41 protein-coding genes, 1 tRNA gene and 3 pseudogenes are annotated in these 43,901 nt (G+C 64.3%); 12 read left to right on the top strand and 33 right to left on the bottom strand.

Annotated features, from left to right (window positions below; translation table 11 throughout):
• Window positions 1-817 (bottom strand): DUF6531 domain-containing protein (locus IV112_RS14170; RefSeq protein ID WP_304004294.1); only part of this gene is annotated, 817 nt, incomplete at its 3' end.
• An 832-nt stretch (window positions 818-1,649) separates the two neighbouring features.
• Here IV112_RS14170 and IV112_RS14165 point away from each other — a divergent pair.
• Window positions 1,650-2,111 (top strand): DUF1016 N-terminal domain-containing protein, encoded by a 462-nt coding sequence (locus IV112_RS14165; protein WP_438362240.1) that lies wholly within the window; start codon window positions 1,650-1,652, stop codon window positions 2,109-2,111.
• Here the strand turns inward: IV112_RS14165 and IV112_RS21570 are convergent.
• Window positions 2,081-2,149, bottom strand: a pseudogene (locus IV112_RS21570) (hypothetical protein); the annotation flags it as partial. The gene IV112_RS14165 and the pseudogene IV112_RS21570 overlap by 31 nt on opposite strands.
• An 11-nt stretch (window positions 2,150-2,160) precedes the next feature.
• Window positions 2,161-2,490 (bottom strand): annotated as a pseudogene (locus IV112_RS21515) (thermonuclease family protein); the annotation flags it as partial.
• A gap of 39 nt (window positions 2,491-2,529) precedes the next feature.
• Between IV112_RS21515 and IV112_RS14160 the strand changes: the two are divergent.
• The 4 genes from IV112_RS14160 (at window position 2,530) to IV112_RS14145 (ending at window position 4,768) form a co-directional block, all read left to right on the top strand.
• Window positions 2,530-2,832, top strand: coding sequence for a hypothetical protein (locus IV112_RS14160; protein ID WP_290898521.1), 303 nt, complete (start codon window positions 2,530-2,532; stop codon window positions 2,830-2,832).
• A gap of 206 nt (window positions 2,833-3,038) precedes the next feature.
• Complete coding sequence (locus IV112_RS14155; protein WP_304004289.1) at window positions 3,039-3,305, top strand: CopG family ribbon-helix-helix protein; 267 nt, start codon at window positions 3,039-3,041, stop codon at window positions 3,303-3,305.
• The gene (locus tag IV112_RS14150; RefSeq protein ID WP_304004298.1) at window positions 3,305-3,580 is read left to right on the top strand and encodes a type II toxin-antitoxin system RelE/ParE family toxin; all 276 of its coding nucleotides are present in this window, start codon (window positions 3,305-3,307) and stop codon (window positions 3,578-3,580) included. Before IV112_RS14155 ends, IV112_RS14150 begins: the two co-directional genes overlap by 1 nt.
• A 546-nt stretch (window positions 3,581-4,126) precedes the next feature.
• Window positions 4,127-4,768, top strand: a complete 642-nt coding sequence (locus IV112_RS14145) for an SOS response-associated peptidase (RefSeq protein ID WP_304004287.1) — start codon at window positions 4,127-4,129, stop codon at window positions 4,766-4,768.
• Window positions 4,769-4,844: 76 nt separating this feature from the next.
• Here the strand turns inward: IV112_RS14145 and tyrS are convergent, their stop codons facing one another.
• Window positions 4,845-6,092, bottom strand: a complete 1,248-nt coding sequence (gene tyrS, locus IV112_RS14140; protein WP_304004285.1) for a tyrosine--tRNA ligase — start codon at window positions 6,090-6,092, stop codon at window positions 4,845-4,847.
• A gap of 210 nt (window positions 6,093-6,302) precedes the next feature.
• Between tyrS and IV112_RS14135 the strand changes: the two genes are divergently transcribed.
• From IV112_RS14135 to IV112_RS14125, 3 genes are all read left to right on the top strand, one after another.
• Window positions 6,303-6,773: an antitoxin Xre-like helix-turn-helix domain-containing protein gene (locus IV112_RS14135; protein WP_304004282.1), complete on the top strand. Its 471-nt coding sequence runs from the start codon at window positions 6,303-6,305 to the stop codon at window positions 6,771-6,773.
• Between the two features lie 1,093 nt (window positions 6,774-7,866).
• Window positions 7,867-8,688: a hypothetical protein gene (locus tag IV112_RS14130; RefSeq protein ID WP_304004281.1), complete on the top strand. Its 822-nt coding sequence runs from the start codon at window positions 7,867-7,869 to the stop codon at window positions 8,686-8,688.
• On the top strand, window positions 8,685-9,641 hold the full coding sequence (locus tag IV112_RS14125; RefSeq protein WP_304004279.1) for a hypothetical protein: 957 nt from the start codon (window positions 8,685-8,687) through the stop codon (window positions 9,639-9,641). Before IV112_RS14130 ends, IV112_RS14125 begins: the two co-directional genes overlap by 4 nt.
• 181 nt (window positions 9,642-9,822) lie before the next feature.
• Here IV112_RS14125 and IV112_RS14120 read toward each other — a convergent pair whose 3' ends face one another.
• The 12 genes from IV112_RS14120 to IV112_RS14065 form a co-directional block, all read right to left on the bottom strand.
• A complete protein-coding gene (locus IV112_RS14120) occupies window positions 9,823-10,311 on the bottom strand; it encodes a hypothetical protein (protein WP_304004277.1) in 489 nt (162 codons plus the stop codon).
• Window positions 10,271-10,717: a hypothetical protein gene (locus IV112_RS14115; RefSeq protein WP_304004276.1), complete on the bottom strand. Its 447-nt coding sequence runs from the start codon at window positions 10,715-10,717 to the stop codon at window positions 10,271-10,273. Before IV112_RS14115 ends, IV112_RS14120 begins: the two co-directional genes overlap by 41 nt.
• A gap of 447 nt (window positions 10,718-11,164) precedes the next feature.
• The gene (locus IV112_RS14110) at window positions 11,165-11,605 is read right to left on the bottom strand and encodes a hypothetical protein (RefSeq protein ID WP_304004274.1); all 441 of its coding nucleotides are present in this window, start codon (window positions 11,603-11,605) and stop codon (window positions 11,165-11,167) included.
• Entirely contained in the window at window positions 11,602-12,165 is a 564-nt protein-coding gene (locus IV112_RS14105; protein WP_304004272.1) for a tyrosine-type recombinase/integrase, read from the bottom strand. Before IV112_RS14105 ends, IV112_RS14110 begins: the two co-directional genes overlap by 4 nt.
• Complete coding sequence (locus IV112_RS14100) at window positions 12,162-13,580, bottom strand: tyrosine-type recombinase/integrase (RefSeq protein ID WP_304004270.1); 1,419 nt, start codon at window positions 13,578-13,580, stop codon at window positions 12,162-12,164. The genes IV112_RS14105 and IV112_RS14100 overlap by 4 nt, the downstream gene beginning before the upstream one ends.
• 370 nt (window positions 13,581-13,950) lie before the next feature.
• A tRNA-Phe gene (locus tag IV112_RS14095) sits at window positions 13,951-14,026 on the bottom strand.
• 55 nt (window positions 14,027-14,081) lie between these two features.
• Window positions 14,082-14,393, bottom strand: coding sequence for a hypothetical protein (locus IV112_RS14090; RefSeq protein WP_304004268.1), 312 nt, complete (start codon window positions 14,391-14,393; stop codon window positions 14,082-14,084).
• An 8-nt stretch (window positions 14,394-14,401) separates the two neighbouring features.
• Entirely contained in the window at window positions 14,402-15,880 is a 1,479-nt protein-coding gene (locus IV112_RS14085; protein WP_304004266.1) for a sensor histidine kinase, read from the bottom strand.
• Window positions 15,867-16,541 carry a response regulator transcription factor gene (locus tag IV112_RS14080; RefSeq protein ID WP_304004264.1) on the bottom strand — a complete coding sequence of 225 codons (675 nt, stop codon included), beginning with the start codon at window positions 16,539-16,541 and terminating at the stop codon, window positions 15,867-15,869. The genes IV112_RS14085 and IV112_RS14080 overlap by 14 nt, the downstream gene beginning before the upstream one ends.
• A 390-nt stretch (window positions 16,542-16,931) precedes the next feature.
• On the bottom strand, window positions 16,932-18,578 hold the full coding sequence (groL, locus tag IV112_RS14075) for a chaperonin GroEL (RefSeq protein WP_024300804.1): 1,647 nt from the start codon (window positions 18,576-18,578) through the stop codon (window positions 16,932-16,934).
• Window positions 18,579-18,622: 44 nt separating this feature from the next.
• The gene (gene groES, locus IV112_RS14070; protein WP_304004262.1) at window positions 18,623-18,913 is read right to left on the bottom strand and encodes a co-chaperone GroES; all 291 of its coding nucleotides are present in this window, start codon (window positions 18,911-18,913) and stop codon (window positions 18,623-18,625) included.
• 166 nt (window positions 18,914-19,079) lie between these two features.
• The gene (locus IV112_RS14065; RefSeq protein WP_304004260.1) at window positions 19,080-20,768 is read right to left on the bottom strand and encodes a sensor domain-containing diguanylate cyclase; all 1,689 of its coding nucleotides are present in this window, start codon (window positions 20,766-20,768) and stop codon (window positions 19,080-19,082) included.
• Between the two features lie 164 nt (window positions 20,769-20,932).
• Between IV112_RS14065 and tal the strand changes: the two genes are divergently transcribed.
• Both tal and IV112_RS14055 read left to right on the top strand, forming a co-directional pair.
• Window positions 20,933-21,877 carry a transaldolase gene (gene tal, locus IV112_RS14060; RefSeq protein WP_304004259.1) on the top strand — a complete coding sequence of 315 codons (945 nt, stop codon included), beginning with the start codon at window positions 20,933-20,935 and terminating at the stop codon, window positions 21,875-21,877.
• Complete coding sequence (locus IV112_RS14055) at window positions 21,874-22,098, top strand: DUF1289 domain-containing protein (RefSeq protein WP_296813190.1); 225 nt, start codon at window positions 21,874-21,876, stop codon at window positions 22,096-22,098. Before tal ends, IV112_RS14055 begins: the two co-directional genes overlap by 4 nt.
• Before the next feature lie 4 nt (window positions 22,099-22,102).
• Here the strand turns inward: IV112_RS14055 and IV112_RS14050 are convergent, their stop codons facing one another.
• Window positions 22,103-23,029 (bottom strand): catechol 2,3-dioxygenase, encoded by a 927-nt coding sequence (locus IV112_RS14050; protein WP_304004296.1) that lies wholly within the window; start codon window positions 23,027-23,029, stop codon window positions 22,103-22,105.
• A 218-nt stretch (window positions 23,030-23,247) separates the two neighbouring features.
• Here IV112_RS14050 and IV112_RS14045 point away from each other — a divergent pair, with 218 nt between their 5' ends.
• The gene (locus tag IV112_RS14045) at window positions 23,248-24,969 is read left to right on the top strand and encodes a sigma-54-dependent Fis family transcriptional regulator (RefSeq protein WP_304004257.1); all 1,722 of its coding nucleotides are present in this window, start codon (window positions 23,248-23,250) and stop codon (window positions 24,967-24,969) included.
• Between the two features lie 83 nt (window positions 24,970-25,052).
• Here IV112_RS14045 and IV112_RS14040 read toward each other — a convergent pair whose 3' ends face one another.
• The 16 genes and pseudogenes from IV112_RS14040 to IV112_RS13965 all read right to left on the bottom strand — a co-directional run bounded on the left by IV112_RS14040 (window position 25,053) and on the right by IV112_RS13965 (window position 42,754).
• The gene (locus IV112_RS14040; RefSeq protein WP_304004256.1) at window positions 25,053-26,027 is read right to left on the bottom strand and encodes a VTT domain-containing protein; all 975 of its coding nucleotides are present in this window, start codon (window positions 26,025-26,027) and stop codon (window positions 25,053-25,055) included.
• Between the two features lie 124 nt (window positions 26,028-26,151).
• The gene (locus IV112_RS14035; protein ID WP_304004255.1) at window positions 26,152-27,234 is read right to left on the bottom strand and encodes an aromatic ring-hydroxylating dioxygenase subunit alpha; all 1,083 of its coding nucleotides are present in this window, start codon (window positions 27,232-27,234) and stop codon (window positions 26,152-26,154) included.
• Window positions 27,235-27,307: 73 nt separating this feature from the next.
• Window positions 27,308-28,270: a PDR/VanB family oxidoreductase gene (locus IV112_RS14030; RefSeq protein ID WP_304004254.1), complete on the bottom strand. Its 963-nt coding sequence runs from the start codon at window positions 28,268-28,270 to the stop codon at window positions 27,308-27,310.
• Between the two features lie 406 nt (window positions 28,271-28,676).
• Window positions 28,677-29,978, bottom strand: a complete 1,302-nt coding sequence (locus IV112_RS14025) for a DUF1329 domain-containing protein (protein ID WP_304004253.1) — start codon at window positions 29,976-29,978, stop codon at window positions 28,677-28,679.
• Window positions 29,979-30,031: 53 nt separating this feature from the next.
• Window positions 30,032-32,011 carry a DUF1302 family protein gene (locus tag IV112_RS14020; protein WP_304004252.1) on the bottom strand — a complete coding sequence of 660 codons (1,980 nt, stop codon included), beginning with the start codon at window positions 32,009-32,011 and terminating at the stop codon, window positions 30,032-30,034.
• A 95-nt stretch (window positions 32,012-32,106) separates the two neighbouring features.
• The gene (locus IV112_RS14015; RefSeq protein WP_304004251.1) at window positions 32,107-34,527 is read right to left on the bottom strand and encodes an efflux RND transporter permease subunit; all 2,421 of its coding nucleotides are present in this window, start codon (window positions 34,525-34,527) and stop codon (window positions 32,107-32,109) included.
• Window positions 34,524-35,504: a WD40/YVTN/BNR-like repeat-containing protein gene (locus IV112_RS14010; protein ID WP_304004250.1), complete on the bottom strand. Its 981-nt coding sequence runs from the start codon at window positions 35,502-35,504 to the stop codon at window positions 34,524-34,526. The genes IV112_RS14015 and IV112_RS14010 overlap by 4 nt, the downstream gene beginning before the upstream one ends.
• Window positions 35,505-35,573: 69 nt before the next feature.
• A pseudogene (locus tag IV112_RS14005) lies at window positions 35,574-35,768 on the bottom strand (4-oxalocrotonate tautomerase); the annotation flags it as partial.
• A gap of 27 nt (window positions 35,769-35,795) precedes the next feature.
• Entirely contained in the window at window positions 35,796-36,584 is a 789-nt protein-coding gene (gene dmpH, locus IV112_RS14000) for a 2-oxo-3-hexenedioate decarboxylase (protein WP_304004249.1), read from the bottom strand.
• Window positions 36,585-36,587: 3 nt separating this feature from the next.
• The gene (dmpG, locus tag IV112_RS13995; protein WP_304004248.1) at window positions 36,588-37,628 is read right to left on the bottom strand and encodes a 4-hydroxy-2-oxovalerate aldolase; all 1,041 of its coding nucleotides are present in this window, start codon (window positions 37,626-37,628) and stop codon (window positions 36,588-36,590) included.
• A 17-nt stretch (window positions 37,629-37,645) separates the two neighbouring features.
• Window positions 37,646-38,563 (bottom strand): acetaldehyde dehydrogenase (acetylating), encoded by a 918-nt coding sequence (locus IV112_RS13990; protein ID WP_304004247.1) that lies wholly within the window; start codon window positions 38,561-38,563, stop codon window positions 37,646-37,648.
• Window positions 38,560-39,174 (bottom strand): carboxymuconolactone decarboxylase family protein, encoded by a 615-nt coding sequence (locus IV112_RS13985; protein ID WP_304004246.1) that lies wholly within the window; start codon window positions 39,172-39,174, stop codon window positions 38,560-38,562. The genes IV112_RS13990 and IV112_RS13985 overlap by 4 nt, the downstream gene beginning before the upstream one ends.
• A 10-nt stretch (window positions 39,175-39,184) precedes the next feature.
• Entirely contained in the window at window positions 39,185-39,970 is a 786-nt protein-coding gene (gene dmpE, locus IV112_RS13980; protein ID WP_304004245.1) for a 2-oxopent-4-enoate hydratase, read from the bottom strand.
• 13 nt (window positions 39,971-39,983) lie between these two features.
• Entirely contained in the window at window positions 39,984-40,817 is an 834-nt protein-coding gene (locus IV112_RS13975) for an alpha/beta fold hydrolase (RefSeq protein WP_304004244.1), read from the bottom strand.
• 11 nt (window positions 40,818-40,828) lie between these two features.
• Window positions 40,829-42,289 carry a 2-hydroxymuconic semialdehyde dehydrogenase gene (locus IV112_RS13970; RefSeq protein ID WP_304004243.1) on the bottom strand — a complete coding sequence of 487 codons (1,461 nt, stop codon included), beginning with the start codon at window positions 42,287-42,289 and terminating at the stop codon, window positions 40,829-40,831.
• Window positions 42,290-42,316: 27 nt separating this feature from the next.
• Window positions 42,317-42,754, bottom strand: coding sequence for a GlcG/HbpS family heme-binding protein (locus IV112_RS13965; RefSeq protein ID WP_304004242.1), 438 nt, complete (start codon window positions 42,752-42,754; stop codon window positions 42,317-42,319).
• Window positions 42,755-42,943: 189 nt separating this feature from the next.
• On the opposite strand from IV112_RS13965, the gene IV112_RS13960 reads away from it, so the two are divergent.
• Window positions 42,944-43,687 (top strand): GntR family transcriptional regulator, encoded by a 744-nt coding sequence (locus tag IV112_RS13960; RefSeq protein ID WP_304004241.1) that lies wholly within the window; start codon window positions 42,944-42,946, stop codon window positions 43,685-43,687.
• The last annotated feature ends 214 nt before the right edge of the window (window positions 43,688-43,901 follow it).

The raw sequence follows: 43,901 nt of genomic DNA, 5'->3' as shown, positions 1-43,901 counted from the left end.
CCGCCACCCAGGCTGTTCCACCAAACCCGAAGGTAAACACCCGACCGCTCGGGCGGATCGCCCACGCCGTGCTGCCGCTCGACGGCGAGACGCGGATCTGTTGCTGGTACCCCACGCTCCAGCCCACACCCAGCGGCATCACGCCTGTGCTCGAACCCGTCACCAGCTCCGAATACCCAGCCTGAATGCTCAGGCTGTTGTAGCTCCGGACGAATCCCAAAGAACCCGACGATACGTCCGATTCCGACAAATACTTGTTCCCTGAACCCAAACCTATCGGATGGGACGTCGAGGGGCATTGATTGCCTGCGCTCCTTGATTTTCCGACAGCAATACGAGATTCAGGCTCACAAAGACCTTTGCTAAAATTAAAAAATTGACCGACTGGGCAAACCGGCGTTCCGGTACAGGGCTCGTACCCATAGTAAACATTTGTTCCGCCCGAGGAATTTGGTCCTTCATGACAGATTGCGAGTCGACTAATCGAGACCCGCTGTTGTCCATCAGGACGAAAACAAAGTGCTACCCCCCCCGCACCAATGATCTCGTACACACCACCGTATGGCTGATTGTTGTAGGCTGATGCGGCAGCACAGGCTGGCCCTGCATGTTCAAAAAGCGCTAAAGCGACCCCGCTTTGGCTGTAGTATGTACTTCCATCAAAGGTTCCTTGGCCCAACGCGTAACCGCTCCCGTCAAACATCCACATATGCCGCGCAGGGTATGCCGCATAACAAACTGCGGTCGAAAGTAACAAACCGGAGACACCAATATGGCACACAATCAACTTAAGCACAGGAAAAAACGTTGATTGCATCAATTACCGCTCCCGTTTGAATTGACAACTATGGACGCACCTTAACCCGTTTAGGCGCGCTTATCATCTATAGTTTCTTTAATCCAGCCTGGTCGGAGGCATATTCCGTTATTGAGGCAATCCTTCAAAATCTCGCACCACTTCTCTTAGAATAATCTCGAGCAAAGGAGCCTACTGGGCAGCAATGCCAAAGACTAATCCATTCGTATGTATCCAAGCCAAGTCAACCCATATGGATTACGACGAAGTGCGTACGATGTTGCCCGAATTGACTGGCGGAAGAGCCCTCTGCCCCCTGCTACGGGCGAAGTTCTTAGGCGCACTCTCTCGCCGAATCGTCGCCCTTATTCGCGATTACCCTCGCACGGCCAGGAAAATCCTTGGGCATCGATGTAAATCGGCCCGGAAATAACGCTCCTTCAACACCCCGCCTGTCTCAACGGATTCTAGGAGCCCGCCTGCCGGGAAGTACCTGCGATTGCCCAGACTGCCTCCGGTCGTACGTCGAAAGTAGTCCATCGCGTCGTAGCTGTATATTTCCCACCCCCCATCTTCAGGCTGCCCTTGGCATCTCAGTTCAGCGTCTTCGCGCCACTGCAAGCCTGCGCTGTCGGCCGGCCCTCGAAGTAATGCGCGAACATAGACCCCATCGTCCCGCTCGTCTGCCGATCCAGATCTCCGGCAGTCGGTTGCTGTCCGCTGCATATGCCTAGTAACGGGTGCTCGCATTTGCACTCAGGCTGCCCTGCGTGCAGCTCTTTCGATTCCCCACCTCATCACAGGTGAACAGCTCGTCGTTCGCCGTACCGGGGTAATCAGCTTGGGTCATTCAGTGCTCAAGGGCGAGCGTGCCGCTTACGGCGAGCAGATTGTCTCGGCAGTGATGAGACAATTGGAGGCCGACTACGGCCGGGGCCTCTCCGAGAAAAACCTGCGCCACATGCTGCGCTTTGCCGAGGCTTTCCCTGATGAAGCAATTGTCTCCGCAGCGCGTAGACAACTGAGCTGGACGCACTGCCGCACCCTCATCTACATCGACGACCCGCTCAAGCGAGACTTCTACCTGCAGATGACGACCTCTGAGGGCGCCAAAGCGAAGCTCAAACATGGGCTTCGCTTCATTGGGGCGCCCTCTATGTATGCGACCTTTCGCCGCAACTTCTCCAAGCTCTTCTCATCCAGCAGTCCAGCGGCAAACGCCAGCACCAGCATGGCAACGGGTATCGGTAACTCTCTACCGCTCTCGTACCTGCTTCCGCCTGACTGTGTGACCCCAAAACGAGTCCAGAACTGAGTTTGATTCTCGCCGCGAGAGAGCCGGTACGCTTTGATTTCCGCATCTCGTAATTGATGTCGCGCCCGTCCCGGAGTACTCGGCCGACGAGTCGGCCGTAGCGGTCCTTCTTCTCGTACTCGATGGTGACGAATTGGGAGAAGACCCGGTCGGCGAGGGACTGTTTGGAGACGCGCCAGTAGTCCTGGCCTTTCTCAGGCGCATCAATAGCTTGGAGCCTTACCCTGTATTGGCGCCGCTCTCCGTCCAAAACTGTCAGGGTGTCCCCGTCAGCAACGGCAACAACTTGTCCAACCAGCTCTGCACCTTGGGTTCCAAGGGATATGACAGCGATAGCCGCGCCGAGCAATAGGCGTTGCACCGATAACTGTATATCCATACAGTTACTTTCCCTTCGTTTCGTTTTAGTAGTCCCGTGGTGACCAGCGAGAAGTGGTATCGAAAATGGTCGAGAGTCGCGCCCTGGTACTTCCACAGTTACGCGCACGGCCGGGAGAACGTTGTTGTAGCTCACGACCGCCAGATCGTTGCGGTCGGGGTGCGTCCGGACATCGGTGCGCTGATTGCAGCTGCGCCAACGATGTACGCGACGTTGTACCAGATAGCGCGGACCCTTCATCCGCACGACCCGCGCACCTACGCCATCCGGCGCGCGCTCGCACGGGCAGACGCGCGACAAGGAAAACTGGCAATGGAATTGCCCCCAGAGCGCGAACGATGACGCGCATTCGTGTGATGCGCCTCGTCTGGCGTAAAGGCATCGGCGCCAATCGGTTGCCGGGTCTGGCGACATTGAGGCGCTCATTTGTTCCGAAGTGCGCGCCCGCGTGGCCGGGTCTGGTGACATCCTGGTGCGGGGCGATCCGCCGCACCGTGACCAAAGTGTTGCCGGCTCCGGCAAGATCAAGTTCCGATAGGAGGTGCAACATGACCGCAGCAACCAAAGTGCTGACCGCACACGTGCCGCTTCCGCTGGCCGACAAGGTAGATCAGATGGCTTCACGACTTGAGCGCTCGCGCAGCTGGATCATGAAGCAGGCGCTTTCCGCATGGATCGCCCAGGAAGAGGAGCGCGACAGACTGACCCAAGAAGCGCTGGCCGACGTAGACGCCGGCCGCGTCATCGATCACCAGGCCGTGCAAGCGTGGGCGGAGAGCCTTGGCACTGACCAGCCGCTGCCGGTGCCGCGTTGATGGAGCGGAAGCGGACCAGCAAGGCGCTTTTCGATTTGGCGCGCTTGTATGAATTTCTGGCTCCGGTAAACAAGCCCGCCGCCGCGCGGACGGTGCAGGCGCTGACCAAGGCCCCGACCATTCTGCTGACCAACCCAAGCATCGGCGAGCAACTTTTCCAGTTCGAGCCGCGCGAGGTACGGCGAATTCTGGTCGGGGAGTACGAGGTTCGCTACGAACTTCAGGATTCGATCATCTACGTGCTGCGGCTGTGGCATACCCGAGAGGTCCACTGAAATGGCTTTGCCACCAACCTACTATGACTTCGTGCGCAAGTTGCGCCCTACCCTGGTTGAGTTCGGCGTTTCTTCTTGAACTGCGGAGCACGCAGGGCTGGGCCCTTGCGTTTGCCGGACAAGGCGTTGAACCCGTTCTGGTAGGCCTGGCCCAAGGCGATGATGGCCTCCTGAGGTGCGCACTTGGTCACCTCCTGCGTCCAGGGAAATTCGACCTTCTTGATCGCATTGAGCTGCCGGCGCAGCGCACCTTCGGTAGGCCTGGGCAGGCTCGGATCGATCTTGTGAGCCTGGTACTGCTTCTGCCACTGATTTCGGCCCGGCTCCCATCCCAGGCTTTGGACACTTCATGCTTGAACCGCGGACAAGATATGCGTAACGGCATAGGGTTCTTCGACTGCTCGTTCAGCAGAGATGCGCGGTTTGGGGGGAGGGCTCGCACTGGATCGAGGAAGGCGAGATCGATGTTGAAACAGCCCCAAGCGCGCGTGACAGCGACAACGAGCAGTTGGATACTGGCGACGTCTTATCCTGACATGCATTGATATGTGCGCAAACTACACTCCATCGGCTCAAGCGGCCTGGGAGGCCGCATTTCGATGGACTTTCCCTGTCGGCCAATTCAAGAGCGAGAGCTTCCCGGGCTACACGGCGCCGATCATTACGAATGAGGTTCGGGAGGATGCCGTCCTTGCGACCTTTGGCCTGCTACCCGGCTGGGCAAAGCCCGATCTCGTCCGGAGCACGTACAACGCACGCAGCGAGACGGCCTACGAGAAGCCCTCCTTTCGTCATGCGTGGCGACGAGGGCAGTTCTGCATCATTCCGGCAGACGTGATCTATGAGCCGAACTATGAGACTGGGGCCGCGGTGCGTTGGGCCATTCGCGCCGCCGATGGGCGGGCCTTGGGCATCGCCGGCATTTGGGAGTCGAGAGCGGTCAGCAATGGAATCCAGTACTCCTTCTCCATGCTTACCATCAACGCAGACGACCATCCGCTGATGAAACGGATGCACAAGCCCGGTGAAGAGAAACGGATGGTTGTCATCCTCGAGCCGGGCTCCTACGAAGAGTGGCTGCACGTGAAACCCGAGCACGCACCGACGTGGCTGACACAGTTCCCGGCGGAAAGGCTGGTTGCTGAGCCGGCACCGCGAGGCGCAGCTCGTCAAGCGGCGTTGATCTGACACGTCGGAGTGACCTGCCTTGTTTCCTCGGACCACGCCTCAGGAGACTTTCCGTATCCATGCCAAGGCAGTCCGGCTAACGCGGTTGATCGGCAAGCACGATCCGAATGTGCTGCTTTCTGCCTGCCGACAGCCTCCATTCGGTCGAACCCGCCGAAAGCGTGACATCCGCTTGCCTCACCGGCTCTCCATCAAGTCGCAGGCCCCCGCCCTCAGCGAGCCGGCGGGCGGCACTTCTCGAGTTCGCGAGCCCGCCTTCGACCGCCAGTTCAGCGAGGGAGACACCGGCGGCCAACCGTTCCTGACTCAGCAGCACGGTTGGGAGACCGTCCACATCGTCGGCTTGGCCAAAGACACCACCGGCCGCACGTGCTGCCACCTCGGCCGCCTCCGCCCCGTGAGCCAGTCGAGTCGCCTCGTTGGCGAGAACGACTTTCGCTTCGTTCAGTTCTGCGCCGTGTAAGGCACCCAGCCTTCGGATCTCATCCATGGGCAGTTCAGTGAAGAGAGCAAGGAAGCGACCGACATCGCGGTCATCCGTATTTCTCCAGAACTGCCAGAAGTCGAACGGAGTGAGCCGCTCCGCGTTCAGCCACACCGCCCCTTGAGCGGACTTCCCCATTTTTCGCCCGTCAGCGGTGGCAAGCAGCGGCATCGTGAGCCCGAGCAGCCCCGGCCCTCCCCGACGTCGGGAGAGCTCAATGCCATTGATGATGTTCGCCCACTGATCAGCTCCACCCACCTGCAGGGTGCAGCCATGACGCTTGGCCAGTTCCGTGAAGTCGTGAGCCTGAAGCAGCGTGTAAGCGAACTCCTGGACCGACAATGAATGCTCGAGCCGGCTTCGGATCGCATCGAGACCGAGCAACCGATTGACCGTGAAATGCCGCCCAACCTGATCCAGAAACTCGAGGTAGCTCAAACCGTCCAGCCACTCGGCGTTGTTCACGACGAGCGCACCATTGGCGCCGCCATCAAACGTGAGGTACCTCGGGAAGGTGCTCGAAATGCCCTGAATGTTGGCCGAGATGGTTGCCGCATCAAGCATAGGGCGACTGCTGTCTCGGAAGCTCGGATCGCCGATCCGGGTTGTGGCACCGCCGATGAGCAGGATGGGACGGTGGCCGGCGCGTTGAAGCCAGCGCATCAGCATCAAGCCCTGGAGGTGACCGACATGGAGGCTATCCGCAGTCGCATCGAAGCCGAGGTAGGCCGTCAGACTGCCGTTGGCAAACGACGAGCGAAGCGCTTCAACGTCCGTGCACTGATGGACGAAGCCACGCTCTTCGAGCAGGTTAAAAAGGTCTGAAAAATCTGCGGGCATTGCAGTCTCCTGGAGGGGGCAAAAGCCCGAGGGAGACTGCGTTTAACGTCTAGTCCGCCTCGGGCGGAATGGACGCGCGTGCGCCTACCGCCTGGGAAGGCAGTAGCCGTAATACGAGACGCGATTTACGAAGTGCGAGCACATGGTGCTAGCGTATCAGAGTCGAGCAGCCCCGTGCGCTGGGGCGATGCACGCGAAGGGAGAGCTGTCGTGATTCGGAAGGCGAAGAACTCAGTAGATCGGTGCCGGAACATCCAGCGCTTCCAGGAAGCGAGTGCCGCAAGCTGGGGCGAATTGGCGGTTACTGTCCACCAAGGGATCCCGGCGAAAGAAGTCGAGGATTTGGCGGCTCTACTTGGCCTGCCGTTCGTTGAGCTGTGCTGCGCGCTCGGCCTGCCCCCTTCAAAGATCCGCCGCAAAGCGAGGAACTGGGAAGCGCTGCCCGCCGATCAGGGCGAGCGTGTTCTGGGCTTGCAGCGTCTCGTCGGTCAGGTTCAGACGATGGTCGAGGAATGCGGCGATCCGACAGACTTTGACGCGGCAGTCTGGACCGGGCACTGGCTGACCAGCCCTCAGCCCGTACTCGGCGGAAGCTTTGCGATCGAGTATCTCGGAACAGTCACCGGCCAGCAGCTTCTCTCCGACCTGCTCATGAGAAACGTCAGCGGCGCATACTCTTGAAGAGCAAAAAGCGCGATGGATCCGCCCCCGTTGCCGGCGTCAGCCGCTCGTCCAACTGCCTCGATCTGCCCCTGAGGCTCGATGCTTCAGCATTCTCCTTTTCCCCGCAGCCGCCATCCGTCGGCACAGTGAATTGACCCCTGAGCGAAACGACGAATCGCGCCCTTTTTCCGGCGAAGTCCACCGGCCCGGCTCCGCCACAAGCAGCGCATCGCGAGTTCGGTAGATCCTCCTCTCCAGTCCCTGTTGCACGGGGCTTTCGCACCAGGTCGGCCGCCACTTTTCCGTAGATCAAAAGGCACAGTCTCGAGACTCGCGGAGTCGCTTCGGTGCAATCCGCAGGCGAGCGAGTTGAGCGCCCCCGAGGGGAGAAAAACCTCTCATCCGCGACACCGATATCGAGCGCAACGGGTGCCGCGAAGCGGGGGCCAGGGCACGCGCCCGCAGCCCCACCAGCCCCTCGGGCTGGTGCAGGGGGGAGCCGGAAGCGTGGCGCCGGGCAGGACGCATGCGTCCGTCGCCCGAGCGCAGGCCGCGCCCACGCGGCCGTCAGCTTCGGGGGGGCGAAGCCCCGGGCGCCGAGCAAAGCGCGGCTACCCGCTTCGTGCCCCGCAGGGGTGAGGCCGAACGGCCGAAGGTCGAGCCGGGTCCCGCAGTCCGAGCCGCGCAGCGGTCGGGCTGTGGGCAAGCGAGAGCGCGCAGCGCCGATCGAGCGCACCGGGCAACGCCCGGTGCGTGAGAGAAGCCCGCGGAGCGGGTAGCCGCGCTTTGCGCGCGCCCCCGCGAGGTGACGGTACGTCACCGCTGCAGCCCGAAGGGCGTGAAGGCAAGGTCTGGGAGGCAGAGGCGGCGTACAGCCGCATCAGGCAAGGGAATCGGCCCTAGCCGACGCTCCGCAGGAGCGCCTTGCCGGTGCCTCTCGGGCCGCGCAAGCAGTCGCCACCGACTGCTGTAGCCCGTGACAGACATCGTCTGCCTCTTCGTCCCCATCGGGACGACGGGGCAGACGAAGCTCGCTTCGTCCAGATGTCGGGCGAGGGATAAATCCAGGGCGCTACACGGAGAACAACCCTTCTTTTTGAGGTGATCTCCAATGACACAGCACCCCGCAGCACCCACACACAAGAAAACACCGAATGCCGCCGAATACCTGAACGGACAAAGCCCTCGCGCTCGAGGCGAGGCGAAGCTCAAATCAGCACTGGAATGGATCTACCTGAATGGCTGGACCAGTGCCGACCTGCTGCGCCAAGTTGTAGGGCAGGCCGCAGGCGGTTACGCCGCGAAACTCGTGCGTTCCGGGCTCCTCGTTGAAACCCGAACTCAGTCAGGCTGCGTGCAGAAAGGTGTACCGAAATCAGTACTGACTTTGAGCAGGATCGGGCTCGAAGAAGCGGAAAGGTTCCGGACCGATTCATACCCCTACATCGAGATCAATCCGTTGCGCATCCCGCAGCATCTGATCAGGCACAACCTGATAGCACAGCAGCTCACGCTCACCGCCCTCCGCTCCGGTCACGCGAGTGCGTACTTTACGGAACGCATGCTGCAGCGTGCGGGCGACAAGAAGGATGAGAAGAAACCGGACGTCGTATGGAAACTGTGCACGTCCGGAGACCTGGCCGCAGTCGAAGTCGAACTGAGCGCGAAGTGGGGCCGGGATTTGGACGATTTCATACTGAAGATCTGCATCGCCCTCGACGACAGGAAGGGATCGCCACGGTACGACAAATTCTTCATCTTTTCGGACAGCCCGGCGATCGTCGCGAGGTATGAAAAGGCGCTCGCCCCCGGATCAAGGTTCACGCTCTGGCGATCCGATCCGATTGCGCGGAAGTACTACGAAGACAGGGCTTTGTATGTCCCCGATTACGTGCGTAACCGTATCCAATGCTCGCTTCTGAGGGACGCATGAGACGCGCCGCATTGATCGTCGCAGCCGCACTCATTGCGGGCTGCGAGGAGCCTCCCCCTGTCGACACGCGGCCAGCCGAACTTCTGGCTGAACTCGCTGCAAGGTGGCCTGCAGAAGCTCACCTGCCGCGACTGGCCGACGCGGTCGCACATTGTGATCGAAAGGACTGGGAGGGCTGCGCCGAAATACGGAACCGCCAGGACCAGGTGTCGGTATCGGTCTCAGCATGTCGCGACGATGAGAGCAGTATGTGCGTCGCCCTGCGCGAGCGCGTCAGCCTGCTCGCAGATCGGGCGAAGTACTTCCCGGCCGCTCACCAGGTCTTGCTTCCCGATACGCCGTTCTACTGGCGACTTCCCAATCGTTTTCTCGACCAGCTCTCCGACGAACATTCGTACCGCATCGAGGTCGCAAAATCATGGTACCAACGGGTCTACTTGTACATTGCCTTGGCTGTGCTCTGCGCACCGATCTTGCCGCTGATTTTTGAGCGCATCTGGCGCTGGCTCCTCCAGTTCAATCCGATCCAAAACCTCGTTCGGCGTCTGCGCGGAGAAAAGCCAGTCAAGGTGCTCAAGTTGAAGGGGCTGAGCACGCGATCTGCAGCGACCTGCGCGGAGGAATCCGTTACGCACTCCAGCACGTCTTCCCGCACCCATGCGAACCAGTTGGCTCACCCCATCCAGCCGGAAGACCGGTACGAGTCGCACGAGGAAAGCGAGGTGGTTCAACCCCTTTACACGCCCGAGACTGATCCGAAAATCTCACCCGACCCAGACTCCACGTCGAACGTGGCCGACACCACCCTGATCCATTCGACTGAGCTTGAAGGGCTGGCGCAGACTGCGCCAGCGGATGAGAAGAGGACTGTGCCTCCTCGGGTACGAAAAAATTACGATGACGATCCGGATCTCAAGGCGCTTACTGAGCTGTTTTCGGGACGACCGAAGTGATCCATGCGTCCATGCGCACATGGCGTCATGAATGTAGCTTTCGCCGGTGCGCAGAGCGGATTTTCGACCGAAAGGCGTCCTCGTCTAGCCGCTGGCCCGTGTCCGACGGCGGGGCAGCAAAGTCACGATGCCCGGCCAGGGTCGGCCATCTGATTCGCGTCGATAAGCCGCACACCACCCGTCAGCCGGGCGCTCTGGCGTACGCACTGAGGATTTCGTCGACCAATCGCTCTTCGATGAGATCCTTCAGTGCTTCTTCCGTGAGCGTTGGCGGTACGAAATCGTACCGCTCACAACCCGCGCAGGAGATCTTTAAAACAGCGACCAGGTTGATCCGGTGGTGCTCAATCTCGAATCGGAGACCCAGTGCCGGAGTGTTGGCCGTCCAGCGCCCGCCCCCCTCTTCCCGGAGGGAGAGGCTGGTAAGAAAAGCGCGTCGGTAATCCCAAGTGTCAGTCGTCGCGGTCAGCATCCTTTTTACGCCCTTGAACTTTCCATCGGCCGACACCGGCTGTCTCGCGCGATCTCGCGGCCTGTCTCCATCGGCGCCACCGCTGCGGTCTCTGGCTCCTATATGCCCGATTGCGCGATAAATGGGCTCGCTAGCGACGAAGAGACCTTCGAGAAGCTCAGGGCTTCTGGCAATCCCGGCCCGCTTCTCCTCGCGCAAGATTCGCGTTGCTCTCCTCCAAGCAGATGTTGTAAGCATGTTGGGCTGCAGTTTCCCGTTCTAATCTGGCAATGGCGTTCAATGTACGAGTGGCGCCTTCATCCACCTTTCCGTCCACGATCTCGCATTTGAACTCACCCGGCATATAGGCGCCGAAGCTGTTTTTGGCGTGGTAGTCGATGGCGATCACATTAGGGTTTCCAGGGGAGACCGTGGCTTTGAATACCTTTACTGAGTACGGATCTTTCAGCGAGGGCTTCAGGTGCTCGATGCACAGATCAGTCTTCTGCTGCAGCGCCTCGGCGCGTGCGGCCTCCCGTGCTTTTTCTGTGTCACACCCCGCCAGGGCAAGCCCCAGGATGACGGAGAGAAGCCCAAAATGTCGTGCGGGTTCGATCATGCTCATGTCTCTTTGTTGTTATGCCGATTGCGAGCTTAGCACGCGAAACTTCTGGGTTATCTAGGCGCAAAAAGCCATCCGAGACTGGTCTGAGATATAGCGCTAGATTCATTCGCGTGTATCAATACACAGCACGCCTGCGCGGCGCAGACATATAGACATAGCCATAGGAATTCGGTCTCCGCATCCAGTGCATCTCTGGTGGGCGCTATCTTCAGCGTCATCGAGTCCGTTACCGCAGGCAAACTGCGCCGTCATGACCGCGCTGATCTTCGCCCTCACTCGCGCTGTTTGGGCAACCCATGAAAGAAAAAAGCCCGCTCAAGGCGGGCAAAGAGGAGGTGAGAGGGCGAGGCTTCTTTCAAGCTCTCCCACTTCTCATCCTAGGCGCTGCAAGCGCGCTTCGCTATCCAAAAACGGAAGCTTTTGTCATTTTTTGTCCTGGACAAGGTGTTACGACGCGTCTTCGTCGCTGGATACGTCTTCCGACCTTCGATCCAGGAAGAGCCCGCCGTTCCGGAATTCAATCAGGCCCGGAACGTCCAAATACCCAGCCCGGTAAACGGAAATGGCCTCGGTCGCCTCGAGCTCGACGCCCCCACACCCGTTGAATTCCAACAAGCACTCGATCAGGTAGCGTAGATAGTCGGCGTTATGTCGGGACTGGACCATCCGATGCACGGTGATAACGAGAACGAACTCTCGTCGGAGCACCGGATGCTGCGCAAAGAAGCGCACTGACAGATCCGCGTCAAGCCCGCGCAACTGCAGTTCGAGCGCTTCAGGCATTTTCAGGCGGCAGTATGTGTAAAACAGACAGCAGGCCTCGAGAGGGCTGAGCCCCGTGAGCGGGCTCAGGCTGTGATCCTCATACACAATGGGGTTAGCGCTCATCGGTGGCCTCCCGCAACCCGGGTCGAGCCGAATGCCGCGATGATGACATTTACATTTACCGCAAAGTCAGCGCGCTCAGAAAGCCTGGTCGAGGCCGGGGGATCAGGGACGCGAAGCGGCTTCACACCCGCAACGGGCACTTCGAGCTTAAGCCGCGCGCGACGTCTGCGCTCCTTGTGGACATATTCGATGTCCTGCGTCGGTATCTCGTCCATTTTTTGCGCGAGTTGCTGCACGCACAGATGCGTGTAACGCAGGAGCATGCGCGTGTCCCGATGCCCGCTGATCGCCTGCAGGTCAAGCAGTCCACACCTGCCCGATTCGGCAAATCGGCTGATGGCCTCGTGCCGCAAGTCATGAGAGTGCAGGTCGTTCACGCCGGCCTTTTTGCAGGCAAGCACGAAGTGCTTCTTCACCGAGTATTCGCCAACCTTGGACGCTGCAGCTCTTCTTGCTCGATTCGGCGCCGGGTCAAGGCTCGCGCCTTCAAGCGCTCCCACCACTCGACCAGGAGGCACGCGGCACGGCGCAGGGGTTCGGCGAACATGAGCCGTCTTCATGCCACCTCCCTGCGCAGGCCGAACTGGGCGTGTATCACGTTTGAAGCGGCAGCGCTTTCCGTTTCCCGCCAACGCTCGTCCGCCGTTCCGTCTGGGCCGCCATCATCCTTGCCAAGCTGGGCAATGCTTGTCAGCGTCGTCTTCTGCCCTTTTGTCCTGAGGCCCGCCGGCAAGAGGCTTTCGTCGATCTCTTCTTCGCCGTGCAGGGCCCTTGCGACGTCCTCCGCACGCTGGTTTACATAACGCCCCAGTTGGGAAAGTGTTTTGTGCCCGGTGATGACAGACAGCACATTGACATCTCCACCAAGCTCCTTGGCGTAGCGCGTGGCCGCCGTATGACGCAGATCGTGAAGAGTGACGTTTTCGACGCCCGCTCCCTTGCACCATCGATTCCAGGCCTTCGACATTGCTGCGTGTGTAATTGGAATCAACGGATCATCATCGCCCATCGGAAGGCCTCGCTCACGGCACAGCCTTTCGATGTCTTCGATCGCCTGCATCGCCCCCGGGCTGAGCGGAACCGTTCGGGACAACTCCTTTGCGTCCGTCAGAAATAGGATCTTTCTCTCGCGATCGAGATCCCGCCAGAGAATCGTCTCGAACGCTTCACCTGAGCGCATCGCGGTCTCGAGAAGGAAGTTCAGGGAAGGCAGCACAAAGCGGTTTCTTACGTGCTTGGGATCGGCGTTGATATGAGCGATGAGCCGCTCGTACTCCCCTTGCGTGAGCGTCTCTTCGCGTGCGTTGTCGATGGGAGGCATGCGCAGGCCTGTTTCGGAGGCCGGGTTTCCGGAAAGCCCGTGCCACTGCCACACCCTGATGGCATGCTCAAAGAGTGATAGCAACTGCGACTGTTCCTGCTTCGCTGTCGCGGCCTTGAATCCGTCCCGCAGTCGTGCATCGATCAGATCCTGGACGTCGCGGGGCGTCACCTGAGCCATCGAGAGTGCCGCAAGCCTTCTGATCGCCTGTCGGGTGTGTTGCGCCTTTTCGCTCAGCGATTCGCGATGCGCATGGAGCCCCGGCGGTATGGGCTGCTCGGCTGAGGGCACGTAACGCACTTCAAAGTACGGGCCACTGGATTCGTCACGGCATTCCCGCTTCGGCTTGATGCGCTCGACGGATATGCGCCCTAACTTCGCTTGCAGCAGGTAGGCATTGATCCGGGAGGCTTCCTGGCGCGCACCCTTGATGAACGGCAGGCGTTCCAGGGCATAGAGGTACATGGCCTGCGCCACCGTATGGCGTTTTGGGCCGCCGTGTATAGGCGTGTAGCCACTGCGCAGTTCGACACTCTTCTGCTCGGCGGCAATTCTGGCCTCGCGTGCGCTGGCGTAGCCGCTCATGTACACGTCGTGGCCTTTGATGCGCAAACGCACCGACCAGGTACTGCCTTCAAGATACGGGGTGGCCATGTCACGCACCTCCCCGGGTCAAGGGAAGGGTGAGGCGGGCAATTGCCGGGTTTCCAGCGGAGGGGGTTACAGGGTACATCGCACTTTCTCCAATGAAAGTACGTGTAGCACTGCCACTTAAACGCTTGATGCCGTCGGTGAAGGGCTTCGATTCAGGCGATGGGTGCGGCGGGCAAGCCGCCGTCTGTCGAGCGCATAAGCGTCGGAAACGCGCATGCACTCGCAGCCATCTGCAGGTGCCCGACAGGGTCCGCACAGAAAAACGTCAGAATTTCGCCAGAACTGCACAAAATTCGGGCAAAAAGAAAGGGCCTTGCGGCCCTTATCTTTTTGCTCCCTGCGTAAGCTACTGACGCAAGGGGCGTTTTTCTGGTGGCCAAGGGCGGAATCGAACCACCGACACGCGGATTTTCAATCCGCTGCTCTACCAACTGAGCTACTTGGCCAAAGAGCCAGCGATATTAGTATCTGATCGCGTTTCTGTCAAAGGTTTTGCGTCGATCATTGCGCGCGCAGCATCGTTTCGGCAACCAGCGATATCTTGGCGATGATGAGCACCAGTTCGACCAGCAACAGACCGAGAAAAGCCACGAAGGGCAGGTGGCGGTCAGGCACGAAGCGCGGCGTGACGTAACGGAACAGACGGAAGACGCGCGCGCCAACCTGATTGAACGCACCGTAGATCAGATTGCCGTGGCGACGGCTGCCTGCGAGCAGGTAGAGCGCCGCCTGACCGATCAGCGTCAGCAGCACGATTTCGTTGAGTCCCTTGAGGACGACAACCGCGCGCAGTCCGATATCCAGCGTGTCCATGCCTGCCCTCAGACCGGCCACGGCAGTGCCGCGGCCTCGTTGGGTACCTGTTCCACCACGCGCGGAAAGGACACGCGCACGATAAGTCCGCCATTTCCGGGCGCATCGAGCAGTTCGACCTCGGCGCGGTGCAGTTCCGCGATCTCGCGCACGATGGGCAGGCCAAGTCCGGAGCCTTCGACCTGGGTGCCGAGCACACGATAGAAGCGCTCGAACACGCGCTGCCTGTCCTCGACCGGAATGCCGGGCCCGGTGTCCTCGATTTCCAGGATCGCGCGGATATCCGCCTTCAGTCTCACGGTGACGATCCCGCCGTAGGACGTGTACTTGATCGCGTTGTCGATCAGGTTCTTGAACATTTCGCCGAGCAGCACCGGATTGGCATCGACATGCAGCGCGACGTGCGCCCGCTCGAAGCCGAGGTCGATATGACGCCTGCGCGCCGCCGGCACCCAGTCGGCAATCAGCGATTCGAATAGCGCGTTCAGTTCCACCCGCTCGATCGCATGCACCTTCTCCGTGCTCGCTTCGGCGCGCGCCAGTGCGAGGAGCTGATTGATCAGGTGCCCTGCGCCGGTGGCGCTGACCAGTATCTGCTCCATGCAGGCACGGATCTGTGCCGGATCGTTCTCGAGCAGCGCCAGCTCGGCCTGACTCTTCAGGCCGGTCAGCGGGGTGCGCATCTGGTGCGCGGCGTCGGCGATGAAGCGCTGCTGTGCGGCGAGATTCACCTCCAGCCGCAGCATCATGTCGTTCAGCGCATTGATCAGCGGGCGCAGTTCTTCCGGTACGCGACGCACGTCGATCGGTGACAGGTCGGTCGGCCGCCGCTTCTCGATCACCGCCTGCAGCCGCTTCAACGGCCACAGCCCACGGCCCAGACCGAAATAGACCAGCACGACGGCGATCGGAATGATGACGAACTGCGGCAGCAGCACGCCGGACAGGATGCGCGAGGTCAGTGCCTCGCGCTTGTTCAGCGTCTCAGCCACCTGCACCGTCACGTAGGAACCGGGAATGGTGGTAACCGGCTGGAACATGTAGGCGATCCGCACGTCCTCGTTGTTTACGCGGCCGCCACGGAAGTAGAGCTCGCCCGGCTTCCAAGGCTTCTCGTCCGGCACGTCCGGCACTTCGCTGTCACCGGCCAGCAGTTCGCCGGCACCGCCGAGCACCTGGTAGTAGATGATGTCCTCGCCGTCGATGTGGAACAGGTCGCGCATCTGCGGCGGCTTGACGAAGATGGCACCGACCGGCGTGAAGCGCACCTGCCGGCTCAGCTCGTAGACGCTGTCGCCGAGCACCTTGTCATAGGGTGCGTGTGCGATGTCGTCTGCCACGTTGTGAATGATGGCGATGCTGATCGGCCACACGAACATCAGCGGCGCGAGCATCCAGTCGAGGATTTCGCCGAACAGCGAGTTGTACTCGCCCGTTCTTTCGCCGGATTTGCTGCGACGGTTCTTCAGCTTCTCACGCGACGGCATCCGGTCTTTCCAGGCAGTAGCCCAGGCCGCGCAGCGTCACGATGCGCAGGCCGCTGTGCTCGATCTTCTTGCGCAGCCTGTGCACATAGACCTCGATGGCGTTGTTGCTCACTTCTTCGCCCCAGCCGCACAGATGGTCGACCAGCTGTTCCTTGTTGACCAGCCGGCCAGCGCGCAGCAGCAGCACCTCCAGCAATGCGGTCTCGCGCGCCGACAGTTCGATCGCCTGACCATTGACGCTGGCCACGTGATCGGTCTGATCGTAGGCGAGGCTGCCGATCTCGATGCGGGTGGGCATGCCGGTGCCGCGCCGCGTCAGCGCACGCACGCGCGCCTCCAGCTCAGGCAGTGCGAAAGGTTTGCACATGTAGTCGTCGGCGCCGGCATCGAGCCCGCGCACGCGGTCGTCGATGCCGTCCTGCGCGGTCAGGATCAGCACAGGTGTCGTACATTTGCGCGCGCGCATGCGCTTGATCACCTCGATACCGGACAGCTTGGGCAGGCCGATGTCGATGATGGCCAGATCGAAACCCTGTCCATGCAGCGCCGCATCGGCCTCACCGCCGCTGGCCACGCTGTCCACCGCGTAGCCGGCGCGCCGCAGCGCCCGGACCACGGCATCAGAAATGACCGGATCGTCCTCGGCAAGCAGGATATGCATAGCAAATCAGCCTTGCGGCCGCCTCCTCCATGAACGTCTTCTGCGTTCGCACTCGGGTTCGGGGTTTGAATAGCCCCACCGGACACCAGTGTAAGGGAGATGTAAGCGCTCAAGAATAGTCTGCGCAGCGCTGTTCTTCTTTTGGTCCTCGGGGGCAAACCGGTCAGTCCGGCACGCCCCGGGGAGCACCCTTCCCCTGCACGGGGTGCTCCCCACCCATTTTTCGGGCGTCCGTCCGAATCGCTCCCCTCGAACTCGATCGCTCTCGTTACGCCTTCGCACATCCGTCGCAACTGCAGCCCGTGGACGAAAAAAAGCCCGCACCGAAGTGCGGGCTTTCCGTGGTCTGACAGACCGGGCCCGGTCGCCTCACGGCGACCGGAGCGGACATTACATGTCCATGCCCATGCCGCCCATGCCACCCATGCCGCCCGGCATGCCGCCGGCAGCCGGCTTGTCTTCGGCCAGCTCGGCCACCATGCAGTCGGTGGTGAGCATCAGCGAAGCAACCGAAGCGGCGTTCTGCAGTGCGGTGCGGGTGACCTTGGTCGGGTCCAGCACGCCCATTTCGACCATGTCGCCGTACTCGCCCGAGGCGGCGTTGTAGCCGAAGTTGCCCTTGCCTTCCTTCACCTTGGCCACGACCACGCTCGGCTCGTCGCCAGCGTTGGCGACGATCTGGCGCAGCGGCTCTTCGGCAGCGCGCATGATCAGCTTGATGCCGGCGTCCTGGTCGGCGTTGTCGCCGCGCAGGTCACCGAGGTTCTGCAGCGCGCGCACCAGGGCGACGCCGCCGCCGGCCACGATGCCTTCTTCAACGGCAGCGCGGGTGGCGTGCAGCGCGTCTTCGACGCGTGCCTTCTTTTCCTTCATTTCGACTTCGGTCGCGGCACCGACCTTGATCAGCGCAACACCGCCGGCCAGCTTGGCCTTGCGTTCCTGCAGCTTTTCACGGTCGTAGTCCGACGTTGCGGCATCGATCTGGGTGTTGATGTTGGCAACGCGTGCGGTGATCGCGTCTTCGGTGCCGGCGCCGTCGATGATGGTCGTTTCTTCCTTGCCCACTTCGATGCGCTTGGCCTGGCCGAGGTCCTGCAGCGTGGCCTTTTCCAGCGACAGGCCGACTTCTTCAGCGATCACGGTGCCGCCGGTCAGGATGGCGATGTCTTCCAGCATGGCCTTGCGACGGTCGCCAAAGCCCGGGGCCTTGACGGCGACGGTCTTCAGGATGCCGCGGATGTTGTTCACCACCAGGGTGGCCAGCGCTTCGCCTTCGATGTCTTCGGCGATGATCAGCAGCGGACGACCGGCCTTGGCCACCTGTTCCAGCACCGGCAGCAGATCACGGATGTTGCTGATCTTCTTGTCGTGCAGCAGCACGAAGGGGCTGTCCAGAACAGCGATCTGGCGGTCCGGGTTGTTGATGAAGTACGGCGACAGGTAGCCGCGGTCGAACTGCATGCCCTCGACCACTTCCAGCTCGTCGTTCAGCGACTTGCCGTCTTCGACGGTGATGACGCCTTCCTTGCCGACCTTGTCCATCGCTTCAGCGATGCGTGCACCGACCGAGGTGTCCGAGTTGGCCGAGATCGAGCCAACCTGGGCGATTTCCTTGCTGGTCGAGCAGGGCTTCGAAATCTTCTTCAGCTCGCCGATGATGCCGGTCACGGCCTTGTCGATGCCACGCTTCAGGTCCATCGGGTTCATGCCGGCAGCCACGTACTTCATGCCTTCGCGCACGATGGCCTGGGCCAGCACGGTGGCGGTGGTGGTGCCGTCACCGGCGACGTCCGAGGTCTTGGAAGCGACTTCCTTGACCATCTGGGCGCCCATGTTCTCGAACTTGTCCTTCAGTTCGATTTCCTTGGCGACCGACACGCCGTCCTTGGTCACGGTCGGGGCGCCGAAGGAGCGCTCCAGCACCACGTTGCGGCCCTTCGGGCCCAGGGTCACCTTGACTGCATTGGCCAGCACATTGACGCCGGCAACCATGCGTTCGCGGGCGGAATCACCAAAACGTACCTCTTTTGCGGGCATATCTAACTCCTTGAGTATTCAGAAATTCAGAGCAAAGGAGGCGATCAGGCCTCGACCACGCCCATGATGTCTTCTTCACGCATGACGAGGAATTCCTCGCCATCGACCTTGACCGACTGACCGGAATACTTGCCGAACAGTACGCGGTCGCCGGCCTTGACGGCCATCGGGCGAACCTTGCCGTCGTCCAGGATCTTGCCGGCGCCGACGGCGATGATTTCGCCCTGATCCGGCTTTTCAGCGGCTGCGTCGGGAATCACGATGCCCGAAGCGGTCTTGCGCTCTTCTTCCAGACGCTTGACCAGCACGCGGTCGTGCAACGGACGGATTTTCATGCAATGACTCCTTGAGATTGAAGGCGCGAACCCAGTCGCGACGTTTGACGATATTCGGGGCGATGCGACACAGCGCACCGCTGTGTTAGCACTCACTGCCAACGAGTGCTAATAGTAGTGGCGGGATGTTTCGATTTCAAGAGCGCGCGAACAATGACCGGCCGGATCAGCCGTCGGCCGTCTGCGCCTGTTCGCTGACCAGGCGGTTACGGCCGGCGCGTTTGGCCTCGTAGAGCATGGCGTCGGCGAGGCGGACGGCGGCGTCCTCGTCCTCGTGATCGGGCTGCGCCATCGCAAGGCCTATGCTCATCGTGACGACGCCGACCGCCGCGGTGGGCGACATCTCGACCGCCCGCCTGACCTTCTCGCCGACGCGACATGCGTCGTCCAGAGACGTGGCGGGCAGCAGCAGCAGAAACTCCTCGCCGCCGAAACGGGCGACGAAATCGCTCTCCCGCAGCGCCGCCTTGAGCACCACCGCGACGTGGCGCAGCACCGCGTCGCCAGCCGGATGGCCATGACCGTCGTTGATGCGCTTGAAGTGATCGATATCGGCCACCAGCACCGCATAGCCCTTGCGCGACCGCCGCATGCGGACGAATTCGTCGCGCAGGCGTTCGTTCGCCGCCAGCCGGTTGGGCAGACCGGTGAGCGCATCGCGCCGCGCCTGATCGCGCAGTTCGTCGTTGAGGCGCGCCAGTTCGGCAGTGCGCTCAATCACCTTGTGTTCGAGGTCGCGGTTGCTCGCCTCCAGCGCCTCGCGCCGCTGTATCAGGGTTGCCGCCATGCCGCGCAACGCGTCGACCAGATGACGCAGTTCGACCGATCCGGCCCCCACTTCGAGCGTGACACCCTCGTCGCCCTTCTCGATCCGGCGCGCCAGCGTCGCCAGCCGCTCCAGCGGCTGGCTCAGTCGCGACGCCACCACCCACGACAGCAGCAGCAGGATGGCCACCGCGAGCAGCGCAAACCCCAGCACCACCTTGCGCAGCGCCACCACGTCTTCCATCACCCGATCGAGCGGCTGGCGGATGACGACCTGCCAGCCCAGCGGACTGGTCTGGATGATCTCGCGCACCGGCGCCATCGAGGTTACGTAGGCCGTGGTGCCCGACCAGTTGTCGATGAAGAAGCCCGGCTGCGTCGGGCGACCGCTCGGTTGCGGCACGACGAGTCGACTGTCCTCCGGATAGATCACGTCGCCCTGTCCGTTGACGATGAGAATGTCCATGCCCACGCGCTCGGCGTTGCTCGGCCGCAGCACCCGCAGTACGGAGCCTGCCCAGTCCCAATGCACATGGGCGGCTAGTACGCCGCGCACCTGACCATCCTCACCGGACACCGGCACCGCGATGTCGATGAAGCGCATCGGGCCGGCTCCCTTCTTCGGCAGCAGCTTGGCCAGCAACAGGGCCTCGTGCAGATCGCCGACGAAAACCCCGTCGAGCCCGCCGGCAAACCACGGCCTCTGCGCCACGTTCTGCCCGAGCAGCAGATCATGCGTGGCCGCCTGCACCACGCCGTCGAGATCGGCAACGCCTATCCACGAATACTGCGGATAGGAGTTCTGCAGCCGCTCCAGGCTGCCGCGAAAGGCGCTGTCGTCCAGCGGTTCGCGACGGAACAGTCGGGTGTCGGACAGCAGTTCGATCTCGCGGCGGCGCTCGTTCAGGCTTTCGGCCAGCACCGCGGACATCGCGGTCGCCAGTTCGTGTATCGCGTGGCCGCGCTCGTTCAGCAACTGCTCCGCATAGACGTGGTTGATGTACAGATAGGCCGGTAGACCCACGATCAGCGCCAGGCCGCCACACAGCAGCGCAAGGCGGTTACGGAAACTGCCGGGCATCAACGTCATCGGACTCGCTGTCTCGTACGTGCGGGAACCGGAACGATACGCCAAGCGGCATGCGTACCCCAAGCGGCACGCTTAGCCAAATGCACGCGGCGACGGCCGACTCGCAATACACTCCGGGCACACGTGAACATCGCACCGGACCAGGACCCCGACGGAGCCCCCCCATGACCACCCATCTCGAATCGCTGAAACAGCATTCCATCGTCGTCGCCGACACCGGCGACGTCGAATCCATCGCCCGCCTCAAGCCGCAGGACGCCACCACCAACCCTTCGCTGTTGCTGAAGTCCGCGCAGGACGCGCGCTACCGACCGCTGCTCGATGCGGCGCTGGCACAGGCGAAGGCGGCCGGTGAAGACCTGCACGGCGCGATCGACCGGCTGTTCGTCGCCTTCGGCTGCGAAATCCTGAAGCACGTGCCCGGCCGGGTGTCGACCGAGGTCGATCCACGCCTCAGCTTCGACACGGAAGCCAGCATCGCCAAGGCGCGCCACCTGATCGCACTGTACGAGGCGGCCGGCATTTCGCGCAGCCGCGTGCTGATCAAGCTCGCCAGCACCTGGGAAGGCATACGCGCGGCGGAAAAGCTGGAGCGCGACGGCATCCACTGCAACCTCACGCTGCTGTTCGGCATGGCCCAGGCCATCGCCTGCGCCGACGCCGGCGTCACGCTGATCTCACCCTTCGTCGGCCGCATCTACGACTGGTACTGCGCGCAGCAGAAAGTGGCCGACATTCCGCTGGAGCAGGATCCGGGCGTCGCTTCGGTCACCCGCATCTACAACTACTACAAGCAGCACGGCTACCACACCGAGGTGATGGGCGCGAGTTTCCGCAAGGTGGGTCAGGTCGAGGCGCTGGCCGGCTGCGACCTGCTCACCATCGCACCCGACCTGCTGGACCAGATGGCCGCCCTGCCGGGCGAACTGGAGCGCCGACTCGACCCGACGCGCACGACACCGGCCGAACGCGTCGTGCTCGACGAAAGGGCCTACCGCTGGCTGCACAACGAGGACGCGATGGCGGTCGAGAAGCTGTCGGACGGCATCCGCCGCTTCGACGTCGATGCGCGCAAGCTCGACGCCTTCGTTGCCGGCCTGATGCAATGAGCGAGCAGCCACCGGCCGACGAGCCGGACACGCCCTGCGTCGCCATCTGCAGCACATTGTTCGACGAGGTGTGCCGCGGCTGCGGCCGCACCGTCATGGAAGTGGCGAACTGGGTGTTCATGACGCCGGACGAGAAGCGCGCGGTGTGGACGCGGATACGCGCCGAGGGCTACCCCCGGCGCGACATCCAGGGCCTGACCGACCGGCCGGAGCGCAGATAGCCGCTCAGGTGTGTACGTTCAGGAAGGCCTCGTTCAGCTTGCGGTCGTGATAGAAAATGGCGCGCCCAAGGTCTTCGACGTTCCACGTGATGACCGGCTTGTCCGGGTAATGGATGTAGCCGCCGGCGAACACCTCGTTGCGGTTGCCCGACGGGTCGAAGAAGTAGATGGTGGCGCCGCGCGTAATACCGTGCCGCGTCGGCCCGATGTCCAGCGACACGTCGTTCTTCGAGATCAGGTCGGCTGCCCGCAGCACGTCGTTCCACGTATCCAGGATGAAGGAGCAGTGGTGGAAGCGCCCCTTCTCCGGGTTGCGGATGAAGGCGATGTCGTGCGGCTTGGTCGAGCAGGTCAGGAAGGCGCCCACCATCAGGTCGCCCGCCATCACCTGTTCCGCCATCTTGAAGCCCAGTACCTCGGTGAACAGCTTCACCACGCCATCCACATCGTCGCCGTACAGCAGGCAGTGGTCGAAGCGCGTCGGCTGCATGCCGATCAGGCCATCGGGCCACGGGTCCGGATTCACGTCAGGCAGGCCGTTGCCCACCTTGTCCTTGGTCGCGAACAGTTCGATCGCGTGCCCGGTCGGCACCGTGAAGCGGAAGCGGCGGCCGGTATGCAGATGCTCACCAGCGTCGATCCAGCGCATGTCCGTCGCCAGACGGCTGCCCTCCACCTCCGCCGCCAGACTGTCCAGCGTCGCTTCGCTGTCGACGCGGAAGCCCATGTAGTCCATGCCCGGCGCATCGGCCTCGCGCAGCACCACGCTGTGGTGATCGTGTTCGTCCCAGGCCTTGAAGTACACGCGGCCCTGCACGTCCCGCCCGGTCTCGATCAGGCCCAGGACCTGCCCATAGTGTTTCACCGCCGCTTCCAGATCCGTCACCCTCAGGGCGACATGACCCGGACGCAGCACGCCGGTCATCGGCATATCTCCATCCTCCATCTGTTTGTCGTGGCCCGGCTCGTGACCGGGCATCCACCCAGTGCAATCGCCGTACCAGTCGGCCGGCCACTCGCAAGCCACTGTTCCTTCGAAGATTCACGAAAAATCTCGACATTTTTCAACCGTGCTTTCATGATTTGGCGAAACCGGACAGCCGGCCGATGCCGCATTTCCGGCAGCTTCCTTCCCGAACGGATTCCGAAATGCCCCGCACGCCGCACGGCCCGCTGACCGCCATCACCGACACCATCGACGACCGTACGCTGGCGAAGAACGTCCATTTCGCGCCGGACAGCGGCCACATCCTGCTGTTCGGCCAGCGCATGCTGCTGATGCACGGCGCATCGGTGGCCACACTGCGCCACGAACTGGTGGAACGGCTGGGACTGGAGCGCACCCGTGAGCTGTTCACCCGCATCGGTTACCAGCAGGGCGTGGACGACGCGCGCTGCCTGCGCGAAGCCGAGGGCGGCGATCTGACGCGCACGCTGGCGCTCGGTCCGCGGCTGCGCGAGATCGAAGGCTTCGTGCGCAACCAGGCGGTCGAACGCATGCAGTTCAACACCGACAGCGGTGAGTTCTGGGGCGACTACTACTGGCAGGCTTCGTGGGAGGCGGAAGCGCATCTGAAGCACTTCGGCATCAGCGGCTCCCCCGCCTGCTGGATGATGACCGGCTACGCCAGCGGCTTCACGACGACGATGATGGGGCGCCCGATCCTGTGGCGCGAACTGGAGTGCGTCGCCATGGGGCACGCGCGCTGTCGGGTGATCGGCCGGCCACTGGAGGAGTGCGAGGACAGCGCCGACGACCTGAGCTTCCTGCGCATCGAGGACTTCGTGTCGGCGCCACGCGGACGCCACGCCCCGGTCGACACCGCCGCGACGGCGAGCCTGCCCGATCTGGTCGGTGCCTCGGCCGGCTTCAACGCCGTCGCCCACCTGATACGCCGCGTCGCGCCGACCGACGCCACCGTGCTGCTGCTGGGCGAAAGCGGCGTCGGCAAGGAGCGCTTCTCGAAAACCCTGCACGCCATCGGTCCGCGCGCAAAAGGACCTTTCGTCGGTGTGAACTGCGCCGCCATCCCGGCCGAACTGGTGGAGGCCGAACTGTTCGGCGTCGAGCGCGGCGCCTTCACTGGCGCCCACGCGTCACGGCCGGGCAAGTTCGAACGCGCACACGGCGGCACCCTTTTCCTCGACGAAATCAGCAGCCTGCCGATGCCGGCCCAGGGCAAGCTGCTGCGCGCGCTGCAGGAAGGCGAGGTCGAGCGCGTTGGCGACACCCGCGTGCGGCCGGTGGACGTCCGCATCGTCGCCGCCGCCAACCGCGACCTGCGCGCCGAGGTCGCCGCCGGGCGCTTCCGCGAGGACCTGTTCTTCCGCCTCAACGTGTTCCCGATCGAGATTCCGCCACTGCGCGAACGGCGCGAGGACATTCCGCTGATGCTCAACGTGTTCGTCGAACGCTATGCGAAACGCTTCGGCAAGCACATCGCCGGCCTCACGCAGCGCGCGGCCGAAGCGCTGTGGGCCTACGACTGGCCGGGCAATGTGCGCGAGCTGGAGAACATCGTCGAGCGCGCCGTCATCCTCGCAGACGACGGCGGCAACCTCGACGTACAGCATCTGTTCTCGGGCGGCGAGCGGCTGACCCAACCGATGTTCAACCTGTCGGCTGGCGGCCGGCTCACGCGCGCCGCCGAGACCACGACGTCACCGTCCGACGCGCCGTCAGACGGTGTGGATGCGCACATTGCGTCGCTGGTCGACGCCGGTCTGCGTTTCGACGAACTGGAACAGCGCCTGCTCGACCACGCGATGACGCGCACCGGCGGCAACCTGTCCGCCGCCGCGCGCCTGCTCGGGTTGAGGCGGGGGCAGTTCGAATACCGCGCGAAGAAGCGGGAGGCAGGGTCTGCCTGATGCCGCGCCGGTGTTGGAGCGGGCTCCGCTCGTGTGCGAGCGGCCTTGGCCGCGACAGGGCTGTCGCGAACCGCGGCTTCGTTTCAAGGGCTGCTGTCGCCAGCAAGCACGTTGCCGTCAGACAGCGACGACGCGCCCACCCCCTCCACTCGATAACCCGCCGCCTGCCAGCCCTCGATGCCGCCGCGCAGCGGGCGGGCATGCCGCAGACCGGCCGCGTGCAGCTTCAGTGCCGCACGCACCGCCGACACGTCGTTCGGGCAGGCGCAGTAAGTCACCAGCACGCCCTCCTTCGGCAGCCGGTGCGCGTGTGCGTCGATCTGTTCCAGCGTGATGCTCAGCGCCCCCGGAATGCGCACCGGCTCGGCGTCGACGATGAGGCCGGAGCGCACATCGACCACCGTGACCGCTTCACCGCGGTCCAGCATGGCCAGCAGTTCCTCCGGGGCCAGCCGCTCCGACTGCAGCTGGCGCAGCGCACGACGACGCTCCAGCCAGCGCCAACCGATATAGAGCGCCAGCAGCACGCCGACCAGCGCCGCCGCATAGACACCCAGTTCGGCCAGCGCGTCGAGCACCGCCTCGATCTGCGTCGCGAACAGCAGGCCGATCGTCAGCGCGGCGCCGGCCCACAGCACCGCACCCAGCGTGTTGAACAGCATGAAGGCGGACGGCCGCATCCCCAGCGCGCCAGCCAGCGGCGGCGCAATCGTCGACAGCCCGGGCACGAACTTGGCGATCACCAGCGTCGCGATGCCGTAGCGGGTGAAGGTGGATTCGCTCTGCCGCACGCAGGTATCGGGCGACAGCGAAATGCGGCATAGCAGGCGCAGCACGCGGTGACCCTGCAGCCGGCCGGCAAGGTACCAGGCGACATCGCCGAGCGAAGACGCGGCCACCGCCACCAGCAATGCGAACACGCCGTACAGGGGCTCGTCGACCACCCGCGCGCCGGCCAGCATCACCAGCGGCATCGCCGGTATCGGCAGGCCCAGCTGTTCCGCCAGCACCACCAGGAAAATCAGCCACAGCCCATACTGGGCCAGCAATTCGGTCACGCTCTTCTCCGCAGTGAATTTCGGCCGCCACGATGACACGGAATCGTGACGACCGAAAAGTCGTTCCGGTCAGATGAGGGCGATCGCCGGCGATTTCCAGCGCGTGGCCGCGTGGCACCCCGCTTCAGCCGACTGCGCGCAGCACGCCGTTGCGCTCGGCGTCGATCAGCTTCTTCAGCAGCTTGCGCACGCGTACCGCGGCGATGTCATTGCTCATCAGCACCGGGTTCAGCGAGAAGAAATCGGTGGTGCCCATTTCGTCCTGCGTCGCCTGGATGACCGGGCCGTCCTCGTTCTCGAAGGCGGCGTGCATGGCGCGTATCTTCATCGCGTTGTACTCGGCATTGTCGACGTCGTGATTGCGCCGGGTCGCAAAGTAGTAATGTGTGCGGGTCGCCGATTCGGGCGTGCAGGTATGCAGGTCGTACTGACCGGTGCAGTGCTCGAGGTCGAGCGGGCCCTCGCCCTGAATGGCGCCGACCGACAGCTGGATGTTGGCCGGCGGCGTCCAGGTGATGTCGAAGAAGTGGCGGGCGGGCGCGGCCGGATCCGGCAGGAAGTTCGCGAAGATGAGCATGGCCGGCTGCTGGCTCCACTCCCAGCGGGCGTTCACGCTGCCCGCGCCCTCCTTCACCGCCGGCACCAGCGGCGACAGCTGTCCGCGGGTGCTGATGATTTCGCTGTGCACGTGGTCGATGTGACTCAGGTCCATCACGTTGTCGATGATGAGCTCGTAGTTCACGTCCATGCGCATATAGGTGTGCGCCAGCGCGGTCGAGGGCCCGTCGTCGAGCGGACCGAAGTCCGGCAGCTTCGCCGGGTCGGCCAGTGCGGCCTCGCCCATCCAGATCCACACGAAGCCGTACTTCTCCAGCAGCGGAAAGCTGCGCACCTTCGCCGCCTTCGGGATCAGGCCGTTGCCGTGCGGGTTGTGCGTGCAGGCGCCGCTGCAGTCGAAGCGCAGCGCGTGGTAGGCGCACACCACGTCGTCTCCGATGCGCTTGCCCAGGTGCAGCGGCGCGAAGCGGTGCGGGCAGCGGTCGTGCAGCGCGACCGGCGAGCCATCCGCCTTGCGGTAGATGAGCACCGAGGTGTCGAGTATCCGGCGGTGGAACATGCCGTCGGCCGGCACCTCGCTCGACAGCGCGGCGACATACCAGCAGTCCGTCAGGAACTCGACCTTCTTTTCCAGTGCTTTCGTTTCCATTCCGTTCTCTCCTCCGTCTTGTCGTGATGCGCCCGGCGGACACCGGGCGCCTGGATGCGCCTGCGGCCGCCGATCAGAGATCGAGCACCAGCACGGCGGATTTCGAGCGCGAACAGCAGGGCGTGAAGCAGTCGTTCGCCGCCCTCTCCGCGTCGCTGAAGTACATGTCGCGGTGATCCGGTTCGCCGGCCAGCACCCGCGTCACGCAGGTGCCGCAGATGCCCTGTTCGCAGGACAGCGGCACCTCGACGTCGTGCGCGGCCAGTGCCGCCGCCACCGTCTGCCCGACGGCCACCGGCACGACGCGACCGCTGCGCGCGAGCTGCACGGCAAAGACCTGGTCGCCGCTGCGCGCGCCGTCGGTCGCGGCGAAGGATTCGGCGTGGATGTTCGCGTCGGCCCAGCCGGCCGCACGGGCGCTGCCGATCACGTGGTCCATGAAGCCCTTCGGCCCGCACACATAGAGATGGGTGTCAGCCGAGGGCGCGGCCAGCACGGCCGCGGCATCGAGCTTCTGCCGCGCGTCGCCGTCGTCGAAATGCAGGCGCACGCGGTCGGCCCAGGGCGCGTCGCGCAGCCGGTCGAGGAAGGCGGCGCGCGCCGGCGAGCGAGCGCAGTAGTGCAAGGTGAAGTCGGAGCCGCCATGCGCCAGCTGCTGCGCCATCGCCAGCATGGGCGTGATGCCGATGCCACCTGCGAACAGCAGCGACCGGCGCGCCGGCACCAGCGCGAACAGGTTGCGCGGCGCGCCGATGCGGATGCGCAGGCCGGCGCGCAGATCGTCGTGCGCGCTGCGCGAGCCGCCGCGGCCGGTCGCTTCGCGCAGCACGCCCAGTTCGTACTGCCGCGCCTGCGCCGGGTCGCCGAGCAGCGAGTACTGGCGCACCAGGCCATTCGGCAGTTCGACGTCAATGTGGGCACCAGCCGCGAAGGCCGGCAGCGGCGTGCCGGCCGGCGATTCGAGCACGATGTGGACGATGTCGTCGGCGACCCGCGCGTGGCGGGTGACGACGACCGGGATGTTCGGCGCGCTCATGTGCGGACGCCTTCGGCATGGGCGCGCGACCAAAGCGCGGCGCAGGGACTGTGCTGCATTCTTCCTCCGGATGTTCTTGTCGTGCGCGGCCGTCAGGCCACGCCGACTCCGGTTTTGCAACGAGCGTGCCAAGCTCATCCAGCAGCGCAAGCCATTGATTCGATGTCGATTACAAATATCAGCGCGGCATTCACCGCGCACGCCGGACTGCACTTCCGGATTTGTGAAATCCGCATTTCCGCATATGGAGAAGTGCCGCGGCACCACGACAGACCCACCCGACAGCGGCGAAAAAAAACCCCGCCGCGGGGGGTACCGGGGCGGGGCGCTTCCCGACGAGCGGGAACGAGGAGTACTGCTCACATCATCGTTGGCGTCACGCGGACAGGCGTGACGGGGGCGGGCTTCAGTTGCCGCCGCGCATGTTCTGCACCTGGAACAGGTTGGCCGGGCTCAGCTTCGGATCGACCTTGCCCTTGAACTGGCCGGTCGTGCAGTGCTTGGCCTGCACGTCCACCATCGAGAAGGAATCGTCGAGCGCAACACCGGTGCCCTTGTTGATCGGCAGGTGGAAGTCCGGGTGCGCCTTGCCGATGGTCCAGCTCTTCCACAGCTCGCCCTTGCGGTCGTACACCAGCGTGCGCGACGCGCCATAGACCTGGGCATCGAAATGCATGATGCGCTTGCCGACCGGGTGGTTGCTGTTGACCGGCACCGCCTCGACGACGTGCACCTTGCGCAACTGCCAGGTGATGTCGGGGAAGCACTCGCCCTGACCGGTGAAGCTCACGTACTTGTAGCCGTCCTCTTCCTTGAATTCGTCCGACAGCTTCATGTCATTGTGCTTGTAGTAGGGCATCAGCAGGTTCTTCGTGCCGACAAACTTCCACTGCATGTCGGACACGCGGCTCTCATACCCCTCGAAGTCCTCGATCATCAGGTCGGAGCCGAGGAAGGAGTCGGTCACCTGGCCTGCCGCCAGGCGGCGCACGCGACGCTGGAAGCCGAGGTAGAGGTAGGCGTCGTCGAACTTGGTGTCGTCTTCGTACTTCTGTATCAGCAGCTGGGTGTTCTTCAGATCCTGCGGTTCCAGCACCTGAGCGTAGATGGCGCGGTAGAGATTGGCCGCGTTAGGCGATACCTCGGGCGTCGGCGCGTGGTCGGTGCGGTGCTTGAAGTTCAGGAAGAAGAAGTTGAACTTCAGCGTCCGTTCGAGCTGACCGGTCGTCATGTTGCGGTACTTCCAGTAGAACGGATGGATGGCGGCGTTGTCGCCCCAGTTCGCACCGTACTTGAAGTTCCACGCCACCTTCTCGCCAGCACGCGGATCCGACGTGCTCGGCTCCTCCGGGAAGGGCCGGCCACCGGCAAAGCCTTCGATCTCGCCAGTCTTGGCCCCCAGCTTGGTCTTGTTCAGGTTCTTCCGGGTCGCCTCGACGTAGCCCTTCGGGTTCGGGAAGCTCAGCGTCTCGCCGACCTTGATCTGATACCAGCCGTTCTTGACCACCATGTACATGCCGGCGTCCAGCGCGTCCTTGAACTGGTCGACGTTGTCCTTGTTGATGGTCATGCCGGCACTGAGACCGGGGAAGGTCGGGAAGCCCTTCTTGTACGGCTCGAAGGCGGTTTCGACATCGGCTTCGCTGGCGGCGAGGGCCTGGGTGCACAGTCCGGCTGCGAGCAGGCCGGCGGCGATCAGTTTGTTCATTGCGTGCGTCTCCTGTGAAGCCGGGGCGCACGCCCCGGCACTGCGGTGAAAGGTCAGAACTTGTAGCGGAGGGTTGCGTAGATCTCGTCTTCGGCCCAGGCGGCGCCGATCGGACCGGCGCGGAAGCGGCCCAGCGGCTCCAGGCCACCCAGACCGCGCGAGAAGGCCTGCGCCGGATTGCCCGGGTAGTTCGGACCGGCGGTGAAAGGCGGCCACGGATTGCAGCCGCGGCAGTCATCGAACTTGTAGCGGTCGTTGTCGCTGCCCAGCTTCACGTTGGCGCCGACGGCGAACTTCAGGTTGTCGGTGAGCAGCCACTCGACCTGCGGCGCAGCCACCGTCGCCTGCGCGCGGAAGTCATGCGCGAAGATGATCTGCGGGCTCAGGCGGTCGTTCTTCAGGAAGGCCTTGATCAGCAGCGTGCCGATCACGTTGTCCTCCCAGTCCGGCATGCCCACCTTGCCCAGCGCGCCGTTGCGCTCGACGTGGTCGAAAATGTGCTGGTAGAACAGCTGACCGGAAATGAGCGTGGTGCGGCGCGGATTGATGAAGGGGATGAAGGTCGGCCGGTCGATGCCGATGACGGCGCGGAACACGTCGTTCGACGAATACAGCTCCGGCTTGGCGGTGTTCGCGAACTCCTCGCCGTTGGTGTATGCCGCTTCGATGCGCACCGCCGCGTTCGCCGCTTCCCACTCGAAGTCCATCGAGCCGCCGATCAGGTTCACGCGCGGGAAGTACATGTCGAACGAGATCAGGTAGGGCCAGTACTCGCGGAACTCGGCGTTGAAGGCGTTCGTCGATCGCTTGGCACCGCGCAGGCTGGGCAGCTGCGAGCGATAGGTGAGCGCGTTCAGCGAGAAGGACAGACCGCCCTGGGTCACGCCCTCGTACTTGACGCCGAGCTGGGTGTTCTTCAGCTTCCAGCCGGGCAGATTGATCTCGTTCAGACCGATTTGGCCCGGACCGAAGTCGGTGGCGAGGAAGGTGTCGGGCGCGACGTTGGCGAAGTTGGCCACCGTACCGCCGTTGTCCCACAGGTTCTTCATGCCGCGGAAGAAGCAGCCGGCGTCGAGGATGACGTTGGCCGTGCCGCACTGACCGAGGTTGTTCGGCCGGAACTTGTCGAAGTTCCACACCACCTGCAGATTGCGCTCCTGCATCGACTCGCTGCCGCCCATGCGGTACTCGGCCTGCACCATCCACATCGGAATGCGGATGTCTTCCAGCTCGTCGTAGATGTTGTTGCGCGAGTAGTCGACCGGGTTGATCACGTCGAGCACGCGGAACAGGTCGGTGCGGCCCCACACCACCTGCTGCTTGCCCACCTTCAGGAAGATGGAGCGCTGGTCGTCGAGCGCGAAGGTCTTCTTGACATAGGCCTCGCGCAGGAAGTCGAGCCGCGAGTTGAACTCCGGCGATTCCAGCTCCGAGCGCTTCTTGTCGCCATAGCCGCCGAAGTCGGCACACCCGCGATTGTCGTAGTCGCAGGGTCGCACCGGCACGCCGAAGGCAACGCCGCCCTCGACGTCGTGCCAGCGGTCGCCGAGCACGCGCAGACCGTCGTTCGGGTTGGCCACGGTGCTGAAACCGAACACATTCCCCGGCGGGCCCGACGCGTTATTGATCGGGCCGCCGCCGTGCGGACTGGCAATCGTGCCGCCGGGCGTGGTCGAATCGAGCGTGATGGCGCCGCCCGCCTCCTTGCCGTACTGGTCGTCGTTGATGCGATAGACGCCGTCCCAGGTGCCGCGCAGCACGCCGTGCAATTCCCAGCCGTTGCCCAGATCCTTGTCGGCCTCGACCTGCACCGTGTTGCGGAACTTCGACAGCCCCACCGTGCGGTCGGTGTTGTCCTTGCCGCGGAAGCGGGTGTCGTTCTCGTAATAGACATCCACCTTCCACTTGCTGTTGCTGCTGCCCAGGTCGGGCAGGTTGTCCTGCGCCATCGCGTTCAGTGCGGCGAGTGCGCACAGTGCCCCTCCCAGCCCGACACGGGCTGCGAGGTGGCTCCTCTTCTTGTATGTATCCACCTTGTCCTCCTCCTGTTTTTCCTGCTATCGCACTGCTGACTCTCTCTGTTGTGGCCGGGCAGACGGACACCCGCCCGGCGGATTGAAGCTGTCGGTCAGGCCGCCGCGCGGGCGACCTCGCGCGGCGCGTCGTCCTCTTCCAGCACGCCGTCCTCGTCGTAGTGGGTGGCGACCACGAAGTGCGGGCGGAACACCACGCACCAGGCCGGCACGATGAGCATCGCGGCCAGCGCATTGACGACCAGCATGAAGGACAGCAGGACAGCGGCATCCGACTGGAAGCGCAGGTCGGACATGAAGATCCACATGACGACACCGGCGATCAGCGTCGCGGCGGTGAAGGACACGGCGTAGCCGGTGGTGGCGACCGCATTGACGACGGCGCGGTGGATGTTGCGGGTGACCGCCATTTCCTCGCGGATGCGGTCCATGAAGTACACCGCGTAGTCGATGCCGACGCCGACGCCGACCGCGATCACCGGCACCGTGTTCACACTGATGCCGATGTCGGCCCAGCCCATGTAGGCATAGGTCATGACGGTGGCGAACAGCATGGGCAGCACCATCAGCCAGCCGGCGTGCAGCGACTGGTAGTAGGCCATCACCAGGAAGAAGGCCAGCAGCATCACCGCAGGAATGATGATCATGTGGTCGGTGTGCAGCGCCTGGTTGGCCGCTGCAGTGACGCCGATGATGCCGCCGCCCAGTTCGATCTTCAGGCCCGGCACCTCGGCCTCGATGCGCGCCTTGCCCTCTTCGGCAAGCGCAACCACCCGGTTGATCGTCTCCGCCTGGTGGTCCTTGTAGAAGAACACCATGTTGGCTTCGTTCTCGTCCGGGTTGATGTACTCCTTCAGCGCACCGGGAATCGGACTGGACGCCATGTAGGCGAACATCAGACCGCCCACCTCGTCGGCGTTGTCCGGTATCTGCGCCCAGCGCGGATCGTCGTTGTGGGTGAGCTGGTTCACCACGCGCACCACGCCCGGCAGCGCACGCGCGCCGCCCAGCGTCGGATCGGACAGCATGTGGGCCTGGAAGCGCTCGATCGCGTGCATGACCTCGGGCCGCTTGATGCCGCCCTTCTCTTCGGTGCGGGCGACGATGTGCAGCTCTTCCGAGCCCGGGAACAGCGTGTTGATGGCCGCCGTCGACACGTTGTAGTCGTGGTCGCGGTTCAGCAGCGGGCTGCCCGGCTCGGACTCACCGAGCTGCACCTTGGCCACGTACCAGCTGCCGACGACGACGCAGGCCAGCGACGCGAACAGGATGGCGCGTGCGCCGCCGTCGGTACCGCCGGTACGCGCCATCGCGTTGCCGAGGAAGTTGCGCACGCCCTCGTTGGCGTTCTCCATCGTCTTCGGCTGCGGCAGCACGGTCAGCGCCAGCGGCACCATGAAGTGCACCGTGAAGATGACCGAGAAGCCCCAGAAGCCGGCGGCCAGACCGAGCTTGTAGTTGAACGGCGCGGCGCCCAGCACCAGCACGGCGATCCCGACCGCGTCGACGATGATGGCCAGCGACCCCGGTCGGAACAGCGCATCCAGCGCGTTGCGCGCCGCCTGCCGGCCGTTCTTCACGATGGCCAGCTCCTCGTAGTAGCGCACCACCAGCTGCACGCCATGCGAGGTGGCGCGGGCGGCGATCAGGAAGGGGATGGGCAGCGACAGCGGTTCGAGGTTGATGCCGGCCAGCGCCATGAAACCGAGGCCCCAGATCGACGACAGCGCGATGCCCAGCAGCGGCAGCGCGATGCCGTACAGGCGGCGGAAGTAGACGATGAGCAGCGTCGCCAGCAGGGCCAGCGTCCACGCCAGGATCTGCACGATCTGGTCGAGGTAGGTATAGACCCAGCCGGTCAGCACCGGATTGCCGGTCACGTGCACCTTGTGCCCGTCGCGCGCCAGCGTGTCGCGCACCTTCTGCAGCGCGGCGAAGGTTTCGACGTAGTCGAGTTCGCTCTCGTTGAGCTGCGCCTTGATCAGCGCCGCCTTGAAGTCCGGCGACACCATCAGGCCGTAGAGGTTGGGATTGGCGACCACGTCACGCTGCATCTGCGCGAGTTCGTCGGCCGAGTAGGTCTTTGCCGGGTCGTAGTAGGGCTGCGACACGAAGCTGCCCTCGGGGCTGAGGAACACCTTGCGCGCGGTGCGGTGGGTCAGCGAGGACACCAGGTTGTGGTTCACGCTGGGCAGGTTGTCCACGCCCTGCGTCGCCTCATGCACCAGTTTCAGCGTGTCGTTGTTGAAGATCGTGCCCTGCTCGACCTCGATCGCCATCACGATCATGTTGGCGCCGCCGAAGTTCTCCTTGATGCGGTTGTAGGTCTGGATGTAGCTGTGCTCCTGCGGCAGCAGGTCGGAGAAATCGGAATAGATGCGCAACTTGGGCAGCGCGGCGGCGAAGGCCAGCGTGACCAGGAAGATCAGGCTCAGCACGATCTTCGGATTGGCGAAGATCCACTCTTCGGCCTTGTGCAGCGTGTGGGTGATGGACTTGCGGATCGGGGCGATCATTTCGCGGCTCCGGGTTTGGATGAGCCACCGTCGGCGACGGCACGCAGCAGGCCGCCAGGCCCGCCGATCAGAAGGGTGTTGTGCGCAAGGACGGACGCGCCCGCTGCGAGCGGTACCGGGCGCGCGTCCGGGTAGGCGACAGCCACCCATTCCTCGCCCTGCAGGCGCACCACGGCGCCACCGGCGCCGACCGCGTGCGGCGCGCCGGCGTGCATGAAGATGCGATACAGCGGTGCGCCGGCCCGATTCAGCTGCGGCGTCCAGGTCAGACCGCCGTCGGTGGTGTGCACGACCTGCCCGGCCAGGCCGCTGACCCAGCCCTCGCTGGCCGACACGAACAGCGCGGCGTAGGGGTAGAACTCCTCGGGCAGCGCGCCACGCTTGGCCCAGGTCGCACCGCCGTCGGTGGTGACTACGACGGTGCCGAATTCGCCGGTGGCAAAGCCGTTCAGCTCATCGACCATCTGCACCGTGGTGATCTGCAGGTCCTCCTGCAGATCGGTCTTGACCCAGCTCTTGCCCTGGTCGTCGCTGCGCACGATGAGCGCACCGGTACCGGCCACCCACCAGCGGCCCTGGCGGTCGCAGTGCACGGCCAGCGCGGTGTGCGGCGCCTCCAGCGGCTGCGCGCTCCAGGCGGACAGCTGGGCGTCGGCCGTCCACACCTTCCGGTAGAAGTCGATGGCGATGAAGCGGCCGTCCGGGCACACGTCCATGCCGGTGATCGACGACGGGCCGGCGATGGGCTGCCGATGCCAGCTGCGGCCGCCGTCTGAAGACACCAGCACCGCACCGCTGCGGGTGCCGGCTGCGACCTTCTCGCCGTGCGCGGCGAGGGCCTGGATGGCGTCGTAACGCTGTACCGGCTTCTGCGCCTCGGCACGCGCGGCCGACAGGTCGGGTGCCTGGGTGCAGCCCGTGGCGACCGCGGCAAGCGCAGCGCAGACGGCCAGCGCCCTGAATCCGTGATGGTTCATGTATTTCTCCTCCTTGCCCGGCTCTGCGGCCGGGTCGTCGATTGGGCTCAGTCGTGTGACGGTGCGCGGCTAGCGCCCGAGGTCCTTGGCGCTGACGCCGCCGATGCCCCAGTGGGACTTCGGCACCTCGACGATCATCACGCGCACCGTTTCACGCGGTGCGCCGACCGCCTCGACCAGTGCCTGCGTCACCTTCTCGATGACGGCGCGCTTCTGGTCCTCGGTCCGACCCTCGATCAGGTTGATCTGTGCGAATGGCATATGTCGTTTCTCCTGGAAGGCGAAGGGCGGTCAGACGAAGCGGACGCTGGTCGAACCGAGCGACTGGATGCGCAGGCTCACGCTGTCGCCGGCTGCCACCGCGACCGCCTCGGTAATGCCGCCGGACAGGATGAGCGTGCCGGCCGGGATCTCTTCGCCGCGCCGGCCCAGCATGTTGGCGAGCATGGCGATGGCTGCCGCCGGGTGGCCGAGCACCGCGGCGCCGGCGCCGAGCGCCACCGGCTGGCCGTTCTTTTCCAGCACCACGCCCAGCGTGCGCAGGTCCAGGCCCTCGACCGGCGTCGCGGTCCCGCCGACCACGAAGCGCGACGACGAGCAGTTGTCGGCGACCACGCTCTTCAGGTCGAACTTGAAGTCGCGGTAGCGCGAATCGATGATTTCGATGGCCGGCACGACGAAGTCGGTGGCGGCGAGCACGGCCGCGATGTGGCAGCCCGGCCCCCGCAGCGGCGCCTTGGTGACGAAGGCGATTTCCGGCTCGACCTTGGGGTGGATGAGCTTCTTCGTATCGATGTCGCCGCCATCGGCGACCGCGAAGTCATCGACCAGGAAGCCGAACACGGGGTCTTCGACGCCCATCTGCTTCATCTTGGCGCGCGAGGTGAGTCCGGCCTTCAGGCCGACGATGCGCGCGCCGCGCGCCAGCTTGCGGGCGCGGATCGCGTCCTGCACCGCGTAGGCGTCCTCCCAGTCCATGTCCGGGTGGTCGTCGGTGATCTTGGTGGTGTCGCGTGCTTCCAGCTCGCAGTTTTCGAGGCGCTCGGCGAGTAGCGCGATGGTGATGCGGTCGAGGTTCATCGTTCAGCCCTCCGCCGCCGCGGTCGCCCGCTCGCGCGCCATCGTGATCGCGGTGTCCTCGATCATGTCCTCCTGCCCGCCCACCATGCCGCGGCGACCGAGCTCCATCAGGATGTCGCGCGGCGCGATGCCGTACTTGGCGCCGGCGCGCTTGGCGAACAGCAGGAAGGAGGAATAGACGCCGGCGTAGCCCAGCGTCAGCGAGTCGCGGTCGATGCGCACCAGGTGCTCCATCATCGGCAGCACCAGGTCTTCGGCCACGTCCATGATGCGGTACAGATCGACACCGGTTTCGATGCCCATGCGGTTGGCCACCGCGACGAACACCTCCAGCGGCGTGTTGCCGGCGCCGGCGCCCAGACCGTTGGTCGAGCCGTCGATGCGGGTGGCACCGGCCTCGATCGCCGCCAGCGAGTTCGACACGCCCATCGACATGTTGTGGTGGCCGTGGAAGCCGATCTCGGTTTCGGGCTTCAACGCCTGGCGCACTGCGCTCACGCGCGCCGTCACGTCGTCCGGCAGCATGTAGCCGGCGGAGTCAGTCACATAGACGCAGTTGGCACCGTAGCTTTCCATCAGCTTCGCCTGCGCGACCAGCTTTTCCGGCTCGATCATGTGGGCCATCATCAGGAAGCCCACGGTGTCCATCTCCAGCTTGCGTGCCAGACCGATGTGCTGTTCAGACACGTCGGCTTCGGTGCAGTGGGTGGCGACACGTATGGTGTGCACGCCCAGTTCGTGCGCCATGCGCAGGTGGTCGACGGTGCCGATGCCGGGCAGCAGCAGCGCCGACACCTTGGTGTTCTTCATCGCCGGGATGACGGTGGAGAGGTACTCCTCGTCGCTGTGCAGCGGGAAGCCGTAATTCACCGACGCGCCACCGAGGCCGTCGCCGTGCGTCACCTCGATCAGCGGCATGCCCGCCTCGTCGAGGCCGCGCGCCACCGCCAGCATCTGGTCCAGCGTGATCTGGTGGCGCTTCGGATGCATGCCGTCGCGCAGCGTGTTGTCGTGCAGCGTGACCTTCTTGCCCTTGAGATTCATGGTCGTGTCCTTTGCGCTCAAGCGGGGACGGGCTCGAGCGAGAGCGAGCCGTTCAGGATTTCTTCGGCGAACATCTCGGCCGTGCGCGCGGCGGCGGCGGTCATGATGTCGAGATTGCCGGCGTACTTCGGCAGGTAGTCGCCGAGGCCGGCGACTTCCATGAAGATGGACACGCGGTGGGTGTCCATGTCGATCACCGGGCCATTGACCAGCCGGTAACCGGGCACGTAGGCCTGCACCTGGCGGATCATGTCGTGCACCGATTCCTCGATTTCGGCCGCACGCGGCGCCGACTCGGTGATGCAGTGAATGGTGTCGCGCATGATCAGCGGCGGCTCGGCTGGGTTGATCACGATGATGGCCTTGCCCTTGGCCGCACCGCCGACGCGCTCGATGGCGCCGGACGTGGTGCGGGTGAATTCGTCGATGTTCTTGCGCGTGCCCGGTCCGACCGAGCGGCTGGACACGGTGGCGACGATCTCGCCGTAGCTCACCTTCTGCACACGCGACACCGCCGCCACCATGGGGATCGTCGCCTGGCCACCGCAGGTGACCATGTTGACGTTCATCTCGCGCTTGCCGACGTGTTCCTTCAGATTCACCGGCGGCACGCAGAAGGGGCCGATGGCGGCAGGCGTCAAGTCGATCATCATCACGCCCAGCGCATTGAGCTTGCGCGAGTTCTCGGCATGCACGTAGGCGCTGGTGGCGTCGAAGGCGATCTGGATGCCGTCCGCCTTGACGTGCGGCAGCAGGCCGTCGACGCCGTCGCTGGTGGTCTTGATGCCCATGTCGCGGGCGCGCGCCAGGCCTTCGGACGCAGGGTCGATGCCGACCATCCAGACCGGCTCCAGCACCGGGCTGCGCTTCAGCTTGTAGAGCAGATCGGTGCCGATATTGCCCGGCCCGATCAATGCACACTTGATCTTGTTCATGCAGGGATGTCCTCGTCTCCGGCGGCGTGCTTGCCGGCCGACCAGCCGGTGTTCGCGAGCACGCTGCCAGCGGTTTGAAGGGGCTCGGACTCAAGCGTCGTTGCCAGGGAATCGTTCCAGCGATTGAAGAAGCCGAAGAGCGCGATCACGCCGAGCAGCTCGACGATCTGGCCCTCGTTCCAGTGCGCACGGAGGCCGGCGAACAGTTCGTCCGTCACGTCGTTCGGCTGGCTCGCCGCGGCCAGCGCGAAATCGAGCGCCACGCGTTCGGCGTCGGAGAAAAGCGGGCTGCTGCGGTAGTCGGCGATGGCCGCCATCTTTTCCGCGGCCACACCGTGGCGCAGCGCACTGGTGGCGGTATGCGCACGGCAGTACAGGCAGCCGGCCGCCATGCTGGCGACGTGACCGATCAGGCGCTTGAAGCCCAGATCGACCTCGCCCGCCGGGTCATACACACCGCGGCTCAACGCGATCAGGCCCTTCGCCAGCGCCGGCCTGTAGGCCATCGTGCGCAGGCTGTTCGGCACGAAGCCGAGCGTGCGCTCGAAGAAGGCGAAGTCGGCCGCCATGTCCGGCGTGGACTCGATGGAGAGGGGTGCGATGCGTGCCATGGCGTCGGTCCTAGACGAAGCGCACCGAGCAGCCGCCGAGGCCACCGATGGCGATGCGCAGGCTGTCGCCAGCCTTGACCGGAATGAGGGCGGCGAGCGAGCCGGACAGGATCACTTCACCGGCCTTGAGCGGAATGCCGAGACGGCCCAGCGTGTTGGCGAGCCAGACGACAGCGTTGACCGGATGGCCGAGCGCGGCGGCGCCGGCACCGGTGCCGACGATGTCGCCGTTCAGTTCCAGCACCATGCCGCACAGGCCGAGGTCGAGATTGCGCGGCGACACCGCGCGGTCGCCGAGCACGAACACGCCGCACGACGCGTTGTCGGCCACCGTGTCCTGAATGCGGATCTTCCATTCGTGGATGCGCGAATCGACTATTTCGAAGCAGGGCATCACGCACTCGGTGGCGCGCAGCACGTCGGCGCCGGTGACGCCCGGGCCCATGATGTCGTGCTTCAGGATGAAGGCGATCTCGCCTTCGGCGCGCGGCTGGATCAGCGAGTTCGCAGCGATCGACTCGCCCTCGTTGTAGATCATGCCGTCGAGCAGGTAGCCGAAGTCCGGCTGGTGCACGTTCAGCATGTTCTGCACCACTTTCGAGGTGACGCCGATCTTCTTGCCGACGATGCGCTCGCCGGCGTCCAGCCGGCGCGCAATCATGCGCTGCTGGATGTGGTAGGCATCCTCGATCGTGATGTCCGGCTCGCGGCTGGTCAGCGGCGCCACGGTTTCGCGGGTGGTGAGCGCGGCGTACAGCTCGTCGCCGTACTGCTGGATCTTCTGGGCTTGCATCATGTCCGGGGCCTGTTCAATGGGGTTCGGTGAGGAAGTCCGCGACGAGACGCGCGAAGCGCGCGGCGTGCTCGATCTGCGTCCAGTGGCCGCACTTGCCGTACACGTGCAGCTGCGCGTTCGGTATCCACTGCGCCAGCGTGAGCGAGGTGTCGAGCGGGATGACCTTGTCTTCCCGGCCGTGGATGACCAGTGTTTCGTGTGGCAACGTCTTGATGTCCTCGACATTGCTGGCCATCGCATCGACCCAGCGCTGGCGCGGCGCCGGAAACATGGCGGCGAAGGATTCCTGGAAGCCCGGGCGGATCGACGCCTCGTAGCGCAACTTCGCCAGCTCGTCGTTCGCCAGCGAGCGGTCGTAGGCGAACAGGTCGAGCAGGCCGCGCATGGTTTCGATCGACGGCGTGTAACCCCACACCGCGTCGAGCGCCGGCGTGATGTCGAAGCGCACGCCGACGCTGCCCATCAGCACCAGACGGCGGATGCGGTGCGGGTGACGGATGGCGACCTGCAGCGCCAGTCCGCCGCCGAAGCTGTTGCCGACCAGATCGGCGCGCTCGATGCCGAGCGCATCCAGCATGCCAACGGCCTGGGCGACCCAGGTGTCCATGTCGTACCGGAGATCCGGGCGACGCTCGGTGTAGCCGAAACCCGCCATGTCCGGTGCAATCACGCGAGCGCGTTCGGCAATCTGCGGCATGACCAGCCGCCAGTTCGCCCAGGCGCTGACACCGGGGCCCGAGCCGTGCAGCATGAGCACCGGAAAGCCGCTGCCCAGGTCGTGATAGTTGGTGGTGATGCCGGCGGCGACGATACTGCGGGCGATTTCCGGATTCAGCGGTGCGTTCATGTCGGCGCTCCTCACAGCTTCACGCACACGTTCTTCAGCTCGGTGTAGAACTCGAGCGAATGCACGCCGCCTTCGCGGCCGATGCCCGATTGCTTGGCGCCGCCGAAAGGCGTGCGCAGGTCGCGCAGGAACCAGGAGTTCACCCACACCAGACCGGTGTCGAGTGCGGCCGCGACGCGGTGGCCGCGCGTGATGTCGGACGTCCATACAGACGCGGCGAGGCCGTAGTTCGTGTCGTTGGCCATGCGGATCGCGTCCTCTTCGCGGTCGAAGGGCGCGATGTGGCAACACGGGCCGAAGATTTCCTCGCGCACGACGGCGGCGGTCTCCGGTAATCCGGTCCAGATCGTGGGTTGCACCCAGGCGCCGTTGGCCAGTTCGCCCGGCATGGCCGGAACGCCGCCGCCGGTGACGACGGTGGCGCCCTCTTCCACCGCGCGGCGGTAGTAGGCCAGCACCTTCTGCTTGTGCTCGGCCGAGATCAGCGGGCCCATGCCGGTGGCTTCGTCCTCCGGCCGGCCCATGACCAGCGCCTCGGCGCCCTGCTTCAGCGCGGCGACGAAGCGCTCGAACAGCGGGCGCTCGACATAGACGCGCTCGGTGCCGAGGCAAACCTGACCGCAGTTGGCGAAGGCCGAACGCAGCGTGCCGGCGATGGCGGCGTCGAAGTCGCAGTCGGCGAACACGATGGCCGGATTCTTGCCACCCATTTCCAGCGACACCGGCCGCGCGCCGCCGGCGGCCGCCTTCATGATGGCTTCGCCGGTGCGCGTCTCGCCGGTGAAGGTGATGGCATTGACGCCCGGGTGGGTGGTCAGGAATTCGCCGGCCGAATCCGGGCCGAAACCGTGCACCACGTTGTAGACGCCGGCCGGCATGCCGACCGCGTTCATCACTTCGCCGAGCAGCGCCGCGGTCTGCGGCGTCTCTTCCGACGGCTTCACCACCACGGTGTTGCCGCAGGCCAGCGCCGGGCCGACCTTCCAGGTCATCAGCAGCAGCGGCAGGTTCCACGGACACACCACGCCGACCACGCCGACCGGCTTGCGCAGCGCGTAGTTGATCGCGCCACGGCCGTCCGGCGTCGCCATTTCGAAGAACTCGCCCGGCACGTTCTTGACCACGTCGGCGAAGATCTTGAAGTTGGCGGCACCGCGCGGAATGTCGAGGTGGCTGGCGAGGCTGACCGGCTTGCCGGTGTCGGCCACTTCGGCGGCGACGAAGTCGTCGAAGCGGCGGTTGATTTCATTGGCGACCGCGTACAGCAGTTCGGTGCGCGCGGTCACCGTCATGCGGCCCCACGGTCCTTCGAGCGCGGCACGCGCTGCGGCGACCGCGGCATTCACCTCGTCGCGCCCGGCTTCGCTGACCGAGGCGATGACGCGGTTGTCCAGCGGCGAGCGCTTGTCGAAGCGGCGGCCTTCGCGGCCGGCGACGAACTCGCCATTGATGAAGTGGCTGATCTGTTTCATCGATCTCTTTCTTGTTGGAGCGGCGCGTCAGCGCGCCGAGGTCAAGCCGAGCGCTGCGAGCGCTGCGCGGGCGCAGTCCTCGTCCTGCGCCTCGGAGCCACCGGAAATGCCGATGCCGCCGATGCGCTCGCCGGCCACCACCAGCGGCAAGCCGCCGCCGAACATGACCATGCGCGGGCGCAGCGGCAGCCCCTGGCGGACTGCGTCGGAATGGGATGAGAGCGCGGCCGCCCAGTCGCCGGTCGGCAGGCCGAAGCTGGCGGCGGTATAGGCCTTGTCGATCGCGATATCGACCGAGTGCAGCGGGGCGCCCGGCATGCGCAGGAAGGACACCAACTGACCGGCGCGATCGACCACCGCTGCATTGACGCAGGCGCCGACGGACGCCGCGTGCGCCACCGCCGCGCTGACCGCCGCCGATGCCGCCTCCCAGCCCACTGTCGATTGCCGTGCTGCCACGTCCATGTCGTCTCCTCCGCGGGGCCGCTGTATCGCGACCTCTCACTCATCGATATTCGATGGACTTAACGATATAAAACGATTATCTCGACGTCAACGTTTTTTCTCGAGATTTTTGGCTTTTCACGGAGAAAGTTCGGAACTAGAATGGCGACATGCCCGCCCAACCCGCGTGGGCATTCAGGGAAACATCAAATGGATCAGCTGATTACCGGCGACTTCCAGGTCAACGGCGACGCCTACGAGCCGAAGACACTGGTCGATGGCGCCTACCGGCAGTTGCGGCGCGACATCATCGAAGGTCGCCACGCACCCGGCGCGAAGCTTCGCGTCGAGCACCTGAAGGACGAGTACGAGGTGGGCGCCGGCACGCTGCGCGAGGCACTGGCGCTGCTGGTGAGCGACTCGCTGGTGGTCGCTCAGGGCCAGCGCGGCTTCCGCGTGGCGCCCATATCGCTGGCCGACCTCGAGGACATCACGCGCACCCGGGTGATGCTGGAAAGCGAGGCGCTGCGACAGAGCATTGCCCACGGCGACGAGGCGTGGGAAGGCAATCTGGTGAGTGCCTTCCACCTGCTGACCCGGGCCGAGGAAAAGCTCGCGGGCGATTTGGACGGCAGCGTGAACGAGTGGGAAGAGCGTAACCGCGTGTTCCACGAAACGCTGATCGGCGCCTGCGGCTCGCGCTGGATCCGCCACTTCCTGGCCATCCTGTACCGGCAGTCCGAACGCTACCGCCGCATATCGGTGCTGAACCGGCCGGTGCCGCAGGACGTGCACGAAGAACACGAACAGATCTTCAAGGCGGCCATCGCGCGCGACGCCGACGAAGCGTGCCGCCTGCTGTCCGGCCACATCTGGCGGGCCTTTCACACGGTGTCCGCAGTCCCGGAGTTCGCGCAGGAATCGGCAAGCCGCAAGGTGGCGAACGGGCGCTGACGGCGGGCGCAGCCGGATCTCGACCGCCCCCGTCGCGGCCAGGGCCGCTCCGACAGGGGTGGTGCCTGAACCACGATCCTGGCCGGGACAGGGTTCTGCGGGAGGGGTCTTCTGACCCCGACAGCCGCCTGGATCGAAGCCGACGGACAGCGACAGCCCTGTCGCGGCCAAGGCCGCTTGTATGTTCTGCCCTGGCAAGCGTAGGAATAGCTTG

This window comes from Methyloversatilis discipulorum, from assembly GCF_018780585.1.
Classification (GTDB): Bacteria; Pseudomonadota; Gammaproteobacteria; order Burkholderiales; family Rhodocyclaceae; genus Methyloversatilis; species Methyloversatilis discipulorum_B.
The sequence above is the reverse complement of the archived record's forward strand: the minus strand, read 5'-3'. Positions and strand labels throughout refer to the sequence as shown.

What these genes read in the sequence shown, in the direction of transcription:
- IV112_RS14090 (WP_304004268.1), bottom strand. Translation starts at nt 14,393, where the DNA reads ATGGACACGCTGGATATCGGACTGCGCGCGGTTGTCGTCCTCAAGGGA.
- tal (WP_304004259.1), top strand. Translation starts at nt 20,933, where the DNA reads ATGACCACCCATCTCGAATCGCTGAAACAGCATTCCATCGTCGTCGCC.
- IV112_RS14080 (WP_304004264.1), bottom strand. Translation starts at nt 16,541, where the DNA reads ATGCATATCCTGCTTGCCGAGGACGATCCGGTCATTTCTGATGCCGTG.
- dmpG (WP_304004248.1), bottom strand. Translation starts at nt 37,628, where the DNA reads ATGAATCTCAAGGGCAAGAAGGTCACGCTGCACGACAACACGCTGCGC.
- IV112_RS14110 (WP_304004274.1), bottom strand. Translation starts at nt 11,605, where the DNA reads ATGAGCGCTAACCCCATTGTGTATGAGGATCACAGCCTGAGCCCGCTC.
- IV112_RS14010 (WP_304004250.1), bottom strand. Translation starts at nt 35,504, where the DNA reads ATGAACCATCACGGATTCAGGGCGCTGGCCGTCTGCGCTGCGCTTGCC.
- IV112_RS13960 (WP_304004241.1), top strand. Translation starts at nt 42,944, where the DNA reads ATGGATCAGCTGATTACCGGCGACTTCCAGGTCAACGGCGACGCCTAC.
- IV112_RS14155 (WP_304004289.1), top strand. Translation starts at nt 3,039, where the DNA reads ATGACCGCAGCAACCAAAGTGCTGACCGCACACGTGCCGCTTCCGCTG.
- IV112_RS13970 (WP_304004243.1), bottom strand. Translation starts at nt 42,289, where the DNA reads ATGAAACAGATCAGCCACTTCATCAATGGCGAGTTCGTCGCCGGCCGC.
- IV112_RS14025 (WP_304004253.1), bottom strand. Translation starts at nt 29,978, where the DNA reads ATGAACAAACTGATCGCCGCCGGCCTGCTCGCAGCCGGACTGTGCACC.
- tyrS (WP_304004285.1), bottom strand. Translation starts at nt 6,092, where the DNA reads ATGCCCGCAGATTTTTCAGACCTTTTTAACCTGCTCGAAGAGCGTGGC.
- IV112_RS13985 (WP_304004246.1), bottom strand. Translation starts at nt 39,174, where the DNA reads ATGGCACGCATCGCACCCCTCTCCATCGAGTCCACGCCGGACATGGCG.
- dmpE (WP_304004245.1), bottom strand. Translation starts at nt 39,970, where the DNA reads ATGATGCAAGCCCAGAAGATCCAGCAGTACGGCGACGAGCTGTACGCC.
- IV112_RS14085 (WP_304004266.1), bottom strand. Translation starts at nt 15,880, where the DNA reads ATGCCGTCGCGTGAGAAGCTGAAGAACCGTCGCAGCAAATCCGGCGAA.
- dmpH (WP_304004249.1), bottom strand. Translation starts at nt 36,584, where the DNA reads ATGAACCTCGACCGCATCACCATCGCGCTACTCGCCGAGCGCCTCGAA.
- IV112_RS13975 (WP_304004244.1), bottom strand. Translation starts at nt 40,817, where the DNA reads ATGAACGCACCGCTGAATCCGGAAATCGCCCGCAGTATCGTCGCCGCC.
- IV112_RS14100 (WP_304004270.1), bottom strand. Translation starts at nt 13,580, where the DNA reads ATGGCCACCCCGTATCTTGAAGGCAGTACCTGGTCGGTGCGTTTGCGC.
- groES (WP_304004262.1), bottom strand. Translation starts at nt 18,913, where the DNA reads ATGAAAATCCGTCCGTTGCACGACCGCGTGCTGGTCAAGCGTCTGGAA.
- IV112_RS14115 (WP_304004276.1), bottom strand. Translation starts at nt 10,717, where the DNA reads ATGAGCATGATCGAACCCGCACGACATTTTGGGCTTCTCTCCGTCATC.
- IV112_RS14050 (WP_304004296.1), bottom strand. Translation starts at nt 23,029, where the DNA reads ATGCCGATGACCGGCGTGCTGCGTCCGGGTCATGTCGCCCTGAGGGTG.
- IV112_RS14030 (WP_304004254.1), bottom strand. Translation starts at nt 28,270, where the DNA reads ATGAGCGCGCCGAACATCCCGGTCGTCGTCACCCGCCACGCGCGGGTC.
- IV112_RS14150 (WP_304004298.1), top strand. Translation starts at nt 3,305, where the DNA reads ATGGAGCGGAAGCGGACCAGCAAGGCGCTTTTCGATTTGGCGCGCTTG.
- IV112_RS14015 (WP_304004251.1), bottom strand. Translation starts at nt 34,527, where the DNA reads ATGATCGCCCCGATCCGCAAGTCCATCACCCACACGCTGCACAAGGCC.
- IV112_RS14125 (WP_304004279.1), top strand. Translation starts at nt 8,685, where the DNA reads ATGAGACGCGCCGCATTGATCGTCGCAGCCGCACTCATTGCGGGCTGC.
- IV112_RS14130 (WP_304004281.1), top strand. Translation starts at nt 7,867, where the DNA reads ATGACACAGCACCCCGCAGCACCCACACACAAGAAAACACCGAATGCC.
- IV112_RS14065 (WP_304004260.1), bottom strand. Translation starts at nt 20,768, where the DNA reads ATGACGTTGATGCCCGGCAGTTTCCGTAACCGCCTTGCGCTGCTGTGT.
- IV112_RS13990 (WP_304004247.1), bottom strand. Translation starts at nt 38,563, where the DNA reads ATGAACAAGATCAAGTGTGCATTGATCGGGCCGGGCAATATCGGCACC.
- IV112_RS14145 (WP_304004287.1), top strand. Translation starts at nt 4,127, where the DNA reads ATGTGCGCAAACTACACTCCATCGGCTCAAGCGGCCTGGGAGGCCGCA.
- IV112_RS14105 (WP_304004272.1), bottom strand. Translation starts at nt 12,165, where the DNA reads ATGAAGACGGCTCATGTTCGCCGAACCCCTGCGCCGTGCCGCGTGCCT.
- IV112_RS14055 (WP_296813190.1), top strand. Translation starts at nt 21,874, where the DNA reads ATGAGCGAGCAGCCACCGGCCGACGAGCCGGACACGCCCTGCGTCGCC.
- IV112_RS13965 (WP_304004242.1), bottom strand. Translation starts at nt 42,754, where the DNA reads ATGGACGTGGCAGCACGGCAATCGACAGTGGGCTGGGAGGCGGCATCG.
- IV112_RS14035 (WP_304004255.1), bottom strand. Translation starts at nt 27,234, where the DNA reads ATGGAAACGAAAGCACTGGAAAAGAAGGTCGAGTTCCTGACGGACTGC.
- IV112_RS14045 (WP_304004257.1), top strand. Translation starts at nt 23,248, where the DNA reads ATGCCCCGCACGCCGCACGGCCCGCTGACCGCCATCACCGACACCATC.
- groL (WP_024300804.1), bottom strand. Translation starts at nt 18,578, where the DNA reads ATGCCCGCAAAAGAGGTACGTTTTGGTGATTCCGCCCGCGAACGCATG.